Genomic DNA, 57,671 nt, shown 5'->3' on the forward strand with positions numbered 1-57,671 from the left:
CCGATACGGAGAAGAAGCGAATCATTTTGAATAATTTTCCCGAGCCCGAAGTATTATCCATTGAACCGGACCTGCAGTTTTACGACATCAAGAATGGACTGTTCAACAGTTTTTCACCGGATGATCTTACCATGCTCAATCAAGAGGCCAAGGAGCACATCAAACAGAAAATCCCGGAAAGTGGATTGATGGATACCGCTCGCAAAGAAGCGTTGCAGGCCGTTCTTTTGGTGGAAAAGATCGTGGAGACCATTGGCTGGAGATTGGATTATTCCGCTTTGGAAATCTCCAATAGGGAAAAACATTTTTTAGAAGAATAACACTATGAAAACAAGAATTTTGACCCTGCTTTTGGTTGGGGTATTTGCTGCGAGTTGTGTACAGATCAAAAACGGTGGGGAAAATTTTGACCACGCTTTTGCGCATACCGTTTACTTCTGGTTCAAAAACCCGGACAGTCATGCGGACAGGACCAAGTTTGAAGCTTCGTTGAATACGTTTTTGGAAAATTCAAAGTACGCGAAGACCAATTTCATGGGTACTCCGCCCAAAGCGGTCAGGGATGTGGTGGACGATTCCTTTACCTACTCCCTTATAGTGACTTTTGAGTCTGCCGAGGCCCAGGAAGCCTATCAAGAAGAAGAGGCCCATCTGATTTTTATTGAGGAGTGCAAAGACTTGTGGGAAAAGGTGATCGTGTATGATTCCGAAGGCGTAAAACCATGAACATAGAGGAGTTTCGAAGCCTATGTCTGAACAAGAAAGGGATTACAGAGGAGTTTCCTTTTGATGTCAATACGTTGGTCTTTAAAGTAATGGGCAAAATGTTTGCCTTGGTGTCTTTGGAACGTCTTCCGGCGCAGTGCAACCTTAAATGTAATCCGGAAAGGGCCATGGAACTTCGGGAAGCGTACGACGGAGCCATTGTTCCGGGCTACCACATGAGTAAAAAACATTGGAACACATTATTGTTGGATAGCCTCCCGCCGCAGTTGATCAAAGAGTTGTTGGACCATTCCTATGATTTGGTAGTGGCCAGTCTCACCAAAAAATTGAGGCAAGAATTGGAGGATCTAGATTGATTTTTGAATGAGCAAAGTAAAACAGTTCTATACCCAACAACGGGATAAACATAGTGCCCATCTGCAACAGGTAAAAAAGCGATTGGGCCTTTTAGCCACTATTAGATTGGCCGTTTTTGTAGCCCTCGTGGCAGGTATCTATTTCTTTTGGGGGCACTCCGCCGTATTTGGAATTTTTGTATTTGGTACGGCACTGTTTTTATATCTCGTGGCCCGCTTTGTCAACCTGAAAAAGGAAAAAGCCTATTTGGAACGGCTGGTGGCCATCAACCAAACGGAATTGGAGGTGCTGGACCGTAGGTTTCATCATTTGCCGGATGGAAAGGAATTTTTACAACCCGAGCACCCCTATGCCCAAGATTTGGATTTGTTCGGTAGGGGGTCTTTCTATCAGTATGGCAACCGAACCATTTTGAAACAGGGGAGTGATGTGCTGGCTCAACTGTTATTGGATGATAACCCCAAGGATATTCTCAAAAAACAGGAAGCCATCAAGGAATTGGCAAAGCTTCCTGAATGGAGACAACATTTTTTGGCCTTGGCCGGGGAAACAAAGCCCAAAATATCGCCTAGCGTGGTTTCCAAATGGATGATAGATCACATAAGGTTCACGCCAAAATGGGTTGGAGTAGTAACTCTGGTTTTTGTGTTGCTTTCCATATTGTTGATAACCCTGGCCTTGTTGGGGCATGTGCCCGGAAGTTTGGTATTGGTATGGTATTTTTTGGGTTTGGGAATTGTGGGGCGCTATGCCAAGAGTATCACAATTTTTGCAACGAAGGTTTCGGAGGCACAGGAAACCATCCAACAGTATCAAAGGCTGATTTCCGAACTGGAAGGTCAGCAATTTACTTCGAAACTTTTACAGGAACTTCAAAAAAAGTTGGAGGTAAAAGGGGAGAAGACCTCCAAAATTGTAAAACGCTTCTACCAAGACATGATGATGTTGGAACAGCAGCAAAATTTGCTCATCTCAATGTTTGCACAAGGCCTTGGTTTATGGAGTCTTTACTACACCTATAAAGTTGAATCTTGGATAGAGGAATATGGAAAAGATGTGGAGGGCTGGTTCTCTGCCATTGCACAATTTGATGCATACATCAGTTTGGGAAATTACGCCTTTAACCATCCCGACCATACCTATCCCGATTTGGTGGAAGGTGATATCGTTTTAACCGCTAAAGCTGTGGGCCATCCGCTGGTAGACCCCAAAAAGAATGTACTGAACGATTTTGAAATAGGAAAAGGGCGATTTTGTATCGTTACTGGGGCCAATATGGCAGGGAAGAGTACCTTTTTAAGAGCGGTTGCCTTGCAAATTGTTATGGCCAATTTGGGATTGCCCGTAAAGGGGCAAGAGGTAAAATATGCTCCCGTTCGTTTGTTGACGAGCATGCGTTCTTCGGATTCGTTGGCGGATGAAACCTCCTATTTTTACGCTGAGCTCAAGCGCTTGAAATTCATCGTGGAGGAATTGGAGAAAGGGAATTGCTTTGTGGTCCTCGATGAAATCTTGAAAGGCACCAATAGTGTGGACAAGGCCGAAGGCTCCAAAAAGTTTGTGGAGCGTTTGGTTCGGATTGGGGCCACAGGTTTGGTAGCCACCCACGATTTAAGCCTTTGCACCTTATCCGACCAACTTTCGGCAGTGGAAAACAAATATTTTGATGCCCAGATTGTAAATGGTGAACTCTATTTTGACTACCAATTTAAAGAGGGCATTTGCCAAAATATGAATGCCTCTTTCTTGCTCAAGAATATGGGAATAGTGGATTAAAGTCCTTTTACCTGTACGTTGTGAAACGAGTCGGCCTGTAACCGGAGCAATTCCTCTGCTTTTTCCTTTTTGTAGCGGTACAGTTCCTCTTCGTTTTTAATGTCGGCGTAAATCTGTTGGTTGATTTCCCCATCCGTAGCCAACAACAGTTTGCGTTGTTCCACTTTTTGGGTCACCCATGTGGCCACCACACTTTCCTGTTCCTCAAATTTGTAATCGTACTCACCTCTTGGGGCCAATAATTTGGCAATGATAGGGGCGGTTTCAATGGCTAGGAACAACAGAAAGATGAAAAAGGAGGGGAACCATGGCAATTTACCCAAGGCATTGATGCGGGCCATCAATCCATCAAATCCATCAATAATGGGCTGTGAGTTGGTCACGGCTGTATTGTAATCGGTTTCCAAAGCCGAAATTTGGGTTTCTATATTTTCAATTTTGGAGGCATTGGTCTCCTTTAAGCTGTTCAATTCCGCTAAAGCGGCATCGTGCTTTTCACGCTTCTCTTGGTAGACGGGGCCTTTGCCCAACAGACCGGTTCCTGCGGTGCCCTCGGCTTCGGAAATATAGGTGTCGTAAAGTGCATTGGTTTCAGCTTCCTTCTGGACAATTTCGGATTTAAGGCCTGTTATCTCCTGCTGTAACCCCTCTATTCTTGGAGTGTACTGAAGCGCCAATTGTTCCTTATTATTCAAGGTCATGGTATTCTTTTCCTCAAGAAGTACTTGATTGATTTCTTTCTCGAAAATCTTCATCTCCAAAGGCTTCGAGATGACTACTGCTATGATCAACGCCAAAAGAATTCTTGGGGAGGCTTGAAGCAGTTCACTTTTGACATTGTCCCTCTTTTTTATGGTGGATACAATGTAGCGGTCCAGGTTGAAAATCAACAGTCCCCAAATCAATCCGAAGAAAATTGAAGTGTAGATATTGTCAAAAACGGTATAAAGGGCATACCCACTGGCAATGAATGCCATCACGGCGGTAAAGAATACCGTAGCGCCAATTCCGGCATATTTGTTTCGTTCCCCATTGGAACAAGTAGCCAAAATATCGGTGTCCGCCCCAGAGCAGAAAATAAAAAAGCGTTGTAACATGATTGTGTTCTCTTTGATTGATAGAGTATTAGAACGCGATTTACGATGATTTGTTACATTTTTTGACCAGAAATCTTCGAAATGTCTTGTTCTTCTGCCGAACCAAAAACCTATTGGGAAAGGTGTTGTTGTGTACCCTAAGTTACTGACCAGCAGAAATTAACACGGTACTTTTATAGTCTTAAACCACACCATCATGAAAACCACAGTAGTTATCGGTGGGAATTTCGCAGGAATGACCGCCGCATTGGAAATCAAAAGAAAAGGGAAAAAGGAACACAAGGTAATTGTCATTGATAAATCGCCCTTGTTTCTGTTCATTCCCTCATTGATATGGGTGCCCTTTGGTAGAAGGGAAATCAAGGATATTTCTTTCCGAAAGGATACCATTTTTGAAAAGAAGGGGGTGGACTTTGTCCATGCCGAGGCTTTGAAGGTAGACCCCAATACACAGGTGGTCCATACCACCAAAGGGGATTTTGGTTACGACCATTTGGTGATTGCCACCGGTCCCAAGGTAAAATATGATGTGGCTCCCGGAGTAGAGGAACATGCCCATTACATTGGGACTCCCAACGGGGCCATGAAGACGAGAAAGGCTTTGGAAGAGTTCAAAAACAACCCTGGCCCCATTGTCATTGGGGCTACGCAAAATGCAGGCTGTATGGGGGCTGCATATGAGTTTCTTTTTAATGTGGAAAAATGGTTGAGGGAACAAAAGATCAGAAAGAAGGTGGATCTGCATTGGATTACCCCCGAAACCTTCTTGGGACACTTTGGTATTGATGGAATCACGGGAGGGGAAACCATGCTCAAGTCCTTTATGAAAATGTTCAACATCCATTATCACACCGAGGTGGGGGTAAAAGAGGTGACCAAAGACACCGTAGTATTGAGTTCAGGGGAGGAGCTGCCAAGCCATTTCACCATGCTGATGCCTCCATTTATAGGGGTAGACTTTGTGGTGAATTCCCCAGACCTTATGGCCACTCCTGCTGGATATTTGCCTGTGGGTGACGATTACAGACATGTGAAATACCCCAATGTTTGGTCTGCAGGGATTGCTGTGGACGTAAAACTGCCCTTCAAACCGGGCAAGGTTCCCTTTTCCGGTCCCAAAACGGGGTATCCATCCGATGAGACCGGTAAAATTGTAGCTGAGAACATCATTCGGGTGACCCATGGAAAAGAGAAATTGAAAAGAAAATCTTGGGGTAAAATACCCGGTATCTGTGTTATGGATGCCGGAAAGAAAGAAGTGATCATTATCAGTGACCACTTATTCAAACCTAGGAATTTTGCCATCATGATACCCAACATATTCTATGACTTCAACAAAGTGCTCTTTGAGAAATATTTCCTTTGGAAAACAAGAAATGGGTATTCCCAATTACCCTAAGATCAATCGTTGTTTTGATCAAGTCCATTCATTTGTAATGAGTGGACTTTTTCTTTTGGTGGCTTTTGACCAAAAGCTCTAAGTTTGCAACGGCTAAAAAAACTTACCGTATGGGACTCTTGGAAGAATTACAGGAACGAAGTGGAAACATCTGCGAATTATGTGGTGCAACAGAAGGATTGCGAATCTATGAAGTGCCCCCGGTATCCACGGGTGGGTTGGATGGTAGTGTTTTGGCCTGTGATACCTGTATCACCCAAATAGAAGACCCTGATTCGGTTGATGCAAACCATTGGAGGTGTCTGAACGACAGCATGTGGAGTGAACAGGATGCCGTAAAGGTGGTGGCATGGCGAATGCTGAATCGATTAAAATCAGAAGGGTGGCCCCAAGATCTTTTGGATATGATGTATTTGGAAGATGAGGTTTTGGAGTGGGCCAAGGCTACTGGTGAAGGTAAGGAAGAAGGGGAACAGGTCATCCACAGGGATGTGAACGGGCTTATTCTGGAAAATGGGGATAGCGTAGTACTGGTAAAAGATCTAAAAGTAAAGGGTTCCAGCATGGTCGCCAAACAGGGAACCGCCGTAAGACGGATTTCCCTGGATCGCGATAATGCCGAATATATAGAAGGCAAAGTGGATGGTCAACATATTGTGATCATCACCAAATACGTTAAGAAGCTCTAGGCGTTCATTTCTGTAAAGTACTTGTAAAAGTAGGGAATGGTCTCAATCCCTTTCAGAAAATTCCAAACACCAAAATGTTCGTTGGGGGAGTGTATGGCATCACTGTCCAGTCCAAAGCCCAACAAAATGGTCTTGCTTTCCAATACTTTTTCAAAAAGTGCCACAATGGGAATACTTCCACCAGTACGTTGGGGTACAGGGGTCTTTCCAAAAGTGGTTTCCATCGCCTTGGCGGCGGCTTGATATCCTATACTGTCTATGGGGGTCACATAGGCCTGGCCGCCGTGATGTGGTTTTACCTTTACCTTGACACTTTTTGGAGCGATGGATTCAAAATATTTGGTGAAGAGCTCCGTAATTTCATGCCAATCCTGATCAGGCACCAAACGCATGGATATTTTGGCGTAGGCCTTACTGGCGATCACGGTTTTGGCTCCCTCACCGGTATAGCCACCCCAAATACCATTGACATCCAAGGTAGGGCGAATGCCAAAACGTTCTGTGGTGGTATAGCCTTTTTCGCCATGTACATCGCCAATATCCAATGCTTTTTTATATTCTTCAAGGTCAAAAGGGGCTTTGGCCATCTCGGCCCGCTCCTCATCGGAAATGACTTCAACCTTATCATAGAAACCCGGAATGGTTATGTGGTTGTTCTCATCGTGCAAGGTGGCGATCATTTTGGCCAGCACATTAATGGGGTTGGGCGCTGCGCCTCCGTAAATCCCGGAATGAAGGTCACGGTTGGCTCCGGTCACTTCCACTTCCACATAACTGAGTCCCCGAAGTCCCGTAGTGATGGATGGGACATCGTTGGCTATCATTCCGGTGTCGGAAATAAGAATAATGTCGTTCTTTAACTTTTCACGGTTTTCCTTTAGGAAATCACCCAAACTATCACTGCCTACTTCTTCTTCACCTTCGATCATAAACTTGACATTGCAGGGCAATTGGTTGTTTTTGATCATGAACTCCACAGCTTTCACATGCATAAAAAACTGTCCTTTGTCATCACAGGCACCTCGGGCAAAAATGGCGCCGTCCGGGTGCAGTTTGGTAGGTTTGATCACGGGTTCAAATGGCGGGGAGTCCCACAGGTCCATGGGGTCTGGAGGTTGCACATCGTAGTGCCCATACACCAAGACCGTTGGTAGGTTTGGGTCTATGATTTTTTCACCATAAACAACAGGATAGCCTTTGGTCTCGCAGATTTCGGTGTTTTCGCAACCCGCAGCTATAAGTGATGACTCAACGGCTTTTGTGGTCGCCAGCACATCCTCGGCATAGGCCGGGTCGGCACTAATGGAGGGAAGCCGTAGCAGGTCGTTGAGTTCGTTGATGAATCGGTCTTTGTGGGTATTGATGTAGGTATTGATTTGTTCCATAGTTTATTTAAAAAGTGCCCTAAAAGTACAAAAAACAAGTTTTTGCATGTAGTCCATTTGCAAATCGGAAAATTGAGCTATATTTGCACTCCAATTTCGCGGGTGTGGTGGAATTGGTAGACACGCTAGACTTAGGATCTAGTGCCGCAAGGCGTGGGGGTTCGACTCCCTTCACCCGCACAGAAAACTTAGACCTATTCGATGGAAACATTGTTTAGGTCTTTTTTATTCGTGGAATTTCTGAACAAATCTTAAGACACCACTCTTTGAAAATGGTTAAATTTGGTTGTCTACCATGAAGGAAATAGAAAGCATACTGGAAAACAAACTTGTACGGCCCACGGCCATGCGAATGCTGGTCTATCAATACTTTATGGGGCAAGATGCGGCAGTTTCATTGACCCATGTGGAGAATGCCTTTGAAAAGGCGGACCGCACCACCTTATATCGCACCTTGAAGGTTTTTGAAGAAAAGGGTGTCGTGCACCAGATAGATGATGGTACGGGTACCAAAAAATACGCACTTTGTGAACCTGGATGCAATTGTGAATTGGAGCAGGATCTTCACCTGCACTTTCATTGCGACCGTTGTAATGAGACCGTTTGCCTAACGGAACATAAGATACCGCATATCAATCTTCCCGAAGGCTTTGTGGCCGAGGATGCCAATGTGGTGCTCAAAGGCTTGTGCGATAAATGCAGCGAACAATAAATGCACTTCCGTTGCATGGCTATTTTGGGGAACTTGCACCCCATATGGTACAAAAGAAAAAAATACAGCTACGGGATTTAGGTCACCACGACCATGATCATGATCACGACCACTGTTGTTCGGGGGAGACCTCAGATTTTAGGACCTATCTGCCCGCCCTTTTCAGTTTTGTAATGCTCCTTTTGGGCATAACTGCGGATTATTTTGAAAACCTCCCATTTTTCAGAGGATGGATAAGGGTAATTTGGTATTTGGCTGCCTATATACCCGTAGGGTTTCCGGTAGTAAAACAAGGATGGAACAGTATCAAAAGAGGAAACTTCTTCACGGAGTTTTTCTTGATGTCCATAGCCACACTTGGGGCATTTGCCATTGGAGAATATCCAGAAGGTGTCGCCGTCATGGTGTTCTATGCTGTTGGGGAATTGTTCCAAGAGTCGGCGGTAAAGCGGGCCAAGGGAAATATAAAGGCCTTGTTGGATGTCCGCCCCAATGAAGCTTTGGTGTTTCGCGACGGTAATTTTGTTGCGGTAAATCCGGAAACGGTAAAGATTGGGGAACGTATTCAGGTGCGTGTTGGGGAGAAAGTTCCCTTGGATGGGGTCTTGCTCTCCCCCAAGGCATCTTTGAATACCGCGGCCATAACCGGTGAGAGCAAACCCCAGACGCTTCAAAAGGATGAGGTTGTATATGCCGGTAGCATTAATTTGGATGGTGTAATGGAAGTTCAGGTAACCAAAGTGTTCAAGGATAGTTCCATAGCCCGGATTTTGGAAATGGTGCAACATGCCACGGCCCGAAAATCAAAAACAGAACTTTTCATCAGAAAGTTTGCTCGGATCTACACCCCCATTGTGGTTTTTCTTGCCATTGGACTCACTTTTTTACCCTATTTGTTTGTTGAGGACTATGTATTTGGGGATTGGCTGTATCGCGCTTTGATATTTCTGGTGGTATCCTGTCCCTGTGCGTTGGTCATATCCATCCCTTTGGGATATTTCGGCGGATTGGGAGCCGCTTCCCGGAACGGTATTCTCTTTAAAGGGGCTTCTTTTTTGGATGCGGTGGCCAAAGTAAATACCGTGGTGATGGATAAAACCGGAACCGTGACCAAAGGTGTGTTCAAAATAAAAGAGGTGGTGAGCCATGCTCCAATGGAGAAAAATGATTTTATGAAATACCTCATGGCCATTGAGGGGCAGTCCACCCATCCCATTGCCAAAGCCATCATGGAGTATAAGGTTGAAGGTGAAATGTATACTGCCTCCGAGGTTGTCGAAATAGCGGGAAAGGGCTTGAAGGGGCTTGTAAATGGAAAATCCGTATGGGTGGGGAACAGGGCTTTGATGGTTGCCAACCAAGTTAAAATGCCCCAGGTAATGGAAGCAACGGAAGAGTCCGTTGTTTTGGTGGCCATTCAAGGGAATTTTGCCGGATATGTCACCATTGCCGATGAGCTTAAGGAGGATGCCGATGAGGCCATTCAACAACTGCGGAAGGCAGGTGTCTCAAAGATTGGTATGCTTTCCGGGGATAAGGATTCCATCACCCAAAAACTGTCCAAGCAACTCCAGTTGGACTGGGCCATAGGAGGACTGCTTCCCGAAGACAAACTCAAAGAGGTTGAACGGATAAGGAAGAACCCTGATACCAAGGTGATTTTCGTAGGTGATGGTATCAACGATGCTCCCGTGCTCGCTGCAAGTGATGTGGGTATGGCCATGGGAGGTCTGGGCAGTGACGTGGCCATTGAAACTGCTGATGTGGTCATCCAGACCGATCAACCCAGTAAAATAGCCAAGGCCATTAGAATTGGACGCTCCACTCGAAAAATTGTTTGGCAGAACATTGCATTGGCATTTGGCGTGAAGGCGTTGGTCCTCATTTTGGGTGCGGGTGGACTCGCCACCATGTGGGAAGCCGTTTTTGCCGATGTGGGCGTGGCTTTATTGGCCATTCTAAATGCAATTAGACTGCAACGTATGGAATGGAATTGATGTTCTTCAGGTCATTGATTCCCTTCGGATGAAACAGATGAAAAGTTCCATTAAAAAATAAAGGAGAAGGTCTTTTTGGATATTGATGTTGCAAAAATTTGAAGAAAAAATTCTTACAGGAATTACGTTTGGTGTCATGGCATATCCATATGGTTTTGTATCTTTAGGTTGATACGATTTTTACCTTAGTTATTGGATGTGAGGTGATAAAGGGTTTAAAAAGAAAAAGGAAAGGGGACGTTTTCTTATGAAAATTGATATTTGTCAATTTCGTATCATTGTTTTTCTTACATCATATCGACAATAATTCCCTTCAAAAAATGTTCTCATAGTCGTGAGCTATCGTTTTTTTACGATATTTAACATGAATTACCAAAAAACCAAACTAACTGTTATTACTACCAAATCATGTACAAGGAAATTTATTTGGTCGATGATGAAGACCTAGTGAACACCGTGAATACAATCCATTTTAGAAAACTGGGATTGGAAGATAGGATCAAAAGTTTTACCAATCCAGAATTGGCTCTCGATGATCTTCGGTACAGGGAAAACCCAAATATCAAAACATTGATTCTCCTCGATATTAATATGCCAGAAATGAGCGGCTTTGAGTTTTTGGAATTTATGGACCTGGAAAGCTTTCCAGATACCAATGAGGTGCTCTTGGTTACCTCTTCCGAATCCGATGCCGATCGTGAAGAAGCCGATAAGTATAAAAAGTACGTAAAGGAATTTATTACCAAGCCCTTGCGCATTGAGCATTTGGAGGAATATCTACAGGGTTCGTTCAATGCCTGAACGGTACGTTAAAGTATGACCCCGGAATGCCAATGACACAGTTCCCTCTGTGAAAATACGCAGCATTGAAAGAAAAGCAGGTTAGGATCAATAATGACAAAGAGGCCTTGAAAGCAAAGAATGATGCTATTTGGGCCATGGATAAGGATTTCCTATTGACGGCCTATAACAAAGCGTTCAAGGAAAGATTCAAAAAGGAATTTCAGGAGGATCCGCAAGTAGGTCTCAACCTAAGGTCCTATTACAAAAAGAGCATTTTTTTCAGGACCTGCGAGCAAGGCAGCGAGAGGGCTTTGGACAGATATGCCACCTCGTCCAGACAATCTGTAGGGGTAAATGAAGATGCGGAGGTCATTGAATTTTTCTTTCAACCTTATATGGATACATCTGGAGAGGTCACAGGATGTTGTATATGGCAAAAATGCCTGTCCCATGAGGTCGAGAACATTCTCAGGCTAAAGGAAAGCGAGAGAAAATACAAAGAGACCCAGGCCATTGGTAATGTAGGGCATTGGAGTTGGGACATGACCAAGGATGAGATTACCTGGTCCGATCAAATATTTAGAATATATGGTCAAGTGCCCGGAAAGTTCGAAGCTACTTATGGCGCATTGATGGAATTGATCCATCCGGAAGATCGTGAGGCTTTCAATGAGGATGTTCAACGATGTATCACTGAAAAGTTGCCGCATGACTCTACCAATAGAATCATTGTGGGCGATGGGGAAATCAGGTATGTGCAGCACAAGGGACGTGCCTTTTATGATACTAATGGCAATCCTACTGGAATGGCAGGGATTACCCGTGATGTGACCAAAGACATGTTGGCCAGCCAGCAAATAGTGCAGCAGAACCATGAACTGCAAAATTTTATAAGGATCATTTCCCATAATCTCCGCGGGCCCATATCCAACCTATTGATGCTGTCCAAAATCTACGATTGGGGCAAGGATGAAATGAACGATGATATTGTCCGTAAAATAGAGCAGACCACCGAGGCTTTGGATCAGACCATAAAAGATCTTAGTCTTTCACTTTCCTTGAAAAATGCCGAAAAGGAACAGTTCAGAGAGATTGCATTGACGGATGTCATGAAAGACGTGGATGCGCTTTTGGCGGAAGAGGTAACCGATTCCAATGCAATCATACGCACGGATTTTTCCAAAGCGGAAACCATTTTGGGGCTAAAAGCATATTTGGCCAATATTGTATACAACCTAATTTTGAATGCCATCCACTATGGTAAGGAAGAAGTTTCTCCGATAATCGAAATCAGAACCCAAGCAACAGATGACGGTATAACTTTGGAGGTATCCGATAATGGTATTGGTATGGAACTCACACCGGAACGGGAAAAAAAGATTTTTGACCTTTATGGCAGGTTGAGCGGCACCACTGAAGGGAAGGGTTTGGGATTGTATTTGGTAAAAACCCAAGTAGAGGCCATGGAGGGGAAAATTGAAGTACGGAGTGAGAAGGATGTGGGAACCACATTTGCCATCCACTTTAAAAAATAGGCCTAGGAATCCAAACTGGAAAAAGGCAGACGGTTTACATCCACATTGCCGCCAGAAATAATGATTCCGATTTTTTTACCTTCTAATAGTTCTTTTTCCTTAAGTGTGGCGGCAAAGGCCACGGCACTTGAGGGCTCACAGACAATTTTAAGCCGTTCCCAAAGTATCTGCATGGCGGCAATAATTTCATCTTCGGTTACCCTTGTGATGTGGTCCACATAACGTTGGATGATAGGAAAATTTCGATCTCCCAGATGTGTCCTCAATCCATCCGCTACGGTATTGGCGGTAATATTGGTTTCAATAACCCCACTTTTAAGTGAACGATAGGCATCATCGGCTGCAAGGGGTTCCCCACCAATTACCTTACAGGAATTCCCAAAATAATGTGCGGCCAAAGCCGTTCCGGCAATAAGTCCGCCGCCGCCAACAGGGGCAAATACACAGTCCAGACCCGAATGTTCTTCCAAGAGTTCCATACAGGCAGTTCCCTGTCCCAAGATTACAGCATCGTCATTGGAGGGGTGAATAAAGGTTGCTCCTTGTTCTTCTTCTATTTTTTTGGCTTCCTTTTCCCGGGCCTCCAACGTGGATTCACACTCAATTACGATGCCGCCATACCCTTTAACGGCATTTTTCTTGACCTGGGGAGCGTTCTTTGGTATCACAATAAAGGCTTTGACCCCTAAACTTTGTGCTGCCAAGGACAGAGCTTGGGCAAAATTACCCGAAGAATGCGTCACCACACCCTTTTGCTGCAGCGCTTTGGGGAGTTGCATAATGGCATTGGCGGCTCCACGCATCTTAAAGGCTCCCATCCGTTGGAAATTTTCACACTTGAAGAAAACGGATGCCCCTACCATTTGGTCAATAAGTCGGGAGGTGAGCACAGGCGTATTATGGATAAAAGGTTTTATCCGTTCATGGCACTCTTGAAGTTGCTTTTGGTCCATACGATTGCTTTAGCGGGGAACCGAATGGTAAATATAGGCAGGAGAAGGCAATTTAGGAAGAGGGTACCGAGTGCTCTTTGGCTTTGGTCCTTTGGGAACTACCTTCCATGCCCAATTCAGGGATGACCAACAAGGGGATTTGGGTATGGAAAGCCGTCCTTTTTACAATAGGTTCCCGGGTCATTTTTTCCATATAGCTGTGTTGGTAGTTGAGCATGGCCAACAAATGGATGTCCAGCTCTTTGGAGAAGATTTCCAAGGTCTGCGAAACCGAGTTGAGTTCGGATACCGTGTGTACATAATGTTCCACATCTTTTAGGTAACGGCGGAGCATGTTCAAGTTGAATTGCTGTAACTCGGACAAAGCCTTGATGCCGTATTGCACATGCACGATCCGTATAGTGGCTTGGAACATTTTTGCCATATCTACCAAAGGTGCCAGTTCCGAGGTAGTATAAAACCGATTGAAATCCGTGGCAAATGCAATCTCAGTGGGCGCCACAAACCCAAAATTTCTGGGAATGGCCAATATGGGACATTTTTTAACGCTCTTGATAATGCGTACCGTATTACTTCCCATAAACACTTCATCTACCCCAGAAGCTCCCTTAGTGCCTGTAATCACCAAATTGATACTGAACGCATCTACGATCTCTTTTATCTCTTCAGTTAAAAGATTGAAGGAGGAAATGGTCTCGAACTGATGATTGGGATTGTTGAATTTCTTTTGGATGCGCTCTACGGTTTTTTTCAGCCCTCTTTCAGAGGAATCCCTCAAGGCATCCTCAATTCGTACCCCATCCACCATTTTGGCCATAAAGCGACTGCTGGGAATCACGGGGGTGTAGGTGTTCAAAAAATAAAAAGTGCACGGTCTGTTGCGGAACAGCTGCATGGCATACACTATGGCGTTCCATGCGTTTTCTGAAAAATCCGTAGGTATGAGAATCTTTTGCATCTGGGCAGCGATTAATGTGAGGTAAAATTATATACGCGGCCTCGGTGATACTATGATAATTGTCAGGTTTTAAGAGGAGCTTAAAATCCTTCGACCATATCCTGGAGTTTTTTTTCGTCCTTGATACCGATTTTCTTTCCAGACGTATGGATGAGTCCTTTTTTCTTGAATTCGGAAATAATACGGATAGCGGATTCGGTGGCCGTTCCCACCACGTTGGAAATATCCTCACGGGAAAGGGTCAGGGCCAAGAACCCATCTTTGTCCTCACCAAAATTGTTCTTCAAGTAGAGGATGGCTTCTGCAATCCGTTGCTTTACCGTTTTTTGGGAGATGTTCACAATCACATCATCAGCCTCTTTAAGATCATGGGCCATGTGTCGGAGCACTTCCAAGGTGAAGTTTGGATTTTTTTGAAGCGTATGGGTAATGGTTTCTTTGGGAATAAAACAAACCTCCATGTCACTGACCGCAATGGCCGAAAGGTTGGTGTTTTCCTGGGCAATGACCGATCGTTGTCCAATGACTTCACCTTTTGAGGCCAACTTTACAATCTGATCCTTGCCATTGGCACTGAGTTTAGAAAGTTTGGAAACCCCATTGCGAACACAATAGACCCCGTTGAGTTTATCGCCCTCCTCAAAGAGGGATTCGCCTTTTTTCAGGATTTTGGTGGTTTTGGAATCGGAAACTTGTTTCAATTCTTCCTTGCTCATCGCGCGCAACGAATTGAATTGTCGTATAATACAATTTTCACATCTACTTTCCATAACCCAATTACTGTTTATTTACCTGACATCTCAAATTTAGGGCTTATAATTATACCAACTACTGATAAATGTCATATTTTTAAGAGGAAGAGTATTACAAATTTGCACTAGGTAAAGCAAATGTAAATGGCAAACACAACCTGTTATCATTGTGGGGATGAATGCGGAAAAAATGGGGTGCAGTTTGACGAAAAGGAGTTTTGTTGTAACGGTTGTAAGACCGTCTATGAAATATTTTCGTCCAATGGCCTGTCCACATTCTATGAGATAGAAGCCAAGGCTGGGACTACACCCAACGAGTTGCGCGGTAAATACAATTTTCTGGATAATCAGGAGATTGTGGACAAGTTGGTGGAATTCAATGAAGAGGGAGTTCAAGTGGTCAGTTTGATGATTCCTTCCATTCACTGTAGTTCCTGCATATGGGTGCTGGAAAACTTGAACCGGTTGCATCCCGCGATTACAGTATCGCAGGTCGACTTTCCCAAGAAAACCATCCGGGTCACCTACAAAACTGGGGATTTCTCATTAAAGGCCTTAGTGATGCTCCTCGGTAGTATTGGGTACGAGCCCAATATATCCTTGGAGACTCTGGAGGGTAAAAAGAATACGGTAGACAGGTCGCTCATCTACAAATTGGGGGTTGCCGGATTTGCCTTCGGCAACGTAATGCTACTTTCCTTTCCCGAATACTTTGAAGTGGAGGAGTTTTGGTTGGATCAATACAAAGGGGTGTTCCGTTGGTTGATGTTCGCCTTCTCCCTGCCCGTGGTATTTTATGCGGCGCAGGATTATTTTGTTTCGGCCTATAAAGGTCTTCGCTCCAAACTGCTGAACATTGATGTGCCCATTGCCTTGGGAATCTTGGTGCTTTTTCTTCGAAGTACCATGGATGTGGCCTTGGATTTGGGTTCTGGCTTCTTTGATAGTCTTACGGGCCTGGTGTTCTTCTTGCTGCTTGGGAAATTCTTTCAGCAAAAGACCTATGCCTACCTATCTTTTGAACGCGATTACAAATCCTACTTTCCCATTGCCGTGACCCGATTGGGTGTCGATGGAAAGGAAGAGGACATCCAGATATATAAAATAAAGAAGGGCGACCGGATTCTGATCCGCAGTCAGGAAATCATTCCTGTGGATTGTATCTTGATCAAAGGAACCGCCGAAGTGGACTATAGTTTTGTAACGGGGGAATCCCAAGCGGTTTTCAAGGAATCCGGGGAAAAACTTTTCGCTGGGGGCAAACAGCTATCCGGAGTTTTGGAAGTGGAGGTGCTCAAGTCCGTATCGCAAAGCTACCTGACCCAGTTGTGGGGAAACTCGGTTTTCTCAAAGGACAAGGCCAGTCAGTTCCAGACCCTCACGGACCGTATTGGCAAGCGTTTTACCATTGCCGTGCTCACCATCGCATTTTTGGCAACGGCATTTTGGTTGTACCATGATGCCAGCATGGCACTCAATGTGTTTACGGCGGTGTTGATCATAGCCTGTCCCTGTGCCATTGCGTTGGCCGCTCCCTTTACGTTGGGGAATATGCTTCGCATTTTTGGAAAACACAGATTCTACTTGAAGAACACCAATGTTATTGAGCGATTGGCCCAAATAGACATGGCCATTTTTGACAAGACGGGGACGTTGACCACCACGAAACGCGAAACGATCTTGTATGAAGGGGTGGAATTGACAACGGAAGAGACTGCCCTGTTGAAGACCACACTTAGGGCTTCGAACCATCCGTTGAGCCGTTCTTTGTACGATATTCTCAAGTCCAATGCCATAATGACCTTGGATGAATTCCAGGAGCATACCGGGAAGGGTATTGAAGGAAGGGCCAATCAGCATTCCATAAAAGTGGGGTCGGCGACCTATGTGGGAAAGGAAGCCTCTGCAGAATTGGCGAATACGGCGGTCTATGTGAGTTCGGATGAGGATGTGAAAGGTCGATTTGTGTTCAAGAACACCTATCGGGATGGCGTAAAGGAAATCTTTGCGGAGTTGACCCCTCAATGGGAAGTGGGAATCCTTTCTGGGGACAATGACGGTGAACGGGAACAATTGGAAAAGATACTGCCACCGCAAGCGCAAATGCTGTTCAATCAGAAGCCTGAGGATAAACTGGAATACATTGGTAAAATGCAGAAATCCCATCAGGTACTCATGGTTGGGGACGGATTGAATGATGCTGGGGCATTGGCCCAGAGCAATGTTGGGGTGGCCGTATCGGAGAATGTAAACGTGTTTTCTCCGGCCTGTGATGGCATTATGGATGCCTCAAGCTTGGCTAAGCTGCCCATTTTTATGCAACTGTCCAAAAAATCCATACAGGTCATCAAATTGAGTTTTATGCTCTCTTTGTGCTACAATATTGTAGGACTGTACTTTGCCGTAACGGGGCAATTACAGCCTGTGATAGCTGCCATTTTGATGCCTTTGAGTTCCATCAGTATAGTGGCTTTTACAACTGTTTGCACCAATATTTTGGGCAAAAGATTAAAATAAAACGAAAGCTGACATATGTCATTTTTTGCGCAGCATCGCCATAGTAGTTTTACGCCTAAATTAGGATAAGGTATGAGTGTTATTTATGTTTTATTGGCCATCAGCATCTCGGTTGCTGTTTGCTTTTTTGCCGCCTTTGTGTTTTCGGTGAAGAAAGGACAGTATGACGATGTGTATACCCCTTCGGTACGGATGCTTTTTGATGATGAGCTTCGCAAGGACACGGACAATCCCGATCAGAATAAAAAACAAATCAAACAAACAGAAAGTACAAACCAATAAATATGGAAATTCAACAGTTTCGCTACGATAACAAAATCGTGCAAAAGTTCTTGTACGCCACCATGCTTTGGGGCGTTGTAGGTATGGCCGTGGGGCTTTTATTGGCCTTCATGTTTTTATTTCCCAATGTCACGGATGGCATTTCGTGGTTGAGCTTTGGGCGTTTACGTCCGTTGCACACCAATGCGGTCATCTTTGCCTTTGTGGGAAATGCCATTTTTGCTGGAGTCTATTATTCCACCCAGCGTTTACTAAAGGCCAGGATGTTCAGTGATGCCCTGAGCAACATCAACTTCTGGGGCTGGCAGCTGATAATTGTGGCGGCGGCCATTACGCTTCCGTTGGGGTACACTACCTCCAAGGAGTATGCTGAGCTCGAATGGCCCATTGACTTGGCCATTGCCGTGGTTTGGGTGGTTTTTGGTTGGAACCTGATAGGGACCATCCTAAAACGTAGACAACGACACTTGTATGTGGCCATCTGGTTCTACTTGGCCACCTTCGTAACGGTTGCGGTATTACATATTTTCAATAGTTTGGAACTGCCGGTATCGGCATTGAAGAGTTACTCCGTATATGCCGGGGTGCAAGATGCCTTGGTACAGTGGTGGTACGGACATAACGCGGTGGCCTTTTTCTTGACCACGCCCTTCTTGGGATTGATGTATTACTTTGTGCCCAAAGCGGCCAATAGACCCATCTATTCCTATCGGTTGTCCATAGTACACTTCTGGTCGTTGATATTCATTTACATCTGGGCTGGGCCTCACCACTTGCTGTATTCTGCATTGCCCGATTGGGCCCAGAACCTTGGTGTGGTATTTTCCGTAATGTTGATAGCACCCTCTTGGGGAGGTATGATCAACGGACTGTTGACCCTAAGAGGTGTTTGGGATAAGGTTCGAAGTGATGCCACTCTAAAATTTATGGTAGTGGCCATTACAGGGTACGGTATGGCAACCTTTGAAGGCCCTATGCTTTCCCTGAAAAATGTAAACGCCATTGCCCACTTCAGTGACTGGATCATTGCCCACGTACACGTTGGGGCGTTGGCTTGGAACGGGTTCTTGACCTTTGGAATGATCTATTGGTTGGTTCCCAGAATGTTCAAGACCACCTTATACTCCAAAGGATTGGCCAACTTCCACTTTTGGATAGGCACCTTGGGTATTGTACTCTATACGCTACCTATGTATGTGGCCGGATTTACCCAAGCCTTGATGTGGAAAGATTTCAATCCGGATGGAACCTTGGTATATGGTAACTTCTTGGAGACCGTTACCCAGATCATTCCCATGTATTGGATGAGGGCCATTGGAGGAAGCTTGTACATTCTAGGTATGTTCGTGTTGCTGTACAATGTGGTACAGACCATCAGATCAGGAAGCAAAGTAGAGGACGAATTGGCCGAAGCACCCGCTTTGGAGCGTGTGTCCAAAAAACGTGTGGCCGGGGAGACCTTCCACAACTGGTTGGAAAGAAAGCCTGTGCAATTGACCATCTTGGCTACCATTGCCATTTTGATTGGGGGTATCGTACAGATTGTCCCAACCATTTTGGTGAAATCGAATATCCCAACCATTACCAGTGTAAAACCATACACCCCATTGGAGTTGGAGGGACGCGATCTATATATCCGGGAAGGTTGTGTGGGCTGTCACTCCCAAATGGTAAGGCCGTTCAGGAGTGAGGTGGAACGTTATGGTGAATATGCCAAGGCCGGGGAATTTGTATACGACCACCCTTTCCTTTGGGGAAGTAAACGTACAGGGCCCGATTTGTTAAGGGTCGGTGGAAAGTATTCAGATAACTGGCACTTGAACCATATGTACGATCCGCAGAGTACTTCCGCAGGATCCATTATGCCCGCTTACCAATGGTTGGTAAAGAACGAACACGATCGTAGTGGGGTGCAATCCAAAATGGAGACCATGGTCAAATTGGGAGTTCCTTATACAGATGAGGATATTGCCAATGCACCACAATCCATGGCAGAACAAGCGGAGCAGATAGAGAAAAATCTGTATGCCGATCCAGAATTTGTGAAGACCTATGAGGCAGATAAGAAATATGCGGAGGAAAACGGTGAGGACTTTGTGGAAATGCGAGATCGTGAGATTGTGTCACTCATAGCCTACCTACAACGTTTGGGTACGGACATCAAGATCAAAGAAACTGAATAACTGTTATCAGAAAATAAAGAGTAAAAAAGAAATCATGAATCAAGAGTCAAGAAGCAAGACCAAAATTAAAATGACTTTAAAGTTTTACGTCTTGATTCTTGTATCTATAATCTAACATAACCATGTTGAAATTTGTAAAGAACCATATGGAAACTATCGAAGGGGTGGCCAACTACCCCATGATTTCCCTTATGATCTTCTTCGTGTTTTTTGTACTTCTCTTTTGGTGGGTGTTTACCGCTTCGAAAGAGCATGTGAAGGAGATGGGAGAATTGCCATTGGACCATAACGATCAACACAACAAACTATAATATTATGAGCACAAGAACACCCTGGTGGATACGCGTACCCGTACTCTTCTTCCTAATCTTCGGATTGATGGAGTACTTTATAGACTCTGGTGATAAACCGGCCATCATTGAATATCCCATTACGCAGTTTTTCCTGCTTTTGGTATTGATGATTCTTATTGCCATAGAGCTAATATTGAGTTCCATTGAGAACATCATGTTCCAGACCCTTACTGAAGAAGGTAAGGAAAAATACCTCGCCAGCAAGAACAAGAAATTGGAGTGGAAATGGGCCAAAGACCTGTATCAACGTCTAACCAAGACCAAATCCATGGAGCGCGAAGGGGAAATCATCATGGACCACAACTATGATGGTATCCGGGAGTTGGACAACGTATTGCCGCCTTGGTGGGTATATCTGTTCTACGGTACCATTATTTTTGGAGTTATCTATCTGGTGCGGTTCCATGTGGTCGGAGAGTATACCCAGGCAGAGGAGTATGACCAAGAAGTGGCCGCTGCCAAAATTGAGATAGAAGAGTATAAGAAGAATGCCAAGGATTTGGTGGATGCCAGTACAGTGGAATTGTTGACGGATGCATCCGACCTGAGTGCCGGGGAAAAGATTTTTACCACCAATTGTGTGGCCTGTCACATGGCCGATGGTGGCGGAGGAATTGGCCCCAACCTTACCGATGATCATTGGATTTTGGGCGGAGGTATCAAAAATGTGTTCAACACCATTTCCGAAGGAGGACGTGATGGTAAGGGAATGGTGGCTTGGAAGCAAAGCTTCAAGCCCGCAGAGATAGCCCAGGTGGCCAGTTATGTGATAAGCTTGGGAGGAACCACTCCCGCCAATCCAAAAGCACCCGAAGGTGATGTTTGGGTAGATCCGGATGCTCCGGAACCTGCACAGACCCAACCTGCGGAGCAAGCTTTGGATTCCACCAGTGTGGAAATGGAGTAAGAACTGGGTCTAGAAAACAATAGGTTTTCACCAAATAAAAAATGCGATGGAAGAGAATTTTAGGGACTCCATAGGAACAATTTCCGAAGAGGGTAAAAGGGCATGGGTTTTCCCAAAAAAACCAAGTGGTCGCTATTACGATTATCGTAAGTATGTAAGTTATGCGCTATTGGCCTTTTTGGTGGCCGCCCCTTTTATCAAGATCAATGGACACCAATTTTTGATGTTCAATGTGTTGGAACGACGTTTCAATATCTTTGGACTTCCATTTTGGCCCCAGGATTTCCATCTTGTGGTGGTCTCCATGATCATAGGAGTGGTCTTCATTGCACTTTTTACGGTAGCCTACGGTCGTATCTTTTGCGGATGGATGTGCCCCCAGACCATTTTTTTGGAAATGGTCTTTCGAAGGATCGAATATTGGATCGATGGTGACCGAGGCGCCCAGATGCGATTGGACAAGTCACCCTGGAATGCCCATAAAATTAGAAAACGGTTGTTGAAATGGACCATCTTTTTCATCATCTCCTTTTTGATAGCCAATGTCTTTTTGGCCTATTTGATCGGTAGCGATAGACTGATCCAATATGTCACCGAAGGTCCAATGGCCCATTTAAGCACCATGGTTCCCTTGCTGATTTTCACAGGAGTGTTCTACTTTATTTTTGCGTGGTTCCGCGAACAGGTGTGTATCATTGCCTGTCCCTATGGAAGGCTTCAAGGGGTTTTGTTGGATGACAAATCCATAGTAGTGGCCTATGACCATAAACGTGGGGAAGGCGAGAATGGTCGCAAAAAATTCAGAAAAAATGAGGATAGGGATGTGTTGGGCCATGGCGATTGTATTGATTGTTTTCAATGCGTTAATGTGTGCCCCACGGGAATAGACATCCGTAATGGAACGCAGTTGGAATGTGTCAACTGTACGGCCTGTATTGATGAGTGCGACCATATCATGGAAAGCATTGACAAGCCCAAAGGATTGATCCGATATGCCAGTGAGGATGAAATCTTGAACAACAACAAGTTCAAATTCACGGCCAGAATGAAAGGATATACGGCCGTGCTTGCCGTCCTTATTGGAATATTGATCGGGATGCTTTTCCTGCGAAATGAGGTGGAAGCGAACATACTTCGCTTACCGGGACAATTGTATGAGCGCAAGGAAAACAACATGATCAGCAATGTCTATACCTACAAGTTGGTGAACAAGACCACCAAGGATATTGAGAATGTATCCTTTAAATTGATGTCGCACAGAGGGACCATAAAAATGGTTTCACAGGATACCTTCACAGTACCTGCAGAAGAACTTACCGAAGGTACTCTGTTCATAGAGATCAACGCTTCGGAACTGACCGGGGACAAAGATAAACTGAAGATCGCGGTCTATAGTGGGGATGAGGTCATTGAGACCACCACCACCCAGTTTTTGGCCCCACGAAGCTATAATTAGAGGTTTTTTAATAGAATAGTAAGCCTAAAAGGATAAAAAGATGAAGATAAATTGGGGAACGGGAATAGTATTGGCTTTTATAGGGTTTATCACCTTCATCCTATACTTTGTGTTTCGGATGAGTACCGATGATAGGTCCAACCATGATCTAGTCACGGAGGAATACTACAAAAAAGAGCTTAGCTATCAGCAAGATATCGATGCCTCCAAAACAGCCCGGGAAATGGATGCCGTTCTCCGGGTGGAAAAATCACCCGAAGGGGTTATGATTTTTTTTCCGGAGCAGTTCGACCCCCAAAAAATAACAGGAAAAGTGTCCTTGTACAGACCGTCCAACAAGCGTTTGGATACTGACTTTCCCATAAGTTTGTCCAAAACACATTTGCTCATACCTGACAACAGCTTGGTGGGCGGTCGATGGGACATTACCGTAAATTGGAAGTACGAGGGAAATACCTTTTTCCATAAACAAAAACTGGTGTATTAAGCTATGCTGTCATCTGCTTTGGTATTGGGGTTATTGGGAAGTCTGCACTGCTTGGGCATGTGCGGTCCCATAGCTTTTATGTTGCCCTTGGACCAGCAGAATACCACCAAGAAAGCGGCTCAACTGTCTATCTACCATGCAGGAAGGCTCATGGCTTATGGGGTCATTGGAATGCTCTTTGGGGTTTTGGGCAAGGGACTGTCGCTGTTTGGTATGCAGCAAAAATTATCCATCGCCATAGGCGCCATCATGATTTTATTGGTACTGATTCCTGGAAGGTATCTCAACGGGCATAAATTTTTAAGGCCTATCTATTCCCTATTGGGCAAAGTAAAATCAAAACTAGGTGCGGAACTCAAGAAGAAGACCCCAGATGCTTTTCTGACCATAGGTTTCCTGAATGGTTTTTTACCTTGTGGATTGGTCTATATGGCCGTATTGGGTGCCATTGCATTGGGAAGTCCGTTGCAAGGTGGACTGTACATGGTTTTGTTCGGACTGGGTACGGTGCCGTTGATGAGTCTGGTGGTCTTTTCCAAAGGATGGATGGGAAACTCCTTCAAGTTCCGGGTGCAAAAACTGATTCCGGTATTTGTGGTGATCATTGGGGTGCTTTTTATCATCCGAGGACTTGGGTTGGGCATTCCCTATGTTTCCCCCAAGCCCGTGCCCACCAACTTGGCTTCGGCCACCATAGAGTGCCATCAACCTTAAATCCATAGAACATCAAAGAATAAGAATCTGGTTGGGCATGGATTGTCCAACCTATAACTCAATCACATGAAGATAACATCTGCAGAAGAAGCGGTACAGATCATAAAATCAGGGGACAAAGTATTTTTTCAGGGAGCGGCCATGACCCCCAATGTACTTATTGATGCCCTTTGCGATAGATATGAAGAGCTCAGGGATGTTGAAATAGTGTCCATACACACCGAAGGGGAGGCCAGGTATACCCAAGCCCCTTGCAACGAAAGTTTTTGCTTGAACAGCCTTTTTGTAGGGGGGAATGTCCGCAACTTTGTCAATGGCTTTAAGGGGGATTATGTTCCTATTTTTCTTAGTGAGATCCACTTGCTGTTCCGAAGGAATATCATCGATTTGGATGTGGCCTTTATTCAGGTTTCCCCGCCGGACAAACATGGGTATTGTTCTTTGGGTGTTTCGGTGGATGTGACCCTCCCCGCCATTGAAATGGCCAAAAAAGTGGTGGCGCAGATCAACCCAAGAGTACCCAGGACACATGGGGATGGCATTATCCATATCAGTCAAATAGATCAGGCCATTGAGGTGGACCAACCCATCCATGAGCATGAACAAACCGAGATTTCAGGCTTGGAGCTTCAAATTGGTGGGCATGTGGCCTCTTTGATTGAAGATGGAGCCACCTTGCAGATGGGGATAGGGAACATTCCCAATGCCGTGTTGTCCAAACTGGGTAATCATAAGCGATTGGGAATCCATACCGAAATGTTCTCCGATGGGGTTTTGCCTCTTATTGAGCAAGGTATTGTCACCGGCGAGGAAAAAAAAGTGAAACAAGGCAAGGTGGTGAGCTGTTTTGCCGTGGGGTCAAGAAAGTTGTATGATTTTATTGATGACAACCCCTTGTGCCACTTTAAGGAGGCAGCATATACCAATGATACGGCCGTGATTAGAAAAAATCCCAAAGTAACGGCGATCAATAGTGCCATTGAGATAGATATAACCGGACAGATTTGTGCGGATACCATTGGAAGTAGACAGTTTTCTGGGGTTGGGGGGCAAATGGATTTTATTCGTGGGGCTTCACTTTCGGATGGGGGAAAACCCATTTTTGCCATGCCCTCTATCACCAATAAAGGGGTTTCCAAGATTGTTCCCTACTTGAAACAGGGGGCTGGAGTGACCACCACACGGGCCCACGTGCATTATGTGGCCACGGAACATGGGGTAGTGAACTTATATGGCAAAAATTTGAAACAACGGGCGCAGGCCTTGATTTCTATTGCCCATCCAGACCATAGGGAGGCATTGGAGAAGGCAGCGTATGAACGGTTTAATGGATAATCCTGAAACCGATTAAAAAAAAGGAAGCTGAAATATTTCAGCCTCCTTTTTTTTGGAATTATAAAATGTAATCCGTTAGATTTTAAAGGTCATGACGGGAGCTTTGGAATGGTTGGCGATATCCTCCCCAATACTGCCCATAAAGAAATGGGAAAGCCCTCTTCTGCCATGGGTGGGTATGCCCACCAAATCGGCACAGACCTTTTCACTATAGTTGAGCACTCCTTTTTCTACGGTGTAGTCATCGTGGATTTCAACCTGAAGTCCCAAATTGGCTTCTTTAAGGAATTTGGTGATTTTGGCATACGCATCATCCGTGCTCAGGAACTCATCACCTGGAGTGTTTACATATACCAACAGCAGCTCGGATTTGAGCAATTTTGCCATTTCTGCGGCCTTTTTTACCACAGGAATACTTTCCTCTGCAAAATCACAGGCAAAGACAAATCGTTCTGCGCTAAACTCCTCTACTTCGCCCTTGATGACAAGAACAGGTACATTTGCAGTACGTACAACCCGTTCCGTATTGGAGCCAATAAAGATTTCTTCCAATCCGTCCGTACCGTGCGAGCCCATTACGATGAGGTCCGCATTGTGCTTTTCGGCCACCTCGTTGACCTCGCTGAAAACTTTGTAATGTTTGATCACGGGCACAACCTTAACGCCCTTTAAATAGGGTTTGTCCAAGAACTCGGCGAACCTTTTTTCCCCTATTTTGATCAAATGGACCACCTGCTCTTGGGAAATATAGCCCGATTCGGTCATAAGGGCAGGGGATAGTTCCAACATATGCAGCACCATTAGCTCTGCGTCGTTTTTCTTTGCGAGGGAGGCCGCTACTTTGAGCGCCCGCTCGGATTGTTTTGAAAAATCAATGGGTACGATTATGCTTTTCATTTTTTTCTTTTTTTAGGTTAAACGGTCATGGAAAATACTCGGGTATCTGGCTGTTTTCGGTGTAGTTTTACATCAAATGCCATGCTGATATTCCGTATAAAGGGTCTTCCCTTTGGGCTTACTTTGATGTTGTTCTTTCCAATTTCAATAAGTCCATCAGCGTCCATTTCCATTAGGTTGCCAATGATTTTTTGGAAATCGACCACCTCTTCTTCCTCCTTGGTCCAAGAGGTCTCAAACTGGCACATGAGGTTAAGGATATGCTGTCTCACAATCTCGTCTTCCTGATTAAGGATATGTCCCCTAAAAATAGGGATAAGTCCGTGGGATACCAAATGTTGGTACTCCTCAACACTTTTTACATTTTGGGCAAATCCGTACCAGCTATCACTAATGCTGGAGACTCCCAGGCCAATCATTAATTTGGTCTTGGAAGGGGTGTAGCCCATAAAGTTCCGATGCAGGGTTCCATTGGTAAGCGCAGTGTACAAATTGTCCGTTGCGAGGGCAAAGTGGTCCATACCCACATCTTTATATCCAAACTCCGTGAGCATTCTTTTGCCCATTTCGTATTGTGCTTTTTTCTCCACAGATGAAGGCAGGTCTGCCTCTTTATAGCCGCGCTGTCCATTGCCCTTTAGCCAAGGCACGTGGGCATAGCTGTAAAAGGCAATCCTATCCGGTTGTAGGGCCTTGGTTTTTATAATAGTCTCTTCCACATGGGCGCAGTCTTGAAAAGGAAGGCCATAGATAATATCGTGGCCTACGGAGGTATACCCAATTTCCCGGGCCCACTCGGTCACATTCTTCACATTTTCAAAAGGCTGCATCCTGTTGATGGCCCTTTGCACAGTTAGGTTGTAATCCTGCACACCGTAGCAGACCCTTCTGAACCCTACATCAAAAAGGGCCTGTAGATGTGCTTTTGTGGTATTATTGGGATGTCCCTCAAAACTAAATTGGGCATCTTCTGCTTTTTTGGCCTGTGAAAGAATGCCTTTGACCAGCTGGGTCAAATGTTCGGGTGAGAAAAACGTAGGCGTGCCTCCACCCAAATGCAACTCTTTTATGGTCGGTTTGGTTCCAAGAAGTTCAACATACAACTGCCATTCCTTTAATACCGATTTGATATAGGGCAATTCCACCTCATGTCTTTTGGTGATGCGTTTATGGCATCCGCAGAAGGTGCACAGACTTTCACAAAAAGGAAGGTGTATGTATAGGCTTATTCCTTCCTCGGGATTTTCCTGAAAAGCCTTCAATACACTTGATTTCCATTTTTTGCCCGAGAAACTTTCCAAGTCCCAATACGGTACCGTGGGGTAACTGGTGTATCTGGGGCCGGGGACATTATACTTCTGAACTAATTCACACATAACTGCATACCTTTGGATTATAGGTCAAAATTAGAAGTGCTCCATGGGATAAAACATGATAAATGTCAGTCTGCCCCAAATCCCAACATGACAACCATCATATTTTGGACGTTATGGCCTTTGTAGTTTTAGGGAATCTGGAAAGAGCTAATTTTCAATAGAATGGGAGAGCATATCAACAAAAGTGTATTTGACGGTGAAGAGCGAAAGGCCTTCGTTCGGCATTTGATTGATGATGTTAAGGCCTTGGAAATTCTCTTGGAGCGGGGTTTGGTGGAAGATGATGTGGTACGCATCGGCGCGGAACAGGAAATGTGCTTGGTGGATGATGAATTTAGGCCTTCCCCAAAATCACTGGAAATCATGGAGGCCATACATGATCCACATTTTACCACAGAGTTGGCAAGCTATAACCTAGAGGCAAACCTTGACCCATTTCCTTTGGAAAAAGATTGTTTTCAGAAAGTGGAACGGCAGTTGGGTCAATTGTTGGATAAGGCCAAGGCAGCGTCTAAAGAACATCAGAGTAAAGTTGTGCTCACGGGAATCCTTCCCACCATCAGCAAGGAAGAGCTTGGAATGGATTATATGACGCCTATCCCCAGGTACTATAAGCTCAATGAGACCTTAAAGATGTGGCGGGGCGATGATTTCAATGTAAGGATCAGGGGAGTGGATGAACTCTCGATCCATCATGATTCCGTTTTGTTTGAAGCCTGCAACACCAGTTTTCAATTGCATTTGCAGGTAGCTCCTGAGGATTTCATCAAAAGTTACAATTGGGCACAGGCCATTGCGGGCCCTGTATTGGGGATATCCTGTAATTCCCCCCTTCTGTTGGGCAAGGAACTTTGGAAAGAAACCCGTATCGCCCTTTTTCAGCAGAGTTTGGATACCCGAAAATGGTCCCATGCCGTAAAAGAGCAAGTGGCCCGGGTCGGGTTTGGGGAACATTGGCAAAAAGGCTCGGCGGTGGACATCTTTAAGGAGGATATTTCCACGCACCGTATTATTCTTACCAAACCGATTGTGAAAGGCGCACTGCAACTCTTGGAGGAAGGCAAAATACCCAAGCTTGAGGCATTGAACCTGTTCAATGGAACCGTATACCGTTGGAACCGTCCTTGTTACGGTGTGGGCAACGGTAGGCCCCATCTTCGAATAGAGAACAGGTACATTCCGGCAGGGCCTTCGGTGATAGATGAAATGGCCAATTTTGCCTTTTGGGTCGGATTGATGGAAGGTAGGCCCAAAACCTATGACGATTTGCCCAATGTTATGGATTTTAAAGAGGTACGGCAGAATTTTATAATAGCCGCACGAAATGGAAGACAAAGCCAGTTTTCTTGGCAGGGAAAGAACATGACCTTAAAGAAATTGATCAAGAATGAGCTTTTGCCCATTGCCCATGAAGGATTAAAAAAGCATAAAGTAAACGACAATGATATCAACAGGCTTTTGGGAATTATTGAGGCTCGGGTAGATGGGCCTACAGGTGCAGAATGGCAAATAGAAAACTTTAGAAGACTGCGAAAGCAAATGAAGTTGGACAGTGCCCTGGTGCAATTGACCAAAGCGCAATTTGAAAAACAACAAGATAACATTCCTGTGCATCAATGGGAACCGGTGCAAGGAATTGTACGGAAAAGGGAGTCGTTTCAGTGGGTGGGCCAGATCATGTCTACCCGACTCCTAAAAATAGACGGGGATGACTATGCCAATCTAGCTCTCTCGATCATGCAATGGAACAACATCCATCACCTTCCCGTGGAGAACATGAAGGGTGAGTTGGTGGGATTGTTGACCTGGAGCCATATCGACCAAATGAAAACATTGGATAAAACCGAGGCTCTGGTTTCCGATATTATGATCAAAAAAGTGATTACCGTGACGCCGAAGACAGCGATAAAGACTGCTGAGAAGATAATGCAGGACCATCAAATTGGTTGTTTGCCCGTCTGCGAAGGGAGCAGTTTGGTGGGAATCATCAGTAAAGTGGATTTATGAACATGTCCGTAGCATATAGTAAAGCTCTGGGCCAGACCTTGGAGGTAGACAGAATCATGGATTATATCAAAGGGACGAAGAGTGGTCCCACAGTGGTATTCTTTGGGGGAATCCATGGCAATGAACCTGCCGGGGTATTTGCCTTGAAAGAGGTTTTGGATGAAATAAAGGCCCAAAAGACCAAAGTAAATGGCGAAATATACGCCATAGCAGGAAACCTTGGGGCGCTTGGCAAGAATGTCCGCTTCCAAAAGGAGGATCTTAACCGTATCTGGACTCCCGAGCGAATGGATAGCAGTTTCTCCAATATGGTGGAATGCTCCGATGAGGAGAAAGAACTCTTGGAAATTCGTAAAGTACTTTTCAGGATTCTTGAAGAGGGCAAGCCCCCTTTTTATTTTATGGACCTGCATACTACCTCCAGTGATACGACGCCCTTCATGGTCTTGAACGATAGCCTGCTGAACCGTAACTATGCCGCAAACTATCCACTGCCCATTATTTTAGGAATAGAGGAATATTTGGAGGGTGCCTTGTTGAGCTACATCAATGAGTTGGGCTATGTGTCACTGGGATTTGAAAGCGGTCAACACAATGATATAAAGGCCATCCGGAACCATGCGGACTTTATCCGGTTTTCCCTCTATTTGACTTCCTCCGTCCAAGCTTCGGAAAAGGAGCGTATCGACTTGTTCAACCATATCGAACAAAGCAGTGGAACCGTGGCGCAGCGGTTTTATGAAATCTATCACGAGCATAAAATAGCTCCCGGGGATAATTTTAAAATGTACCCCGGATTCATTAACTTTCAACATATTCCCAAAGGTGAGCCAATAGCCGTGTATAACGGTGAAATTGTGAAGGCCAAGGAGCAAAAGCGGATTTTCATGCCTTTGTATCAGGATCAGGGCAGTGAAGGCTTTTACTTTATTAGGGTAATTCCAAAAATATGGTTGCAGATTTCACGGGAACTGAGACGGTTTAAGGTAGATCACCTGTTGGCAAAGTTGCCCGGGGTGCAGTGGAAGTCCGATCAAAAGGACATCCTTGTCGTGGATCAGCGGGTGGCCCGGTTTATGGCCCGAGCGTTTTTCCATTTGTTGGGGTATAGGGCCAGAAAGTTCAATGAAGACCATTTGGTGGTCAAGAGTAGGGAAAGGGCCTCAAAAACGAAGGCATACAAAAACGCCCCTTGGTTCTGATTTAAGGCGGTAAACTATGGGCCAAAAGCCACAAATATGACTTCTGTCATATTTTAGCTCATGCGCCCCATCTAATTTTGGGACAAGAGTAAGTAGACATTTTAATTTTTTGGTATGAGCAACATAAATAAAATATTGATTCCTTTTGATTTTTCGGAAGCTTCATTGAATGCATTGGAATATGTGGCCAATTTTGTGGGACCCGAACGTTCCATAACCATTCTGGCCATGTACGTAAGTGCAATGCCCATAAGTCTTTCCGAGGAAGATGAACTCAAGGAAGATTTTTCGAACGTCCTCAAAGCTATGGACGTTAGGTTGAAGATTGAACCTGAATTCGAAACCGCAACGGGCAAGATGATCGGTACCATTTTGTCGGCACAGAAATCCAGCGATGCGGACTTGATCATGATGGGCACCATGGGAGACAAAATTACCGATGAGGCCATCACCAATACCTCAAGATTGGTTTTGGATGCCGATTGCCCCGTGATTTCAATCCCCTATGGTTGTAGTATCAAGGAGCCCAAGGACATTGCTCTGGTCATGGGAGGGGAGTTGATTGACAATAAAAAACTTCTGGGTACCCTGTTGGATATTGCGCGTACCTTTGACTCAAGGGTACACGTGCTCACCATCTACAAAGAATCCATTTATGAGGAGCACTCCACGGCCGATAGTACAGAAAACTCATTGGAGTACTATTTGGAGCACTTTTATGTAGAGCATACGTTCAATAAAAATCAGGATGTGGAAGAAGGTATCTTCAACTACATCAATGAAAAGAAAATCGATCTCTTGGTCATCCTGCCTAGGAACCATGCCCAAAACAGTACCCCTTCGGAAGGCCGATTGACCAAGTTGTTGACCCTACATTCCGAAATTCCCGTTTTGGCTTTGGATTGATAGTATTGTGTAAATCCTCAAATTAATAAGGACCCTATGGGAAAATTCCAAATAGAAAGTTTGGGAATGCCACACTATAAATCACCTCTTAAATTAAGTACGGTGAAAGGGGATAATATCTTTGACTTTGTGAGCGATGCCGATCGATTGGTCTTTGATCTTTCGATGGAGTATTACCATCATTGTCTCAAAACGGGTGAAGCGCCTCTGTGTTTGGAAAAGGCGGGCCCGCGCCAGGATATTTTTTTCGATGCCCAAAAGACCACTGCGGCCATTGTTACCTGTGGAGGTTTGTGTCCCGGGATCAATAATGTGATCCGTGGGGTGGTCATGGGGCTCCACTATTTTTATGGGGTGAAGAAAATTTTGGGCATACCCTATGGGTATGAAGGCCTTAATCCGGAGAAAGGACACGGCTTTGTGGAACTCACTCCGGACAAAGTAAAGGATATCCACCAGTTTGGGGGCACTTTTTTAGGGTCGTCCCGAGGAAGTCAAGATGTGTCCAAAATGGTGGATACCTTGCAGGACAATAACATCGACATCCTTTTTGCCATTGGGGGCGACGGTACCCTAAAAGGAGTGGATGCCATTGGGCGGGAAATCAAAAAACGGAATGCCAAGATCAGCGTGGTGGGGATTCCCAAGACCATAGACAACGATATTGACCTTATTGATGAATCTTTCGGGTTTGAAACGGCATTTGATGTGGCAAGTCCCATTTTACGGGACGCCCACAACGAAGCCACAGGGGCTTTCAATGGAATTTCAATTGTGAAATTGATGGGAAGGGACAGTGGTTTTATAGCGGCCTCTGCTGCCTTGTCCATGCCCGTGGTGAATTTTGTGCTGGTTCCCGAAATGGATTTTTCGCTTGAAGGTGAAAAAGGATTTCTAAAAGCCCTGGAACAGCGGTTGGAACTGAAAAGACATGCGGTCATTGTTGTAGCCGAAGGTGCTGGGCAACATTTGTTCCAAGAGAAAAGTGGGGTCAAGGATGCATCCGGAAATGTGAAACATAAAGATATCGGTCTGTTTTTAAAGGAAAAAATAGGCGAACATTTTAAAGGTTCTTCCGTTACCATCAAATACATAGATCCCAGTTACATCATTCGGAGCGCGCCCGCCAATTCAAGCGATAGTGTCTATTGCAGTAGGTTGGCCTACCATGCCGTTCATGGGGCCATGGCCGGGAAGACCCGATTTGTGAGCAGCAAGGTGAATAACAAGTATGTGTATGTGCCGATCTCAGAGGTCACCCAGAAAAGGAAGAAAATAGACATGGAAGGCGAATTTTGGTTTTCCGTGCTGCAGAGTACCGGTCAGCCCTTTTCATGGGGATGATCTACCAAGCTGACATTTGTCATTTAATTTCCTAATTTCACTCCATAGCTTTGGAGAAAATCAAAACAAAAATCATGGAAGTACAAGTTCAATATCTAAAAATGCAGACCAGCGAATCATTGACTGAAATCTTAATGAAAAAGTTGGATGGGCTGGAGAAAAAGTACAACTGGTTGATCAAGGCCAATGTACTGTTTAAAATAGAGAATGATAAGGCCGGAGAAGGAAAGATATGCGAAATAGAACTGAGTGCTCCCGGACCTAGACTTTTTGCCAAGGCCAAAACAGACGATTTTGAGAAATCCTTGGCAGAGACCATTGAAGAATTGCAAAGACAATTGGAAAAAAGACAGGGTAAGTTTGTGTCACATTAAATGGAAATTAGATCTTTGCTGTGCATGATCTTAAACCACTTGCCATGAAACTACAATTTGTTGCTTTAAGTCTTTTACTATTCTCGGGTTGTTCCACGGCTAAATTGGTGGGTACATGGAAAAATCCAGATCATGTAATCTTTGATGCCTATAAAGTGCTCGTGGTGGGTATGGCCAAGGATGAAAATGTACGGATGGACTTTGAGAGCAAACTGGTCAAGAAATTGGAGGATAAAGGGGTAGAGGCCATGCGCAGCATTGATATTTTTGATGTGGAGTTCACTACATCCCAAAAGTCGGAAGAAGAGCTGTCCGAAGTGGAAGAGCAATTGTTGGACAAAGATTTTGATGCTATCTTGTTTACCAAGATCCTAAAGGCCGATAGCAAGCGTACCCTAAAGGAAAGAATCAACAATATTGATAGGATGTTCATGCGGTTCAGTACCGATTATCTGGAACATCAAGACATCTACTATGACCCGGAGTCCTATGATTCCTTCAATATATACCATCTAGAGACCTCCCTGTACTGTATATGTATAGGAAAGGAAAGGGAGTTGATTTGGAGGGGTAATATAGACGTAACTGAATCCCCAAAGGTTGAAAAGACCATTGATGCCTACATCAAGCTGATCACCGATGAGATGGAGAGGCAGGATATCATTTTTTATTAACCCAATCCAAAGGCATCCAGCACTCCTAAAATATCCAGGATAATACAAACGGGAATCGCGATCAGGATAATAACCAGGACAAAGACCATGAACCGCAAGAAAGCAACCATGAGTTTATTGCCAAAAGAAACTTCATCAGTCATAATAGTGTAATTTCCTATCAAGGTAAGGAATTATTCAGGTAACTGTCACGTTCTGTGGATCTATATTCGATTAACGGAATGGTTTTTCGTATGTGCCGTATCCCAACTAAGAAGTCCTGTTCTTTTTTCCGCTGAGCAGTTTTCCCAGTTCCTCCAGACTAGCTCCTTTGGTCTCGGGCATCATAAAAATCACCCAGAACAATTGCAGGACCATCATAAAGGCAAAGAAGATGAAAATGGGCCAAGGATTGTCCTTGAAAATCCCGATTTCTGCATCCAGGAACGTTGGGGTGATCAAGGTGATGAGGGCAGCGAACACCCAGTGGGTTCCGGTTCCCCATGACTGCCCATAGGAGCGAACTTTGTTCGGGAATATCTCCGAAATGAACACCCATATGACGGCCCCTTGTCCAACAGCATGTGATGCAATGAAAATAAGGATGAAAATGAGGAGTAGCACCGAGCTTGCACTGGAATAAAAACACCATGCCACCATGGAAAGACTAATGATATAGCCGATGGAACCCATGTATAGCAATTGTTTGCGTCCCAGCTTGTCTATCAGGGAGATTCCCACGAAAGTGAAAATAAGGTTGATGATGCCGATGGATATGGAGCTGAAAAGCGATTCCCCCGAAGCCAATCCAGCACGCTCCAATATTTCCGGCGCGTAGTACAGTACAAAATTGATTCCCGATAGTTGGTTGAAAGCAGCGATCAAAAAGGCCAGAATAAGCGGTCGGTTGTATTTGCCCGAAAAAAGGTTGTCCTTTTGTTTTTGTGTGGTTTCCTGAAGGGACACCTTTATCTGGGCAAGATGGACTGTGGCCTGATCTTGATCAATACCCAATAAAGTCAAAGAACGTAGAACGATGGCCTCTTTGTGGTCTTTGAGCAAAAGCCATCTGGGACTATGGGGAATCTTAAGGACCATAAGGGTATAGATCAGTGCGGGAAGTCCCTCAATGCCCAACATCCATCGCCATGCGACCCCTTCATTGAAAATGGCCCCGATCAAAGAATTGGAGACAAACGCAATCAGGATTCCAAAGACAATATTGAATTGATAAAGGGCGGTAAGTCTTCCGCGGTTTTCCGGGGTAGATATTTCAGAAATGTACACAGGTGCCGCTACCGATGAGATACCCACACCAACACCTCCAATAAATCTAAAGAAGGAAAAACTATAAGCTTCAGGAGCCAAGGCGGAACCAATCGCAGAGATAAAGTAGAGTGCCCCTACCCAGAACAAGGTTTTTTTTCGTCCCCATCGGTCACACGGAATACCGCCCAAAAGAGAGCCCAAAACCGTTCCCCAAAGCGCCATGGACATGATAAAAATACCATGGAAGGTAAAAATGGAATCCCCCAAAAACCAATTGGTGCCCCATAGGTCCTTTATGGGTTGGTTGGCCCCGGAAATGACCACAGTGTCAAATCCAAATAGAAAACCCGCCAAAGCAGCGGTCAAAGAGATTCTGAAAATGCGTTTGTCCATATGGGTCAGTTTTAGCTAAAACTAACCAAAAAAAATTAAAGTATTTGGTCTATGTGCACCATAATCAGTGGAGTAGCTCCAACGTTTTGGGTGATGTAGGTCGAGTTGATTTTTCCTGTGTTTTCCAAAACATCAGGATTTTCGATGAAGTTATCCAATACGGATTTGAGTTCGTTTTCCGCGGATACGGGAATCACTCCCTTCAAGGCTACAAGGTCTTCGGCTTCTTTAAAACCTTCGTAGTTGGGGCCAATGACTACCGGGATGCCGTAAACAGCGGGTTCCAAGGTGTTGTGTAGCCCCGTGGCGAAACCTCCTCCCACATAGGCCATCTCGGCATAACTGTAAATTTTGGTGAGCAGGCCAATGGTGTCAATGATCAGCACATCAAAATCCATAAGATTCTGGTTGTCAATGTTGGAATAGCAGATGGTTTTTTTGGAAATGGACTCCGATAGTTGGTCAATATGATCTTGCTTTATTTTGTGCGGAGCAAGCACAAATTTTACCCCTTTATCAGATGAGTTGATATAATCTGCCAAAATCTTCTCGTCTTCCGGCCAAGTGCTCCCTGCTACCAAACAAGGTTGGCTTCCTTTGAATTGTTCCATAAAACCCAGATGGTTGTCTCGCTTCAGGATTTCTTGTACTCGGTCAAACCGGGTGTCGCCACTCACCGTACTATTGGCAAAACCAATGGACTGCAATAAGGTTTTTGAGGTGTCATCCTGAACAAAGAAATGGGAAAAACTATGCAAGCTGTTTCGCATAAAACCGCCATAGGGTTTAAAAAAGACCTGTCGTTTGGAGAATATGGCAGAAACCAACAAAGTGGGAATCTTCCGTTGTTGTAGTTGGTGCAAGTAGTTGGGCCAAATTTCGTACTTGATGAAAATGGCCATGACCGGATTCACCAGATCCACAAATTGCGATGAATTGGAATGGGTGTCCATGGGGAGGTATACCACCACATCGGCGGCAGAAGTATTCTTTTTCACCTCATAGCCCGAAGGTGAAAAAAAGGAAAGCACAAGTTTGTGGTTAGGATATTGCTGCCGCAATTGCTCCAAAATGGGCAATCCCTGTTCAAACTCTCCCAGCGAGGCTACGTGCATCCAAATGCATTTGGAATTGGGGGTGATGGAGGACCGTAGTTGGTCAAAGGTGTTTTTTCGACCCGAAACAAATAGTCTCATCTTGGGTTGGAACAATGCAATGCCCTTCAGGACCAACCAAGAAAGATGCGTTAGGATGTTATAGATAAAGCGTAGGGCCATCATATTCCGCTAAAATACATTCTTTCGGGAATAGCACATTATGGGATCTTTATTTCTTAATTTTGAACCATAACTTATCAGCATGAAAAAAATACAGATGGTCGACCTTCAAGGCCAATACCAGGGCATCAAAAATGAGGTCAACGATTCCATAGCCGAAATCTTGGATTCTTCGGCATTTATCAACGGTCCGCACGTGCATGCCTTTCAAAAGGAACTGGAGGAATACTTGGGGGTAAAACATGTAATTCCATGTGCCAATGGCACGGACGCCCTTCAAATTTGTATGATGGGATTGGGGTTGCAGCCCGGAGACGAAGTAATCACGGCCGATTTTACCTTTGCGGCCACCGTTGAGGTAATCGCCCTTTTGAACCTTACACCTGTTTTGGTGGATGTGGAACCCGATACTTTCAATATTGATGTCAAGGCCGTGGAAAGGGCCATTACCCCAAAGACCAAGGCCATTGTGCCAGTGCATTTGTTTGGCCAATGTGCCAACATGGATGCTTTAATGGATTTGGCCAAGAAGCACGATTTATATGTGATTGAAGACAATGCCCAAGCCATTGGCGCTACCTATACTTCAGCGGATGGGAAAAAACAAAAGGCGGGAACCATAGGTCATGTAGCATCGACTTCCTTCTTTCCATCAAAGAATTTGGGCTGTTATGGCGATGGTGGTGCCATCTTTACCAATGATGATGAGTTGGCCCACACACTAAGGGGTATGGTGAACCACGGGATGTACACGCGTTACTATCATGATGTGGTTGGGGTAAACTCGCGGTTGGATTCCATCCAAGCGGCCGTGTTAAGGGCGAAACTTCCAAAATTGGATACTTACAATAAGAGGCGTTGGGAAGCCGCATCCAAGTATTCCAAAGCCTTTCAGGGGCAAGAGCATATTGTGGCCCCCAAGATTGTCTGCGGATGTGATGATGGTCAAAATGTATGTGATTGTCATGTGTTCCACCAGTACACCTTGAAGATCTTGAATGGTAAAAGAGATGGATTGGTGCAACATTTAAACGATAACAACGTGCCATGTGGGGTGTATTATCCCGTTCCCTTGCATAAGCAAAAGGCGTATGCGGATACCCGGTACAATGAAGCCGATTTCCCGGTCACCAATCAATTGGTGAATGAGGTGATATCGCTTCCAATGCATACCGAGTTGGATGATGAGCAAATCCAATTTATAACCGATTTGGTTATAGATTTCGTAAACCGTTAAACATGAAAATACTGGTAACAGGAGGATTGGGATACATAGGTTCCCATACTGTTGTTGAACTGCAGAACGAAGGTTTTGAAGTGGTGGTGATAGACAACCTCTCCAATTCTTCCATTACTGTTTTGGATGGTATTAAGGCCATTACGGGAAAGAAACCCATTTTTGAGGAGCTGGATCTTCGGGAGAAGTCCAAAGTCCAGGATTTTTTCAAAAGACATGATGATATTGCAGGTGTGATTCACTTTGCAGCATCCAAAGCTGTGGGGGAAAGTATGGAAAAGCCCTTGCTCTATTACGAAAACAACCTTGGGGTTTTGGTGTACATTCTTCAAGAATTGATCAAAAAGAAGAGTGCCAGTTTTATTTTCAGTTCCTCTTGTACCGTGTACGGCGAAGCTGATGAGATGCCCATTACGGAAAACGCTCCAGTTAAATCGGCGGAATCACCGTATGGAAACACAAAGCAGGTTGGGGAAGAGGTCATATCCGATACGTGTCGGGTAAACCCCAATTTGAAAGCTATAGCGCTCCGTTATTTTAACCCTATTGGAGCACATCCGTCGACCCAAATAGGGGAACTTCCTATTGGGGTGCCGCAGAATTTGGTGCCCTATATCACCCAAACGGGTGTTGGACTAAGGGAGCAACTATCCGTGTTTGGGGATGATTACCCAACCCAGGATGGTACATGTATCCGAGACTATATACATGTGGTGGATTTGGCCAAGGCCCATGTGATAGCTTTGCAACGATTGATCCAAGGGGACAATCAAGAAAACTATGAAGTCTTTAATCTGGGTACTGGAAAAGGAAGCTCAGTGTTGGAAGTGATCAAAAGTTTTGAACGTGTATCGGGAAAAACCCTTAATTACAAAATAGAGCACAGAAGACCCGGTGATGTGGTACAGGCTTATGCAAACACCCAAAAAGCAAATGAGGTTTTGGGCTGGAAAGCCAAGTCAACATTGGATGAAGCCATGAAATCCGCATGGGATTGGGAGTGTAAAATCAGAAGTTGAAAAATTTTATCTCAATAATAAAGCCTGTCTTTTGACGGGCTTTTTTTGGTTAAGGCCCAATGGTTTCGTTTTTAGGTTATCATGCAAGGGATGCTTACATTAGTCAAACTAATTGACTAAACTTTTTGAAAATGAAAAAACTTATCTTCCTTTCTCTCTTACTTTTTGGTACTGTGGCACTGGCTCAGGAAACCTACCTCCATTGTGGTCGCCTATTGGATGTAAAATCGGGTAAAATGCTCTCGGAAAAAACCATAGTGGTTTCTGGAAATTCAATCAAATCCATTGAAAATGGATACAAAACTGGTGGCGCGCAAGATGTGGTCGTGGACTTAAAGGACAAGACCGTACTTCCGGGTTTCATTGATATGCATGTGCATATTGAAGGACAATCCAGCCCCAATACCTACATCCAAAGATTTACCCTGAATGATGCCGATGTGGCCTTTCAATCCACCGTATATGCCAAGAACACTTTGATGGCAGGATTTACCACAGTTCGTGACTTGGGAGGAAGCGGAGTGAACATTGCACTTCGAAATTCCATAAACAAAGGAGTTATCGTAGGGCCTAGAATTTTTACCGCCGGTAAGGCCATAGGGACAACCGGTGGCCATGCAGACCCGACCAATGGCATGAAAAAAGATTTGATGGGAGATCCCGGCCCCAAAGAAGGTGTGGTGAATTCGGAAGAAGACGGTAAAAAGGCGGTAAGACAACGCTATAAAGATGGGGCGGATGTCATTAAGATTACCGCTACCGGAGGTGTGCTCAGTGTGGCCAAGAGTGGACAGAATCCGCAGTTTACCATTGAAGAGATAAAGGCCATAACGGAGACTGCAAAAGACTACAATATGCTTACGGCGGCCCATGCCCATGGTGATGAAGGGATGCGAAGGGCTATTTTGGGAGGGATTAAAACGATAGAACATGGTACCCTGATGAGTGAGGAAACCATGGACCTTATGGTAAAACACAATACGTTTTTGGTGCCTACGATCACCGCTGGAAAGGAAGTGACCGAGAATGCCAAAAAACCTGGATACTTCCCTGATGTGGTGGCCAAGAAAGCCAGTGAGATAGGACCAAAGATCCAGGCCACCTTTCAGCTTGCCTATAAGAAAGGAGTGCCTATTGCCTTTGGGACCGATGCGGCCGTTTTTCCACATGGGGAGAATGCAAGGGAGTTTGTATATATGGTAGAGGCCGGGATGCCCGTGGTCGAGGCCATCAAGTCTGCGACCATAACCAATGCCGAACTTTTGGGAATGGGGGATAATCTTGGGCAGCTTAAAGCCGGTTTTTTGGCTGATATCGTGGCCGTGGGCGAGAACCCTGAGGATGATGTGAATACGTTGAGGAATGTGGTTTTTGTGATGAAAGAAGGGGAAATATTCAAGTCCGAGTAAATCCTTTTTAACGGATTGGACGTACATACCATATGCTGTCCAAATTTAATAACAGTCTGGAACTATTGGAAGTGGCCCAAAAGGAGCAGCTGTACCAAAACCTTTTGGTGCAGCTGGAAAAGGATTTTGGTCTGGCCAATATATCATTGAAGATCCATAAGGACATTGCACCTTCCGAGCTGAAAAGCCTTCTGCATGAGAAAATCTATGTGCTCATGGTGGAAAAGTTTTCGGAATACCTCAATCTGCTTTATGTGGTGGATATCCCGGAGGAAGCGGTTCGCAATATGCCCCTTTCCGATGTGGTTGACCTGTCCGCCGAAGTATCGTTCCTGCTTTTGAAAAGGGAATGGCAGAAAGTTTGGTACAAGCATAAATATAACACCTAAAACTTTTTTTTGATTAAATGCAACTTTGTAGGCCAACTGTTGTATTTGTTGTATTTTTGATAAAATTTTTAGATAGGTTTTTAGCTATTAGCTGTCCATGGACAAATATTCATTTTTAAACGCAGCGCACACCTCATTTTTTGCGGAGCTGTACGATAAATATCTTACGAACCCCGATAGTGTGGAGCCCAGTTGGAGGGCTTTTTTTCAAGGATTTGATTTTGGAATGGAAAGTTCCTTGGAAGATCTGGGGATTGATTCAGGCAATACCGGCACGGTAATCTTAGCCAATGGAAAACAGGTGGAAATGCCCGAGACCCTCCAAAAGGAGTTTCAGGTTATCCGCTTGATTGATGGCTACCGTTCCCGGGGCCACCTCTTTACCAAGACCAATCCGGTCAGGGAAAGACGGAAATATGAGCCCACTTTGGACATTGCCAACTTTGGCTTGTCCGAGGCGGATATGGGGACTGTTTTTGATGCAGGGAAAATTCTGGGTATAGGGTCTGCCTCTTTGAAGGAGATCATTGCCCATTTGGAGCGCATTTATTGCGATTCCATTGGAGTGGAGTATATGTACATACGTACCCCGGAGCGCATTCAGTGGATCCAGGATTGGCTCAACGTAAACGACAACCATCCCAATTTCAGTCCGGAAGAAAAGAAGAGTATTCTCAGGAAGTTGAATGAAGCGGTTTCTTTTGAAAGCTTTTTGCATACCAAATATGTAGGACAGAAACGATTCTCCCTTGAAGGTGGGGAATCTTTGATTCCTGCTTTGGATGTCATCATTGAAAAGGCAGCCGAAAGAGGGGTGAAACAGTTTGTGATGGGAATGGCCCACCGTGGTCGTTTGAACGTGTTGACTAACATCTTCGGAAAATCCCCAAGGGACATTTTCAGTGAGTTCGACGGAAAGGACTACGAAGAAACCATTTTTGACGGGGATGTGAAATATCACCTCGGGTGGACTTCCAAGCGGGAAACCGATTCAGGGAAAATGGTGAACATGAACATTGCACCCAACCCTTCGCACTTGGAAACCGTGAATGCCATTGTAGAGGGGATAACCCGTGCAAAGCAAGATCGTGACCATGCCGACAATGTATCGGAAGTGTTGCCTATTTTGGTGCATGGCGATGCAGCTTTTGCAGCTCAGGGCGTGGTGTATGAAATCATACAAATGGCCCGTTTGGATGGCTATGCCACCGGAGGGACCATTCATATTGTAGTGAATAACCAGATCGGGTTTACCACCAATTATCTGGATGCCCGTTCCTCTACCTATTGTACCGATGTGGGCAAGGTTACCCTATCCCCCGTATTGCACGTCAATGCGGATGATGCCGAAGCTGTGGTCCATGCCTCCCTTTTTGCATTGGAGTATAGAATGCGATACAAACGCGATATTTTCTTGGATCTGTTGGGCTACCGAAAATATGGGCATAATGAAGGGGATGAACCAAAGTTCACCCAACCTTTGTTGTATAAATCCATATCCAAGCACCAGAACCCAAGGGATATTTATGCGGAGAGATTGATTGCTGAGGGCGTCATTGATAAAGACTACGTTAAAAATCTCGAGGAAGAATATAAAAAGAACTTGGAGGAAGATCTTTTGGATTCCAGAAAGATTGAGAAAACAAGAATAACCCCTTTCATGCAAGATGAATGGGGAGGGTTTGGCCAAGTGACCGAAGAGACCATGTTGGAAACCATGGATACTTCGTACAACTTGGAAAAATTGACGGAGATTGCCCGAAGCATCACCGTGCTTCCCGAAGGAAAAAAATTCCTAAGAAAACTGGAGCGATTGGTCGAAGCACGTCATAAGATGTACTTTGAGGACAACCAGTTGGATTGGGCCATGGGTGAACTTTTGGCCTACGGATCGTTGATCGAGGAAGGCTTTGATGTGCGTATGTCCGGCCAAGATGTGGAACGGGGAACTTTCTCGCACCGTCATGCCGTGATCAAAACCGAGATGCATGAAGAAGAGGTAACTTTGTTGAATGAACTTGGGGACAACCAAAATGGGAAGTTCCATATCTATAATTCCTTGCTGTCGGAGTATGCGGTAATGGGCTTTGATTATGGGTATGCCATGGCAAGTCCCAAGACCCTTGCCATTTGGGAGGCCCAATTTGGGGATTTCAGTAACGGGGCTCAGATCATCATAGACCAATACCTATCTTCAGCTGAGGATAAGTGGAAGTTGCAGAACGGTTTGGTGCTTTTGTTGCCGCACGGATATGAAGGACAGGGTGCTGAGCACTCTTCGGCACGTATGGAGCGCTACCTTCAGTTGTGTGCCAAGGACAATATGTACGTGGCGGATGTCACCACCCCTGCCAACTTGTTCCACCTGCTTCGTAGGCAGATGAAGGCCGATTACAGAAAACCGTTGGTGGTATTCACGCCAAAGAGTTTGTTGCGTCATCCTAAAGTGGTTTCTTCCAAAGAGGAAATGGCCAATGGAAGTTTCCAAATGGTAATCGATGATAGCGAAGCAAGTGCAGCCAAAGTAAAAACATTGGTGTTCTGTACCGGAAAGTTCTATTACGATCTTTTGGACAAGCGGGAAGAATTGAAACGGGACGATGTGGCCTTGGTGCGTGTGGAGCAGTTGTTCCCATTGCCAACTGCTGAAATGCAGAAGGTCATCAAGAAATATAAAAATGCGGACGACATTGTTTGGGCCCAGGAAGAACCGAGGAACATGGGGGCTTGGGGACATATGCTGATGCATTTTGACGAAGCCAAAAAATTTAGGGTGGCCTCACGTAGATTTTATGGAGCTCCCGCTGCAGGAAGTGCGGTGCGTTCCCAAAGACGTCATGCCCAAGTGTTGGAGTATGTCTTTGATAAGAGTAAGGACAATATGTTAATTCGATAATAAAGTATAAACGCGTATAGCATGGTATTAGAAATGAAAGTTCCCTCTCCTGGGGAATCCATTACAGAGGTTGAGATAGCCGAATGGTTGGTCGAGGATGGAGATTATGTGGAAAAGGATCAAGCCATTGCAGAGGTTGACTCGGACAAGGCAACATTGGAGCTTCCTGCGGAAGAAAGTGGAATTATTACCCTAAAGGCCGAAGTTGGGGATGCCGTGGCCGTAGGTGAAGTGGTGTGTCTTATCGATACCAGCGCCGAAAAACCCGAAGGGAGTGCTCCAAAGGCAGGAGCGAAAGAAGAACCTAAAAAAGAGGAGCCCAAAGCGGAGCCAAAAAAGGCAGAGCCTGCCAAGGAAACCTATGCTTCAGGAACGCCTTCGCCAGCAGCCAAAAAGATTTTGGATGAAAAAGGTATTGAGCCTTCATCCGTTTCCGGTTCTGGAAGGGATGGTCGCATTACCAAGGAAGATGCTGTGCAAGCGGTTCCATCCATGGGTACGCCCACAGGAGGAAGTAGGGGAGAGACCCGCTCCAAACTGTCCATGCTACGTAGAAAAGTAGCCGAGCGTTTGGTGTCCGCCAAAAATGAAACTGCGATGTTGACCACTTTCAATGAAGTGGATATGTCGCCCATCTTTGAATTGCGCAAGCAGTACAAAGAAGAGTTCAAGGATAAGCATGGTGTAAGTTTGGGCTTTATGTCCTTCTTTACCAAAGCGGTGATCCGAGCGTTGCAAATGTATCCTGCCGTAAACTCCATGATCGATGGAAAGGAAATGATCACCTATGATTTCTGTGATATCAGTATTGCTGTTTCCGGACCCAAAGGTCTTATGGTGCCTGTAATCCGAAATGCGGAGAACCTAACCTTTAGAGGTGTGGAAGCTGAGGTGAAACGTTTGGCCATCCGTGCCAGGGAAGGTGAGATTACGGTAGATGAAATGACCGGCGGAACCTTTACCATTACCAATGGTGGGGTGTTCGGTTCCATGCTGTCCACACCTATCATCAACCCACCACAAAGTGGAATCTTGGGAATGCACAACATTGTGGAGCGTCCTATTGTAAGGGATGGCGGTATTGTTATTGCGCCCATTATGTATGTGGCCCTGTCGTATGACCATAGAATCATCGATGGAAAAGAATCCGTTGGTTTCTTGGTGGCGGTCAAGGAAGCTTTGGAAAGCCCGGTAGAGTTGTTGATGGATGGTGATGTGAAGAAAGCTTTGGAGCTATAAATTTGTCACCTCGAGCGTAGTCGAGAGGTCTTAAAATAACAGCCTTTACTTTTTTAAGTAGAGGCTTTTTTTATCATAATCAATTACCGCTTTTCCCTTTTTAAGGATATCAGCCCCAATGATACCGTCCACTGGCAATGCATTGTGGGAGGTAAGGGCCTTGTTTACATGGACCAGGTCAAAGAGTACTATCTTGAGTCGGCTTTTTTTCCAATCCCCTATCTTGATTTTGTTTTTGGTGGAGACCAAGGTTTCCATTTCAGTGGCTCCGGCTCCCGCAGCTTTTACATCCGAGGCTTCGGACACCATATTGAAAAAAGCTGTTTTGTCCATTCCTACGCAGGTGTTTGAAGCGCCTGTATCCAAAATGAATCTGCCGGTGACCCCATTGATTTTGGCGGCAATTTCAAAATGGTTGGTCTCGGTGAGGGTTAAGGGTATCTTGGTGTAGCTTTTGGTTTTGAGAAACTTTTTGAGTGACGCCATGGTATTGATGGGATGATGTGATCTTTAACGCAATCAATGAATGCTTACGTTTTATTCAGGCACAAAGTTTTGGGGCATCTAAGATAAGCCTATTTTTGCGATATGATCATAACCGATACCCATACCCATTTATATAGTGAGGCCTTTGAAGGGGATAGGGATGAAATGATGCGGCGCGCCCTCGATGCCGGGGTGGAACGCTTTTTTATACCCGCCATCGATTCAACCTATACCCAATCCATGTTGGATTTGGAGTCCAACTATCCCAAAAATGTATTTTTGATGATGGGATTGCATCCTACCCATGTGAAGGAAAACTTTAAGGATGAACTGGCCCATGTCGAGGAATGGTTGTCCAAACGGAAGTTTTATGCTGTGGGGGAAATCGGTATAGACCTGTATTGGGACAAGACATTTTTAAAACAACAGCAAGATGCATTTGTATATCAAATCCGTTTGGCCAAAAAACACCAATTGCCCATTGTAATCCATTGCCGGGAGGCTTTTGATGAAATCTTTGAGATTTTGGAACAGGAAAAAGGGGATGACCTATATGGGATTTTCCATTGTTTTACGGGAACTTTGGAACAAGCGCATCAAGCCATTTCCTATGGAATGAAATTGGGGATTGGAGGAGTGACCACGTTCAAGAATGGAAAAATCGACCAGTTTTTAGGTCAAATTGATTTGGAACACATCGTCTTGGAGACCGACTCGCCTTATTTAGCGCCGATTCCCTATAGGGGAAAGCGAAATGAAAGTGCTTATATTGTTGAGGTTCTGGAGAAGCTGTCCCTCATATATGGCAAATCCATTGAGGAAATCGCAGAGGTGACCACGGAGAATTCCAAAAACGTATTTGGCATATAACCCATGAAGGAAAAAAACCATATTCTGCTTATCTATACCGGGGGTACCATTGGTATGGTCAAGGATTATGAGACCGGGGCCTTGAGAGCTTTCAATTTTGAGGAGCTCATCAAGAATATTCCCGAACTGAACCAGTTGGATTGCACCCTGACCGGCATATCCTTTGAAAAACCCATTGATTCTTCCAATATGAATCCTGCGTATTGGGCGCAGATAGCTTCCATGATTGAGGGGCATTATATGGATTATGATGGCTTTGTGGTACTGCATGGCAGCGATACCATGAGTTATTCTGCATCGGCTTTGAGCTTTATGTTGGAGAACCTGGCCAAGCCCGTGATTTTTACAGGATCCCAATTGCCCATTGGGGATTTGCGTACAGATGCCAAGGAGAATCTGATCACCTCCATCCAAATTGCGGCCCTTAGGGAGAAAGGTAAGGCTGTGGTGCAGGAGGTGGGACTGTATTTTGAATACAAGCTGTACCGTGCCAATAGGACCACCAAGATCAACGCGGAACATTTTGAGGCATTTGCTTCCTTGAACCATCCACCTTTGGTGGAATCGGGTGTGCACCTGAATGTGCATTATGCCAACCTATTGCCGAAAATTTCCAAACATAAGGCCTTGCAGGTCCATAAGAATATGGATGATCATGTGGCCATCTTGAAACTATTTCCCGGACTTAACAAGGAAGTCTTGCAATCGGTCTTGAACATTCCCGGTCTTAAGGCGCTTGTTTTGGAAACCTACGGGGCCGGAAATGCTCCAATGGATACGTGGTTTTTGGACGAATTAAGAATTGCCATAAAAAAGGGTTTACATGTTATTAATGTAACTCAGTGCTCTGGGGGCAGCGTATCCATGGGTCATTATGAGACCAGTGAAAAGCTTCGGGAAATGCAACTGGTTAATGGAAAGGATATTACAACGGAGGCGGCTATAACCAAGGCTATGTACCTATTGGGGACTGGTGTTTCGGGCAAATTGTTCAAAACTATTTTTGAAACCTCACTGCGCGGTGAAATGCTGTAAAATTAACGTGTCAAATTTCTAAAACTGATTATTTTTTCGTTTATTGGTCGACCCAATTGGGAAAATAGAGAGGTGGCCGAGTGGTCGAAGGCGCACGCCTGGAAAGTGTGTATACACCAAAAGTGTATCGAGGGTTCGAATCCCTTCCTCTCTGCTAGGTATTTTAATTTTTCAATTATAAAATTTTTATATCTTTAACATTATTAACTAACTAAATTTAAGTTTGAGAAAAATGAAAAAAGTATCCTTTACTCTGGCTGCTGCCGGAATGTTTGTTTTGGGAACAACAACTGCATCGGCTGCCATGTTGCAAGAAGAAGCTGCTGCTGAAGCCAGCAAAGGTTTCACCCAAGTATTGAAAGAACAGTTTATCCAAGGGGGTCCTGCCTTCATGGGTATCGTATTGCTTTGTTTGATATTGGGATTGGCTGTTGCCATTGAAAGAATTATTTATTTGAATTTGGCTACCACAAACTCTGCCAAGCTTAAGCAACAAGTTGAAGATGCCTTGGCTTCCGGTGGTGTTGAAGCGGCCAAAGAAGTATGTAGAAATACAAAAGGTCCTGTTGCTTCCATCTTCTACCAAGGTTTGGATAGAGCTGGAGAAGGTTTGGAATCTGCAGAAAAAGCTGTTGTGGCTTATGGAGGGGTTCAAATGGGACAGTTGGAGAAAAACGTTTCTTGGTTGTCTCTATTTATCGCTATTGCTCCTATGCTTGGGTTCATGGGTACGGTAATCGGTATGATTCAGGCCTTCCAGAAAATCGCGGCTGTGGGTAACTTGAGCGCATCTTTGATCGCCGGTGATATCCAGGTAGCATTGTTGACCACGGTATTTGGTCTTATTGTTGCGATCATCCTTCAGATTTTCTATAACTATATCATTGCTAAAATCGATAGTATCGTAAACGACATGGAAGATTCCTCCATATCATTGATTGATATGTTGGCAGCTCACAAGAAATAATTACGAAACCAAAAACTATCGAGAATCATGAATAAAGTAATAAAAATAGCACTCATTGTCATCGGGTTGGTAGCGGCCGTTCTTTGGTTCTCTTTGCCTTCTGCTGATGACCCAGGTGCCATCAATAGTGGTGCCATGAACTTTATGTTCATCATCATGTACATCTTGTTGGCCATTGCAGTGGTGTCAGCGGTATTTTTCGGATTGAAAAAACTGCTTACTACGCCTGGAAGTATTAAGAAAGCCCTGTTCGCCATCGGTGGACTGGCTATAGTAGTAGCAGTATCTTATGGACTTTCCTCTAACAACATGGCTGTAGTTGAAGCTATGTCCTCAAGAGGTATAGAAACTACTGAGGGTACTGTAAAGAATATTGGAATGGGACTAAATGTCTTCTTCATCCTAACGGTAGTGGCCGTACTTCTTATGGTGTTGCCAGGGTTGAAGAAAATGTTCGTCAAGTAAAAAGCTGAATTATGCCTAGAAGAAAAGGAGCACCGGAAGTAAATGCCGGTTCCATGGCGGATATTGCGTTCCTCTTGCTGATCTTTTTCTTGGTTACCACAACCATTGAAACAGATGCAGGTTTGGATCGTATGTTGCCGCCCATAGAGCCGCCAGAAACGGACGTAATCATTAGACAGAAGAACATTTTTACGGTTAATATCAATAAAAATGGACAGCTGTTGGTGGAAGATGAGCTGATGAACCTGAAGGACTTGAGGAAGGCTGCAACAGCATTCTTGGAGAACAATGCAGACGGTTCCTGTAGCTATTGCAAGGGAAGAAAGGATGCAGCTTCATCCGATAATCCAACAAAAGCGATCATCTCTTTGAAGAATGACCGGGAGACCAAATACAGTACCTACATTACCGTACAGAACGAGTTGGTAGGTGCCTATAACGATTTGCGTAACCGTGAGGCCCAACGTTTATTCAACAGGGACTTTACAGAGATGGAATCTGAGTACCTTAACCCAGAAACTCCCACTGCAACGCGGGACGATTTGAAGGATAAGGTGAAACGTATTCAGGATATGTTTCCACAGAAACTATCCGAAGCGGAAACATCAACCAATTAAAACTAGAATTTAATATGGCTAAGTTTACAAAAAAGAAAGATGGGGATTTGCCAGCGGTATCTACCGCGTCACTTCCAGATATTGTCTTTATGTTGCTGTTCTTTTTTATGACGGTAACGACCATGAAAGATAGTTCCCTATTGGTTGAGAATACACTTCCCAATGCAACTGAAATCAAAAAGTTGGAGAAAAAGGATCGTGTGATCTATATCTACGTTGGAAAGCCCACCCAGGAATACCAAAGTGTTTTTGGGACTGAACCAAGGATTCAATTGAATGACAAGTTTGCGAATGTAGACGAGGTTGGATCTTACATCTTGGCCGAACGCGCCAAGAAACCACAGGAACTTCAAAATGTATTGACTACTGCTCTAAAGGTTGATAAGAACGCCAATATGGGTCTTATCACCGATATTAAACAACAACTAAGAGAAGTTAATGCCCTTAAGGTCAATTATACGACCTATGAAGGGGATGCGTTTAATAACTTGCAGTAAACAATAACTTAGATTTAGTGGGAAACGCTCCAAATTGTAAGATTTGGGGCGTTTTTTGTTTGTAGGTAACTTCCCTTTCTCTGTTTTGGAATAGTTGTTGTGATGTATGTTCCTGAGAACCAATAAGGAATATTAATCCCAGCTAAACCTTAAGTTATGAACAGAAACAGAGAGAATCCCGAAGTAAATGCGGGGTCAATGGCAGATATTGCTTTTCTGCTATTGATCTTTTTCTTGGTAACCGCAACCATACAGACCGATGTTGGTCTGGACCGAAAACTACCTCCCAAGGAAACCATTCCTCCTCCTCCCGTAAATGAACGTAATATATTTAGAGTAAGCCTAAATAAAAATGACGAGCTCTTTGTGGAGGATGGTATTATGAAATTGGAAGATCTTAAAGTGGCTGCAATGGCATTTTTGGACAATGGAGGCGCTTCAAAAGGAGATGAGAATCATTGTGGGTATTGTAAGGGAACAGGAAGCCCTGATGCTTCCGATAACCCTGTGAAGGCCGTCATATCGTTCAATAGTGATCGCGAAGCTTCGTATGGAATGTATGTAAGCGTTCAAGATGCATTAACCGCAGCCTACAATGAATTACGGAACAGGGAATCCCAAAGACTTTATGGGAAGAACTATGTGGATATGGAGGAATCGTATTATTCCGGTGAAATGTCCGATGAGGAGAAGATGGCCTTACAACGGGAGATTGAAACGATTCGGGAGATGTTCCCAATGAAACTTTCTGAGGCAGAAACCATATCCAAACTAAACTAAGACATTATGAAAAGCATTAGAAATAATAAAAAAGCACAGCCTGCCATATCAACGGCAGCTTTACCGGACATTGTTTTTATTTTATTGTTCTTTTTTATGACGGTCACTACAATTAAGTCCGAAACGCTGTTGGTGGACAATAACTTGCCCCAGGCGAACCAAGTAAAAAAGCTAGAGAAAAAGGATAGGGTTATTGAAATATATGTTGGAAGGCCCAATCAAGATTTGGCAAAAGTATTGGGGTCAGAACCAAGAATCCAGTTGAACAATAAAATTGCCCATATGAGTGAAGTGGGTCCCTATGTTTTACAGGAACTGGCACAAAAGCCCGATGCCATTCGAAACCTGGTCACCGTTTCCCTTAAAATAGATAAGGATGTAAATGTTGGGGTGGTGTCAGATATAAAGGAGGAACTGCGTAAAGTCAACCTGCTTAAGGTAAACTATACCGTCTTCCAAGGAAATCCATTATAGGGAAAACTTTGGGGAAAAGAGTAGAGTTAAAAACAATCCAAATGTGTAATTTGGGTTGTTTTTTATTTTGGAGAGCATTGTAATGAAGCAGTATGTAGTTTTGACCCTATTGTCGTTTTCCTTTTTTGTGGCACAATCACAAGAAGTACAGGATTCCATTGTGGATGTAAATAGGCGCTATCTGGAAGATCAATTTTATATCGGGTTGGGGTACAACCTCCTGTTCAATAGACCGGAAAATACCGTACAGCGTAACCTTTCCTATAACCTTCAGGCCGGCTTTATCAAAGATATCCCGCTTAATTATAGAAGGAATGTAGGCTTGGGAATTGGTGTGGGGTATGCGGTAAACTCCTACTACAGCAACATTGTGGCTATCAAGACAAACAATATTGTTTCCTATGAGGTCATGGATCAAGCCGATTTTAACCGCAGCAAACTGGAAACCCATGCCGTTGAGTTTCCCTTGGAACTGAGATGGAGGACCTCGACGGTTGAAGAATATAAGTTCTGGCGTATATATGCCGGCGTTAAACTGGGGTATGTGTTTTCAGGAAGATCCAAATTGGTCATGGAAGGTGGTTCAACCAGTTTTTCCAATGACGATATCCAGCCTTTCCAATATGGGCTCATGTTCAACTTTGGATACAATACCTGGAATATCCATGCCTACTATGGTCTAAGTCCCTTACTGGAAGAAACCGCTCAACTACCGTCTGGGGAAAAAATAGATACAAGGGTGCTTCGTATTGGTTTGATCTTCTATATTCTATAACCAATACTTTAAAATGATCAGTTGGGAGCAGATTCCCACCAGAAATCCTATCAGTAATTCAGCTTTGTTGTGGGCCTGTAGATACAGTCGTGAAGTAGCCACCAATCCCGTACATAGGGTGAAAATACTAATGGCCAAGGTAATGTTCACTTCAAAATGGATGCTAAGGCCTATCATGAACATTAAAACACTTCCCATGCCCAAAAGGTGCATGCTGGTCTTAAACTTCAGGAAAAGGAGGATAAGGGCTGTTGCAGAGGCAGTAAGCAAGCCAATGAAGAAGTAGAATAGCTCATGCACGTAATTGTTGGGGATGACTTTGTACAATATCATCAAAAATAAAGCACAGCTGATATAGAGCGGGTACTTTCGTTCCTGAAGGGTAGGTAGGAAAATGGAATGGATCACTCCCAAATTTTTCAGGATCAGAAAAAAGATGATCGGGATGATTACGGTGAGGATAAAAATGGGTAGGATGTTCCCGCTTTGAATCTCCAAAGTGCTGTAAGGAGCTACTAAAAAATAGAGTATGGTTCCTCCTACAGGGATGAACAGTGGGTGAAAAAGGTAGGAGACAATGTTGAAGAAGTGGCGCATTAGATTTCCTTTCTTAACCTGGCCACCGGGATGCCCAATTGTTCCCTGTACTTGGCCACGGTTCTTCGAGCTATGGGGTAGCCACGCTCTTTCAGGATTTTTGCCAGTTTATCATCCGTTAACGGCTTTTTCTTTTCCTCATCGCCAATAACGGTCTCCAATATTTTTTTGATTTCCTTGGTGGATACATCTTCTCCCTGCTCATTCTTCATGGCTTCGGAAAAGTAATCCTTGATAAGTTTGGTCCCATAAGGCGTATCAACGTATTTGCTGTTGGCCACACGGGAAACCGTGGAAACGTCCATGTCTATTTGGTCTGCAATGTCCTTAAGGATCATGGGGCGCAATTTTCGCTCATCACCAGTCAAAAAGTATTCTTTTTGATAGTTCATGATGGTGCTCATGGTCACAAATAGGGTTTGCTGCCGTTGCTTGATGGCATCAATGAACCATTTGGCCGCATCCAACTTTTGCTTGATGAAAAGAACGGTATCCTTCTGCGATTTTGATTTTTCCTTGGAATCCTTATACCCTTGGAGCATGTTGTTGTACTCTTTGGAAACATGCAGTTCAGGGGCATTTCTTCCGTTCAGGGTGAGTTCAAGCTCCCCATCCACGATCCGAATGGAAAAGTCGGGGACAATGTGTTCAATCATCCGGGTATTGCCCGAATAGGAGCCACCCGGTTTGGGGTTCAGTCTTTCAATTTCGGAAATGGCAGCTTTGAGCTCTTCTTCACTGATGTGGTACTTTTGGATGAGTTTGGCGTAGTGCTTTTTGGTGAATTGATCAAACGATTTTTCCAAGATGTTGATGGCCAGTTCAACCGAGGGTTTTTGTTCCTTGCGCTTGAGCTGGATGATCAAACACTCGTCCAGGGATCTTGCTGCTACCCCTGGGGGATCCAACTCTTGGACCACTTTGAGGACAGATTGAATCTTTTTCTCATCCACATAGATGTTTTGCGTAAAGGCCAAATCATCCATGATGTCGGCAATGGGACGTCTTATATATCCGCTTTCATCCACACTTCCCACCAAGAATTCGGCAATTGCCCATTCCTCATCATCCAAATAAACCGTGTTGAGTTGGTTGATCAGGTGTTGGTTGAAAGAAGTGCCGGCCGCATACGGAATGCTTTTTTCCTCATCGTCTGCGCTGTAGTTGTTCGTTCGGGTCCTGTAATCCGGGATTTCATCATCACTCAGATAATCATCAATATTGATATCCTCTGCGGAAATGGTCTCATTGTCCGATGAATCATCGTAGGTGTCCTCATAAACATCATCCATGACATCGCTCTCCGCCTTTCCACTCTCAAGGGCGGGATTCTCCTCCAGTTCCTGCTTCAATCTCTGCTCAAATGCCTGTGTGGGCAATTGAATGAGCTTCATGAGCTGAATCTGCTGTGGAGACAGTTTCTGGGAAAGCTTAAACTGTAGATGTTGTTTTAGCATGGGGATTGATTTACAATCTTCCTACTTATAAATTTAAGAATTCCTTTTAAAACTCGGCGTTCTGTGGAGTTCTAGGGTAAGGAATCACGTCCCTGATGTTGCCCATGCCTGTGGCAAACTGCACCATTCTTTCAAAACCAAGCCCAAAACCACTGTGTGTGGCCGTGCCAAAACGTCTAAGGTCCAAGTACCACCAAAGCTCTTTTTCATCAATGTTCAACGCTTTGATTTTGTCCTGAAGTACATCCAAACGTTCTTCTCGCTGTGAACCTCCCACAATTTCCCCAATACCAGGGAAAAGCACGTCCATGGCGCGTACGGTTTTGCCATCCTCGTTCAAACGCATATAGAACGCCTTGATATTGGCCGGGTAATCAAAAAGGATTACGGGGCATTTAAAATGTTTTTCCACCAAGAAGCGTTCGTGCTCACTCTGTAAATCGGCACCCCATTCATCAATGGGATATTGGAATTTCTTCTTCTTGTTGGGTTTGCTGTTTCGCAAAATATCGATGGCTTCGGTATAGGAAACCCTTTTAAAGTTGTTCTCGACCACAAACTTCAGTTTCTCGGTCAAACTCATTTCGGAACGTTCGGCTTGGGGTTTGGATTTCTCCTCATCCAACAAACGTTTTTCCAAAAACTCAAGATCATCACCGCAGTTATCCAATACGTATTGGATGATCCACTTGATGAAATCTTCAGCCAGATCCATGTTGGCATCCAAATCATTGAAGGCCACTTCGGGCTCTATCATCCAAAACTCGGCCAAGTGTCTGGAGGTGTTGGAATTCTCAGCTCTAAAGGTTGGACCAAAAGTATATACTTTTCCAAGGGCCATGGCATAGGTTTCGGCTTCCAACTGTCCAGATACGGTCAAGTTGGTTTCTTTTCCGAAGAAATCCTCGGAATAGTCTACCTTACCCTGCTCATCAACAGGGGGATTCTTGTCATCGAGCGTGGTGACCCGGAACATTTCCCCGGCTCCTTCCGCATCGGAACCCGTAATGATGGGGGCATGCATATAGTAAAAACCATTCTGCTGAAAATAGCTGTGAATGGCAAATGATAGCGCAGAACGCACCCGCATAACTGCAGAAAAGGTATTGGTGCGTACCCGTAAATGGGCCTTTTCCCGTAAAAACTCCAAAGAGTGCTTTTTGGGTTGAATAGGGTAGGTCTCTGGGTCGGCGGTACCATGGACAAAGACATCTGTTGACTGGATTTCCACACTTTGTCCCTTTCCTTGGCTTTCCACCAAGGTGCCGGATATTTTTAAGGCTGCTCCAGTGCTGATTTGTTTGAGCAAGGTTTCGTCAAAATTTTCAAAATCGACAACGCACTGCAGATTATGTATGGTTGAACCATCATTCAAGGCAATAAATCGGTTGCTCCTAAATGTTTTTACCCATCCATTTACTTCAACAGGTTCTCCTACGGGTTGCTTTTCTAGCAATTCTTTTATGGAATAAGACTTCATTGTAAGGCTATCGTAATTTAAGCGGTAAAGATAGGTTTTTGATAAAAAATGAAAGCAATGGAATGGCCTAATTTATAGCTGTTCCGTGGATTATTTGTCCTTGGGGCCGTCCTCTTCCTTGGGTAGAATATCAATTTGAGGCTTTTTAAGGACCTGCTTATTGGCAATGCTTCTTTCCAAAGATAGAAGTAAGGAAGGCAACAAGATCAGGTTGGAAAGCATGGCGAACAACAAGGTGGCCGATACCAGTCCCCCCAAAGCTTTGGTGCCTCCAAAACTGGAGATGATGAACACCGAAAAGCCAAAGAACAATACAATGGAAGTGTAGAACATACTTACCCCGGTTTCGCGCAAAGCCGCATAGACCGATCTTTTGATGTGCCATTTGTGCGCAGCCAATTCTTGGCGGTACTTGGCCAAAAAGTGAATGGTGTCATCAACTGAAATGCCAAAGGCAATACTGAATACCAAAATGGTGGAAGGCTTTATAGGGACGCCCAAATACCCCATAACCCCAGCGGTTATGACCAAGGGCAACAGGTTGGGGACCAAAGAGATGATCACCATCCGGAACGAGCGGAACAGATAGGCCATGAAGAGTGAGATCAATCCAATGGCCAAGGCCAACGAGAGCAATAAATTTTTGACCAGATATTTAGTGCCCTTTAAAAATAGGAGCGCCTTTCCGGTCATAAAAACTTTGTATCGTTCGGATGGAAAAAACTTGTCGATGGCCTGCTGAACATCCCGCTCAATTTCTTCCATGCGATCAATCTTTACATCCTGCATGTAGGTGGTCAGTCGTGCCGTTTGCCCCGTACTGTCCACAAAGCTTTCCAAAAGATTGCCATTACCCGAAGATTTCCGGGCGGCATCCATGATAAAAGTGTTCTCTTGGGAAGTGGGCAGCTGATAATATTTTGGAATTCCGTTATAAAACGCCTGTTTGGAATATTTGATCAGGTCTACCACCGAAATGGGTCTCGATAGTTCAGGAATTTCGTTAATGGTCGCTCCCAATTCATCCATCCGCTTTAGGGTGGCGGGTTTTATTACCCCATTTTTGCGTTCAGTGTCAACAACAATTTCCATAGGCATGATGCCGTCGAACTCCTGTTCAAAAAACTGTATGTCTTTATAAAAGTGGGTGTTTTTTGGAAGGTCTTCAATCCGGCTACCGGTAATCTTGATTTGGTAAATACCAATAATGCTCAAGACCAAAACCGCTACTGTAGTGATGTAAACCGCTATTCTGTGGTGCCGTACCATACGCTCCATCCAATTCACAAAAAAGTCCATCCATTTTTTGTTGAGATGCTTTAAGTGCTTGGTTTTGGGAAGCGGCATAAAACTGTAAATGATGGGGATGATCAAAAGGGAAAGAATAAAAATCCCGATGATGTTGATGGAGGCCACAATACCGAATTCCTTGAGGAGGTCACTGTCCAAAATAATGAAGGTGGCAAACCCTGATGCTGTGGTTATATTGGTCATTAAGGTGGCATTCCCAATTTTCGAAATGACCCGTTGTAGTGACAAGGCCTGGTTACCGTGCTTATTGACCTCTTGTTGGTATTTATTGATCAAGAAGATGCAGTTCGGGATTCCGATAACAATGATAAGTGGGGGAATCAGTGCGGTCAAGATGGTAATCTCATACCGTAGGAGCCCCAAAAAGCCAAAGGCCCACATCACTCCAATGATCACCACACACATGGAAATGAATGTGGCGCGGAAACTACGGAAGAAAAAGAAAAAGATAACCGAAGTGACCAAAAGGGCCGCCACGATAAAAATCCCGATTTCATCCACGATGGATTTCGTGTTCCATGTGCGTATGTAAGGCATGCCGGATACCCTTACATCCAACTGGGTCTCATCTTCAAAGCTTTTTACCAAATCACCAAGATCGTTCAGGATAAACTCATTAC

Annotated in this window: 55 protein-coding genes and 2 tRNA genes (2 of these 57 running past the window's edge); 42 read left to right on the plus strand and 15 right to left on the minus strand. The window is 44.6% G+C overall.

All coding sequences use genetic code 11. From position 1 onward, the window contains the following. The 4 genes in view from F8C76_RS14825 to F8C76_RS14840 are tightly spaced (at most 7 nt apart) and all read left to right on the plus strand, a layout consistent with a single transcriptional unit that may run on beyond the window. Positions 1–320, plus strand: partial view of a DUF4230 domain-containing protein gene (locus F8C76_RS14825; RefSeq protein ID WP_129655671.1) — the 3' portion only. It extends 304 nt beyond the left edge of the window; 320 of the gene's 624 nt are visible here — the last part of the coding sequence; its start codon lies beyond the left edge, outside the window; the stop codon is at positions 318–320. 4 nt (positions 321–324) lie between these two features. Further along, positions 325–726 carry a Dabb family protein gene (locus tag F8C76_RS14830; protein ID WP_152132452.1) on the plus strand — a complete coding sequence of 134 codons (402 nt, stop codon included), beginning with the start codon at positions 325–327 and terminating at the stop codon, positions 724–726. Continuing rightward, positions 723–1,082, plus strand: a complete 360-nt coding sequence (locus F8C76_RS14835; protein ID WP_152132453.1) for an MmcQ/YjbR family DNA-binding protein — start codon at positions 723–725, stop codon at positions 1,080–1,082. Before F8C76_RS14830 ends, F8C76_RS14835 begins: the two co-directional genes overlap by 4 nt. A gap of 7 nt (positions 1,083–1,089) precedes the next feature. Beyond that, the gene (locus F8C76_RS14840) at positions 1,090–2,859 is read left to right on the plus strand and encodes a MutS-related protein (protein ID WP_152132454.1); all 1,770 of its coding nucleotides are present in this window, start codon (positions 1,090–1,092) and stop codon (positions 2,857–2,859) included. On the opposite strand, the gene F8C76_RS14845 is transcribed toward F8C76_RS14840, so the two are convergent. Beyond that, the gene (locus F8C76_RS14845; protein ID WP_152132455.1) at positions 2,856–3,956 is read right to left on the minus strand and encodes a DUF4407 domain-containing protein; all 1,101 of its coding nucleotides are present in this window, start codon (positions 3,954–3,956) and stop codon (positions 2,856–2,858) included. The genes F8C76_RS14840 and F8C76_RS14845 overlap by 4 nt on opposite strands. A gap of 196 nt (positions 3,957–4,152) precedes the next feature. Here F8C76_RS14845 and F8C76_RS14850 point away from each other — a divergent pair, with 196 nt between their 5' ends. Further along, positions 4,153–5,355, plus strand: a complete 1,203-nt coding sequence (locus F8C76_RS14850; protein WP_152132456.1) for an NAD(P)/FAD-dependent oxidoreductase — start codon at positions 4,153–4,155, stop codon at positions 5,353–5,355. Between the two features lie 110 nt (positions 5,356–5,465). Continuing rightward, positions 5,466–6,044, plus strand: a complete 579-nt coding sequence (locus F8C76_RS14855) for a PhnA domain-containing protein (protein ID WP_152132457.1) — start codon at positions 5,466–5,468, stop codon at positions 6,042–6,044. On the opposite strand, the gene F8C76_RS14860 is transcribed toward F8C76_RS14855, so the two are convergent. Continuing rightward, positions 6,041–7,429 carry a dipeptidase gene (locus F8C76_RS14860; RefSeq protein WP_152132458.1) on the minus strand — a complete coding sequence of 463 codons (1,389 nt, stop codon included), beginning with the start codon at positions 7,427–7,429 and terminating at the stop codon, positions 6,041–6,043. The genes F8C76_RS14855 and F8C76_RS14860 overlap by 4 nt on opposite strands. Before the next feature lie 98 nt (positions 7,430–7,527). On the opposite strand from F8C76_RS14860, the gene F8C76_RS14865 reads away from it, so the two are divergent. From F8C76_RS14865 to F8C76_RS14885, 5 genes are all read left to right on the plus strand, one after another. Then, positions 7,528–7,609, plus strand: a tRNA-Leu gene (locus tag F8C76_RS14865). 115 nt (positions 7,610–7,724) lie between these two features. Continuing rightward, positions 7,725–8,141 carry a Fur family transcriptional regulator gene (locus F8C76_RS14870; protein WP_129655655.1) on the plus strand — a complete coding sequence of 139 codons (417 nt, stop codon included), beginning with the start codon at positions 7,725–7,727 and terminating at the stop codon, positions 8,139–8,141. A gap of 44 nt (positions 8,142–8,185) precedes the next feature. Then, positions 8,186–10,138 (plus strand): heavy metal translocating P-type ATPase, encoded by a 1,953-nt coding sequence (locus F8C76_RS14875; RefSeq protein ID WP_152132903.1) that lies wholly within the window; start codon positions 8,186–8,188, stop codon positions 10,136–10,138. 408 nt (positions 10,139–10,546) lie between these two features. After that, positions 10,547–10,939, plus strand: a complete 393-nt coding sequence (locus F8C76_RS14880) for a response regulator (protein WP_116217131.1) — start codon at positions 10,547–10,549, stop codon at positions 10,937–10,939. A 65-nt stretch (positions 10,940–11,004) separates the two neighbouring features. Beyond that, complete coding sequence (locus F8C76_RS14885; protein WP_152132459.1) at positions 11,005–12,456, plus strand: sensor histidine kinase; 1,452 nt, start codon at positions 11,005–11,007, stop codon at positions 12,454–12,456. 2 nt (positions 12,457–12,458) lie between these two features. On the opposite strand, the gene F8C76_RS14890 is transcribed toward F8C76_RS14885, so the two are convergent. The 3 genes from F8C76_RS14890 to F8C76_RS14900 form a co-directional block, all read right to left on the minus strand. Then, complete coding sequence (locus F8C76_RS14890; RefSeq protein WP_152132460.1) at positions 12,459–13,409, minus strand: threonine ammonia-lyase; 951 nt, start codon at positions 13,407–13,409, stop codon at positions 12,459–12,461. Between the two features lie 52 nt (positions 13,410–13,461). Beyond that, on the minus strand, positions 13,462–14,367 hold the full coding sequence (locus F8C76_RS14895; RefSeq protein ID WP_152132461.1) for a universal stress protein: 906 nt from the start codon (positions 14,365–14,367) through the stop codon (positions 13,462–13,464). 80 nt (positions 14,368–14,447) lie between these two features. Continuing rightward, a complete protein-coding gene (locus F8C76_RS14900; protein WP_249042430.1) occupies positions 14,448–15,083 on the minus strand; it encodes a Crp/Fnr family transcriptional regulator in 636 nt (211 codons plus the stop codon). Positions 15,084–15,263: 180 nt separating this feature from the next. Between F8C76_RS14900 and F8C76_RS14905 the strand changes: the two genes are divergently transcribed. The 9 genes from F8C76_RS14905 to F8C76_RS14945 all read left to right on the plus strand — a co-directional run bounded on the left by F8C76_RS14905 (position 15,264) and on the right by F8C76_RS14945 (position 25,353). Beyond that, complete coding sequence (locus F8C76_RS14905) at positions 15,264–17,636, plus strand: heavy metal translocating P-type ATPase (protein ID WP_152132463.1); 2,373 nt, start codon at positions 15,264–15,266, stop codon at positions 17,634–17,636. Between the two features lie 72 nt (positions 17,637–17,708). Beyond that, the gene (gene ccoS / locus F8C76_RS14910) at positions 17,709–17,918 is read left to right on the plus strand and encodes a cbb3-type cytochrome oxidase assembly protein CcoS (RefSeq protein WP_116217137.1); all 210 of its coding nucleotides are present in this window, start codon (positions 17,709–17,711) and stop codon (positions 17,916–17,918) included. Between the two features lie 2 nt (positions 17,919–17,920). Continuing rightward, positions 17,921–20,101, plus strand: a complete 2,181-nt coding sequence (gene ccoN / locus F8C76_RS14915) for a cytochrome-c oxidase, cbb3-type subunit I (RefSeq protein ID WP_152132464.1) — start codon at positions 17,921–17,923, stop codon at positions 20,099–20,101. Positions 20,102–20,223: 122 nt separating this feature from the next. Beyond that, positions 20,224–20,412 (plus strand): CcoQ/FixQ family Cbb3-type cytochrome c oxidase assembly chaperone, encoded by a 189-nt coding sequence (locus F8C76_RS14920; RefSeq protein WP_129655639.1) that lies wholly within the window; start codon positions 20,224–20,226, stop codon positions 20,410–20,412. 4 nt (positions 20,413–20,416) lie between these two features. Then, on the plus strand, positions 20,417–21,361 hold the full coding sequence (locus F8C76_RS14925; RefSeq protein WP_152132465.1) for a cbb3-type cytochrome c oxidase N-terminal domain-containing protein: 945 nt from the start codon (positions 20,417–20,419) through the stop codon (positions 21,359–21,361). 46 nt (positions 21,362–21,407) lie between these two features. Then, positions 21,408–22,817: a cytochrome c oxidase accessory protein CcoG gene (ccoG, locus tag F8C76_RS14930; RefSeq protein WP_152132466.1), complete on the plus strand. Its 1,410-nt coding sequence runs from the start codon at positions 21,408–21,410 to the stop codon at positions 22,815–22,817. A gap of 40 nt (positions 22,818–22,857) precedes the next feature. Next, the gene (locus F8C76_RS14935) at positions 22,858–23,304 is read left to right on the plus strand and encodes a FixH family protein (RefSeq protein WP_152132467.1); all 447 of its coding nucleotides are present in this window, start codon (positions 22,858–22,860) and stop codon (positions 23,302–23,304) included. Between the two features lie 3 nt (positions 23,305–23,307). After that, a complete protein-coding gene (locus F8C76_RS14940; protein ID WP_152132468.1) occupies positions 23,308–24,018 on the plus strand; it encodes a sulfite exporter TauE/SafE family protein in 711 nt (236 codons plus the stop codon). Between the two features lie 66 nt (positions 24,019–24,084). Next, complete coding sequence (locus F8C76_RS14945) at positions 24,085–25,353, plus strand: acetyl-CoA hydrolase/transferase family protein (RefSeq protein ID WP_152132469.1); 1,269 nt, start codon at positions 24,085–24,087, stop codon at positions 25,351–25,353. 75 nt (positions 25,354–25,428) lie between these two features. Here F8C76_RS14945 and F8C76_RS14950 read toward each other — a convergent pair whose 3' ends face one another. Further along, positions 25,429–26,250, minus strand: a complete 822-nt coding sequence (locus F8C76_RS14950) for a universal stress protein (RefSeq protein WP_129655628.1) — start codon at positions 26,248–26,250, stop codon at positions 25,429–25,431. Positions 26,251–26,267: 17 nt separating this feature from the next. Continuing rightward, positions 26,268–27,626 (minus strand): oxygen-independent coproporphyrinogen III oxidase, encoded by a 1,359-nt coding sequence (hemN, locus tag F8C76_RS14955; protein WP_152132470.1) that lies wholly within the window; start codon positions 27,624–27,626, stop codon positions 26,268–26,270. 162 nt (positions 27,627–27,788) lie between these two features. Here hemN and F8C76_RS14960 point away from each other — a divergent pair, with 162 nt between their 5' ends. The 6 genes from F8C76_RS14960 (at position 27,789) to F8C76_RS14985 (ending at position 34,133) form a co-directional block, all read left to right on the plus strand. Next, the gene (locus F8C76_RS14960; protein WP_152132471.1) at positions 27,789–29,633 is read left to right on the plus strand and encodes a glutamate-cysteine ligase family protein; all 1,845 of its coding nucleotides are present in this window, start codon (positions 27,789–27,791) and stop codon (positions 29,631–29,633) included. A gap of 2 nt (positions 29,634–29,635) precedes the next feature. Next, positions 29,636–30,835: a succinylglutamate desuccinylase/aspartoacylase family protein gene (locus tag F8C76_RS14965; protein WP_170284039.1), complete on the plus strand. Its 1,200-nt coding sequence runs from the start codon at positions 29,636–29,638 to the stop codon at positions 30,833–30,835. A 114-nt stretch (positions 30,836–30,949) separates the two neighbouring features. After that, positions 30,950–31,741: a universal stress protein gene (locus tag F8C76_RS14970; protein WP_152132473.1), complete on the plus strand. Its 792-nt coding sequence runs from the start codon at positions 30,950–30,952 to the stop codon at positions 31,739–31,741. 36 nt (positions 31,742–31,777) lie between these two features. Then, a complete protein-coding gene (locus tag F8C76_RS14975; RefSeq protein ID WP_152132474.1) occupies positions 31,778–33,085 on the plus strand; it encodes an ATP-dependent 6-phosphofructokinase in 1,308 nt (435 codons plus the stop codon). A gap of 74 nt (positions 33,086–33,159) precedes the next feature. Beyond that, entirely contained in the window at positions 33,160–33,459 is a 300-nt protein-coding gene (locus F8C76_RS14980) for an HPF/RaiA family ribosome-associated protein (RefSeq protein ID WP_129655616.1), read from the plus strand. 44 nt (positions 33,460–33,503) lie between these two features. After that, complete coding sequence (locus tag F8C76_RS14985; protein ID WP_152132475.1) at positions 33,504–34,133, plus strand: hypothetical protein; 630 nt, start codon at positions 33,504–33,506, stop codon at positions 34,131–34,133. Here F8C76_RS14985 and F8C76_RS18750 read toward each other — a convergent pair. The 3 genes from F8C76_RS18750 to F8C76_RS14995 form a co-directional block, all read right to left on the minus strand. Further along, positions 34,130–34,276 (minus strand): hypothetical protein, encoded by a 147-nt coding sequence (locus F8C76_RS18750; RefSeq protein WP_170284040.1) that lies wholly within the window; start codon positions 34,274–34,276, stop codon positions 34,130–34,132. The genes F8C76_RS14985 and F8C76_RS18750 overlap by 4 nt on opposite strands. 106 nt (positions 34,277–34,382) lie before the next feature. Further along, positions 34,383–35,774, minus strand: a complete 1,392-nt coding sequence (locus F8C76_RS14990) for a sugar porter family MFS transporter (RefSeq protein ID WP_152132476.1) — start codon at positions 35,772–35,774, stop codon at positions 34,383–34,385. 35 nt (positions 35,775–35,809) lie between these two features. Beyond that, entirely contained in the window at positions 35,810–37,051 is a 1,242-nt protein-coding gene (locus F8C76_RS14995) for a 3-deoxy-D-manno-octulosonic acid transferase (RefSeq protein WP_152132904.1), read from the minus strand. Between the two features lie 82 nt (positions 37,052–37,133). Between F8C76_RS14995 and F8C76_RS15000 the strand changes: the two genes are divergently transcribed. The 6 genes from F8C76_RS15000 (at position 37,134) to odhB (ending at position 45,240) form a co-directional block, all read left to right on the plus strand. Then, the gene (locus F8C76_RS15000) at positions 37,134–38,288 is read left to right on the plus strand and encodes a DegT/DnrJ/EryC1/StrS family aminotransferase (RefSeq protein WP_152132477.1); all 1,155 of its coding nucleotides are present in this window, start codon (positions 37,134–37,136) and stop codon (positions 38,286–38,288) included. A gap of 2 nt (positions 38,289–38,290) precedes the next feature. After that, entirely contained in the window at positions 38,291–39,307 is a 1,017-nt protein-coding gene (gene galE, locus F8C76_RS15005) for a UDP-glucose 4-epimerase GalE (protein ID WP_152132478.1), read from the plus strand. 131 nt (positions 39,308–39,438) lie between these two features. Then, positions 39,439–40,716 carry a metal-dependent hydrolase family protein gene (locus F8C76_RS15010; RefSeq protein ID WP_152132479.1) on the plus strand — a complete coding sequence of 426 codons (1,278 nt, stop codon included), beginning with the start codon at positions 39,439–39,441 and terminating at the stop codon, positions 40,714–40,716. A 32-nt stretch (positions 40,717–40,748) separates the two neighbouring features. Next, positions 40,749–41,105: a hypothetical protein gene (locus F8C76_RS15015; protein ID WP_152132480.1), complete on the plus strand. Its 357-nt coding sequence runs from the start codon at positions 40,749–40,751 to the stop codon at positions 41,103–41,105. Between the two features lie 97 nt (positions 41,106–41,202). Then, the gene (locus F8C76_RS15020; protein WP_152132481.1) at positions 41,203–44,001 is read left to right on the plus strand and encodes a 2-oxoglutarate dehydrogenase E1 component; all 2,799 of its coding nucleotides are present in this window, start codon (positions 41,203–41,205) and stop codon (positions 43,999–44,001) included. 21 nt (positions 44,002–44,022) lie between these two features. Further along, complete coding sequence (gene odhB, locus F8C76_RS15025; RefSeq protein WP_152132482.1) at positions 44,023–45,240, plus strand: 2-oxoglutarate dehydrogenase complex dihydrolipoyllysine-residue succinyltransferase; 1,218 nt, start codon at positions 44,023–44,025, stop codon at positions 45,238–45,240. Between the two features lie 45 nt (positions 45,241–45,285). Here odhB and F8C76_RS15030 read toward each other — a convergent pair whose 3' ends face one another. Beyond that, the gene (locus F8C76_RS15030; protein ID WP_152132483.1) at positions 45,286–45,726 is read right to left on the minus strand and encodes a retropepsin-like aspartic protease family protein; all 441 of its coding nucleotides are present in this window, start codon (positions 45,724–45,726) and stop codon (positions 45,286–45,288) included. Positions 45,727–45,828: 102 nt separating this feature from the next. On the opposite strand from F8C76_RS15030, the gene F8C76_RS15035 reads away from it, so the two are divergent. The 10 genes from F8C76_RS15035 (at position 45,829) to F8C76_RS15080 (ending at position 52,206) form a co-directional block, all read left to right on the plus strand. Next, a complete protein-coding gene (locus tag F8C76_RS15035; protein WP_152132484.1) occupies positions 45,829–46,596 on the plus strand; it encodes a TatD family hydrolase in 768 nt (255 codons plus the stop codon). A 3-nt stretch (positions 46,597–46,599) separates the two neighbouring features. Next, positions 46,600–47,631, plus strand: a complete 1,032-nt coding sequence (locus tag F8C76_RS15040) for an asparaginase (RefSeq protein ID WP_152132485.1) — start codon at positions 46,600–46,602, stop codon at positions 47,629–47,631. 66 nt (positions 47,632–47,697) lie between these two features. Further along, positions 47,698–47,785, plus strand: a tRNA-Ser gene (locus tag F8C76_RS15045). 78 nt (positions 47,786–47,863) lie between these two features. Next, positions 47,864–48,598 (plus strand): MotA/TolQ/ExbB proton channel family protein, encoded by a 735-nt coding sequence (locus F8C76_RS15050; RefSeq protein WP_116217164.1) that lies wholly within the window; start codon positions 47,864–47,866, stop codon positions 48,596–48,598. A gap of 27 nt (positions 48,599–48,625) precedes the next feature. Then, entirely contained in the window at positions 48,626–49,063 is a 438-nt protein-coding gene (locus F8C76_RS15055) for a hypothetical protein (protein ID WP_129655592.1), read from the plus strand. A gap of 11 nt (positions 49,064–49,074) precedes the next feature. Beyond that, entirely contained in the window at positions 49,075–49,680 is a 606-nt protein-coding gene (locus F8C76_RS15060) for an ExbD/TolR family protein (RefSeq protein ID WP_129655590.1), read from the plus strand. 14 nt (positions 49,681–49,694) lie between these two features. Then, positions 49,695–50,177: an ExbD/TolR family protein gene (locus F8C76_RS15065; RefSeq protein ID WP_116217167.1), complete on the plus strand. Its 483-nt coding sequence runs from the start codon at positions 49,695–49,697 to the stop codon at positions 50,175–50,177. Between the two features lie 156 nt (positions 50,178–50,333). Beyond that, entirely contained in the window at positions 50,334–50,957 is a 624-nt protein-coding gene (locus tag F8C76_RS15070; RefSeq protein WP_152132486.1) for an ExbD/TolR family protein, read from the plus strand. 6 nt (positions 50,958–50,963) lie between these two features. After that, a complete protein-coding gene (locus F8C76_RS15075) occupies positions 50,964–51,431 on the plus strand; it encodes an ExbD/TolR family protein (RefSeq protein ID WP_152132487.1) in 468 nt (155 codons plus the stop codon). Positions 51,432–51,513: 82 nt separating this feature from the next. After that, complete coding sequence (locus tag F8C76_RS15080) at positions 51,514–52,206, plus strand: porin family protein (protein ID WP_152132488.1); 693 nt, start codon at positions 51,514–51,516, stop codon at positions 52,204–52,206. Here the strand turns inward: F8C76_RS15080 and F8C76_RS15085 are convergent. The 4 genes from F8C76_RS15085 to F8C76_RS15100 all read right to left on the minus strand — a co-directional run. Continuing rightward, on the minus strand, positions 52,201–52,803 hold the full coding sequence (locus tag F8C76_RS15085; protein ID WP_152132489.1) for a hypothetical protein: 603 nt from the start codon (positions 52,801–52,803) through the stop codon (positions 52,201–52,203). The two genes, F8C76_RS15080 and F8C76_RS15085, sit on opposite strands and share 6 nt — an antisense overlap. Then, the gene (rpoN, locus tag F8C76_RS15090; protein WP_152132490.1) at positions 52,803–54,260 is read right to left on the minus strand and encodes an RNA polymerase factor sigma-54; all 1,458 of its coding nucleotides are present in this window, start codon (positions 54,258–54,260) and stop codon (positions 52,803–52,805) included. The genes F8C76_RS15085 and rpoN overlap by 1 nt, the downstream gene beginning before the upstream one ends. Positions 54,261–54,306: 46 nt before the next feature. Further along, positions 54,307–55,740, minus strand: a complete 1,434-nt coding sequence (gene asnS, locus F8C76_RS15095; protein WP_152132491.1) for an asparagine--tRNA ligase — start codon at positions 55,738–55,740, stop codon at positions 54,307–54,309. Between the two features lie 90 nt (positions 55,741–55,830). Then, positions 55,831–57,671, minus strand: the 3' portion of a protein-coding gene (locus F8C76_RS15100; RefSeq protein WP_152132492.1) for an efflux RND transporter permease subunit. 556 nt of this gene lie beyond the right edge of the window; the window shows 1,841 of its 2,397 coding nt (coding positions 557–2,397); its start codon lies beyond the right edge, outside the window; the stop codon is at positions 55,831–55,833.

This window comes from Flagellimonas olearia (assembly GCF_009184425.1).
Classification (GTDB): Bacteria; Bacteroidota; Bacteroidia; order Flavobacteriales; family Flavobacteriaceae; genus Flagellimonas; species Flagellimonas olearia.

What these genes read in the sequence shown, in the direction of transcription:
- F8C76_RS14830 (WP_152132452.1), top strand. Translation starts at nt 325, where the DNA reads ATGAAAACAAGAATTTTGACCCTGCTTTTGGTTGGGGTATTTGCTGCG.
- F8C76_RS14835 (WP_152132453.1), top strand. Translation starts at nt 723, where the DNA reads ATGAACATAGAGGAGTTTCGAAGCCTATGTCTGAACAAGAAAGGGATT.
- F8C76_RS14840 (WP_152132454.1), top strand. Translation starts at nt 1,090, where the DNA reads ATGAGCAAAGTAAAACAGTTCTATACCCAACAACGGGATAAACATAGT.
- F8C76_RS14845 (WP_152132455.1), bottom strand. Translation starts at nt 3,956, where the DNA reads ATGTTACAACGCTTTTTTATTTTCTGCTCTGGGGCGGACACCGATATT.
- F8C76_RS14850 (WP_152132456.1), top strand. Translation starts at nt 4,153, where the DNA reads ATGAAAACCACAGTAGTTATCGGTGGGAATTTCGCAGGAATGACCGCC.
- F8C76_RS14855 (WP_152132457.1), top strand. Translation starts at nt 5,466, where the DNA reads ATGGGACTCTTGGAAGAATTACAGGAACGAAGTGGAAACATCTGCGAA.
- F8C76_RS14860 (WP_152132458.1), bottom strand. Translation starts at nt 7,429, where the DNA reads ATGGAACAAATCAATACCTACATCAATACCCACAAAGACCGATTCATC.
- F8C76_RS14870 (WP_129655655.1), top strand. Translation starts at nt 7,725, where the DNA reads ATGAAGGAAATAGAAAGCATACTGGAAAACAAACTTGTACGGCCCACG.
- F8C76_RS14875 (WP_152132903.1), top strand. Translation starts at nt 8,186, where the DNA reads ATGGTACAAAAGAAAAAAATACAGCTACGGGATTTAGGTCACCACGAC.
- F8C76_RS14880 (WP_116217131.1), top strand. Translation starts at nt 10,547, where the DNA reads ATGTACAAGGAAATTTATTTGGTCGATGATGAAGACCTAGTGAACACC.
- F8C76_RS14890 (WP_152132460.1), bottom strand. Translation starts at nt 13,409, where the DNA reads ATGGACCAAAAGCAACTTCAAGAGTGCCATGAACGGATAAAACCTTTT.
- F8C76_RS14895 (WP_152132461.1), bottom strand. Translation starts at nt 14,367, where the DNA reads ATGCAAAAGATTCTCATACCTACGGATTTTTCAGAAAACGCATGGAAC.
- F8C76_RS14900 (WP_249042430.1), bottom strand. Translation starts at nt 15,083, where the DNA reads ATGAGCAAGGAAGAATTGAAACAAGTTTCCGATTCCAAAACCACCAAA.
- F8C76_RS14905 (WP_152132463.1), top strand. Translation starts at nt 15,264, where the DNA reads ATGGCAAACACAACCTGTTATCATTGTGGGGATGAATGCGGAAAAAAT.
- ccoS (WP_116217137.1), top strand. Translation starts at nt 17,709, where the DNA reads ATGAGTGTTATTTATGTTTTATTGGCCATCAGCATCTCGGTTGCTGTT.
- ccoN (WP_152132464.1), top strand. Translation starts at nt 17,921, where the DNA reads ATGGAAATTCAACAGTTTCGCTACGATAACAAAATCGTGCAAAAGTTC.
- F8C76_RS14920 (WP_129655639.1), top strand. Translation starts at nt 20,224, where the DNA reads ATGTTGAAATTTGTAAAGAACCATATGGAAACTATCGAAGGGGTGGCC.
- F8C76_RS14925 (WP_152132465.1), top strand. Translation starts at nt 20,417, where the DNA reads ATGAGCACAAGAACACCCTGGTGGATACGCGTACCCGTACTCTTCTTC.
- ccoG (WP_152132466.1), top strand. Translation starts at nt 21,408, where the DNA reads ATGGAAGAGAATTTTAGGGACTCCATAGGAACAATTTCCGAAGAGGGT.
- F8C76_RS14935 (WP_152132467.1), top strand. Translation starts at nt 22,858, where the DNA reads ATGAAGATAAATTGGGGAACGGGAATAGTATTGGCTTTTATAGGGTTT.
- F8C76_RS14940 (WP_152132468.1), top strand. Translation starts at nt 23,308, where the DNA reads ATGCTGTCATCTGCTTTGGTATTGGGGTTATTGGGAAGTCTGCACTGC.
- F8C76_RS14945 (WP_152132469.1), top strand. Translation starts at nt 24,085, where the DNA reads ATGAAGATAACATCTGCAGAAGAAGCGGTACAGATCATAAAATCAGGG.
- F8C76_RS14950 (WP_129655628.1), bottom strand. Translation starts at nt 26,250, where the DNA reads ATGAAAAGCATAATCGTACCCATTGATTTTTCAAAACAATCCGAGCGG.
- hemN (WP_152132470.1), bottom strand. Translation starts at nt 27,626, where the DNA reads ATGTGTGAATTAGTTCAGAAGTATAATGTCCCCGGCCCCAGATACACC.
- F8C76_RS14960 (WP_152132471.1), top strand. Translation starts at nt 27,789, where the DNA reads ATGGGAGAGCATATCAACAAAAGTGTATTTGACGGTGAAGAGCGAAAG.
- F8C76_RS14965 (WP_170284039.1), top strand. Translation starts at nt 29,636, where the DNA reads ATGTCCGTAGCATATAGTAAAGCTCTGGGCCAGACCTTGGAGGTAGAC.
- F8C76_RS14970 (WP_152132473.1), top strand. Translation starts at nt 30,950, where the DNA reads ATGAGCAACATAAATAAAATATTGATTCCTTTTGATTTTTCGGAAGCT.
- F8C76_RS14975 (WP_152132474.1), top strand. Translation starts at nt 31,778, where the DNA reads ATGGGAAAATTCCAAATAGAAAGTTTGGGAATGCCACACTATAAATCA.
- F8C76_RS14980 (WP_129655616.1), top strand. Translation starts at nt 33,160, where the DNA reads ATGGAAGTACAAGTTCAATATCTAAAAATGCAGACCAGCGAATCATTG.
- F8C76_RS14985 (WP_152132475.1), top strand. Translation starts at nt 33,504, where the DNA reads ATGAAACTACAATTTGTTGCTTTAAGTCTTTTACTATTCTCGGGTTGT.
- F8C76_RS18750 (WP_170284040.1), bottom strand. Translation starts at nt 34,276, where the DNA reads ATGACTGATGAAGTTTCTTTTGGCAATAAACTCATGGTTGCTTTCTTG.
- F8C76_RS14990 (WP_152132476.1), bottom strand. Translation starts at nt 35,774, where the DNA reads ATGGACAAACGCATTTTCAGAATCTCTTTGACCGCTGCTTTGGCGGGT.
- F8C76_RS14995 (WP_152132904.1), bottom strand. Translation starts at nt 37,051, where the DNA reads ATGGCCCTACGCTTTATCTATAACATCCTAACGCATCTTTCTTGGTTG.
- F8C76_RS15000 (WP_152132477.1), top strand. Translation starts at nt 37,134, where the DNA reads ATGAAAAAAATACAGATGGTCGACCTTCAAGGCCAATACCAGGGCATC.
- galE (WP_152132478.1), top strand. Translation starts at nt 38,291, where the DNA reads ATGAAAATACTGGTAACAGGAGGATTGGGATACATAGGTTCCCATACT.
- F8C76_RS15010 (WP_152132479.1), top strand. Translation starts at nt 39,439, where the DNA reads ATGAAAAAACTTATCTTCCTTTCTCTCTTACTTTTTGGTACTGTGGCA.
- F8C76_RS15015 (WP_152132480.1), top strand. Translation starts at nt 40,749, where the DNA reads ATGCTGTCCAAATTTAATAACAGTCTGGAACTATTGGAAGTGGCCCAA.
- F8C76_RS15020 (WP_152132481.1), top strand. Translation starts at nt 41,203, where the DNA reads ATGGACAAATATTCATTTTTAAACGCAGCGCACACCTCATTTTTTGCG.
- odhB (WP_152132482.1), top strand. Translation starts at nt 44,023, where the DNA reads ATGGTATTAGAAATGAAAGTTCCCTCTCCTGGGGAATCCATTACAGAG.
- F8C76_RS15030 (WP_152132483.1), bottom strand. Translation starts at nt 45,726, where the DNA reads ATGGCGTCACTCAAAAAGTTTCTCAAAACCAAAAGCTACACCAAGATA.
- F8C76_RS15035 (WP_152132484.1), top strand. Translation starts at nt 45,829, where the DNA reads ATGATCATAACCGATACCCATACCCATTTATATAGTGAGGCCTTTGAA.
- F8C76_RS15040 (WP_152132485.1), top strand. Translation starts at nt 46,600, where the DNA reads ATGAAGGAAAAAAACCATATTCTGCTTATCTATACCGGGGGTACCATT.
- F8C76_RS15050 (WP_116217164.1), top strand. Translation starts at nt 47,864, where the DNA reads ATGAAAAAAGTATCCTTTACTCTGGCTGCTGCCGGAATGTTTGTTTTG.
- F8C76_RS15055 (WP_129655592.1), top strand. Translation starts at nt 48,626, where the DNA reads ATGAATAAAGTAATAAAAATAGCACTCATTGTCATCGGGTTGGTAGCG.
- F8C76_RS15060 (WP_129655590.1), top strand. Translation starts at nt 49,075, where the DNA reads ATGCCTAGAAGAAAAGGAGCACCGGAAGTAAATGCCGGTTCCATGGCG.
- F8C76_RS15065 (WP_116217167.1), top strand. Translation starts at nt 49,695, where the DNA reads ATGGCTAAGTTTACAAAAAAGAAAGATGGGGATTTGCCAGCGGTATCT.
- F8C76_RS15070 (WP_152132486.1), top strand. Translation starts at nt 50,334, where the DNA reads ATGAACAGAAACAGAGAGAATCCCGAAGTAAATGCGGGGTCAATGGCA.
- F8C76_RS15075 (WP_152132487.1), top strand. Translation starts at nt 50,964, where the DNA reads ATGAAAAGCATTAGAAATAATAAAAAAGCACAGCCTGCCATATCAACG.
- F8C76_RS15080 (WP_152132488.1), top strand. Translation starts at nt 51,514, where the DNA reads ATGAAGCAGTATGTAGTTTTGACCCTATTGTCGTTTTCCTTTTTTGTG.
- F8C76_RS15085 (WP_152132489.1), bottom strand. Translation starts at nt 52,803, where the DNA reads ATGCGCCACTTCTTCAACATTGTCTCCTACCTTTTTCACCCACTGTTC.
- rpoN (WP_152132490.1), bottom strand. Translation starts at nt 54,260, where the DNA reads ATGCTAAAACAACATCTACAGTTTAAGCTTTCCCAGAAACTGTCTCCA.
- asnS (WP_152132491.1), bottom strand. Translation starts at nt 55,740, where the DNA reads ATGAAGTCTTATTCCATAAAAGAATTGCTAGAAAAGCAACCCGTAGGA.